Raw genomic sequence first — 44,995 nt, 5'->3', positions numbered from 1 at the left:
CTTCCATGAGAAGGCTATTCAAGATAAAAGGTTTCTGAGTTCACGAAGGTGGTTTTTAAAGAGGAGTGATTGGAGTGCTGGACGATCCCTTGTTTGTCTGGCTTCCATACGCACTGTTGGTGAAGTGATCCTAAACTTCTGTGCAGGTGGGTGTCCAGTCTCAAGCACTGCTTACTTGTTATCGCATTGAGTTTTTTGAGTTGATGTTCATGCTGACAGTCGATCGCAGTTGCTTGGACAAGACATAAAGGGTGTCAAAGTTCGTTGACTCAACAGCTGATCCGGAGCGGCCGGTAATCCTGGCCGCTCTTCCATATGGCCAGGAGGGTCACGGCGAGTTTTCGGGCGGTGGCGATGACGGCCCGTTTTTTGGAGATCGAACCTCCTCTGGCACAGATGCGCAAACCTGCCTCTCGCAGATCACAGTCAGGACCCCAGCGCCCGAGGATGTAGTGGGCGCAATTGACCAGCAGGCACCTCAGTTGTGTGTTTCCCGCTTTGGTAATGCGCAGTTGTTTGTCGCTTTCACCGGATTGGTCTTTTTTGGGAGTCAGACCAAGGAAAGGTCCGATGTCCCGTGCGCGCTTGAAGCGTTGGTGGTTTTCGATGCTGAGCACAAAGCAGAGTGCTGTCATCGGTCCCACACCGGGGATCTGACGCAGACGTTCGGTCACAGGGTATTTGCTTGCAGCCATTTGCTGAAGTTGCTGTTCAAGGATTTTGATGCGTTCGTTGAGCTCTTCGACCGCATCGATGAGCATTTCAATCAGTTCCAGGTGTTCAGGCTCCAAGTGCTCACGTGCTTTTCGCGGGAACGCCTCTGAGCTGATCTGGCTGGGTAAACGCACACCGATGCTCTTGAGCAGGGTTCGGGCCGAGTTGATGTGTTTGACCCTGGCTTGCACCAGTGATTGCCGAACCTTGAGTTTGATAAGATCCTTTTGAGCTGCTTCACTGCGATGTTGGATTGGGCTAAGCAATTCAGGATCCACCCGGGCAATCTTGGCGAGCATGCGCGCATCGTTCTGGTCGCTTTTGTGATCGCTTTTGTAAATGGCCCTAAGTTTGCGCGCATTGGCCACGAGTACCTTCATCGAGTGGGTCGATAGGGTTCGGCTGACCCAGGGCGAGTGGGTTCCGGTTTCCAATGCAATCGTTGCTCCAGGGTAGGTCCCGCTGATGGCAACGTAGGTTTTGACCTCGTTTGGCAGGCTAGTTTCTTCAACCACTTTTCCGCTCCCATCGAGCACACATACCGCTACTTTGCGGTCACTGAGATCCAATCCAATTGTATAGGTTGATGTTTTCATAAAGGCGTTCTAACGGACTCATCGCTTCATTGCGATTTGTCTTTGCGCCTTCTCATTCCTACTTGTTGGCACTCTTTCATTTTTTGGATGGTTTGGGTAAAACATCATAAATTGCGTAGGTGTAATCATCTGAATCATTGAATTGAAAAAAATCCTTTGGACATCTAACCGACACCATCACGGTGACATCACGGCCAATGTCCTCTTCCCTCACACTCCATTCCCATTCAGAATCACTACTCCATTCTTGTTTGGTAACGAAAGACATGCCTGATTTCTGTAACGAAAACTTGTATTCTATTAGTTTTTCTTCAGGTGAAGCTGCCGTAGCAGAAATCCTAATAACATCCCCTGGATATATCTTTACCTGATTGGCACTAGACCAATGTCCGCCGGATTTCTTTCCCCATGAATTAGTATTTTTATTTCCTTTGGTGTCCGAGATCGAAATGAGAGTTGCGTATCCACTTTCAATCAGTTCTTCCACGATTTGATCATCAGAATCATTGGGTTTACTCACTGACTCATAACGTGAAATTCTCGAATCTTCTTGGTTTGTGTTTGATTCTGTTGACGGTTGTTTCTTTTCTTTTTCGTATTGTTTTCCAATGAGCCACCAAGATCCACCGAAAAAGACCGCTCCTACTAATGCTGCGACCATTATTGACGTTTTGGGGTGAGCAGATCCTGCAACTTCATAAAGTGTTTTTAGTAGATCCATATTAGTTTCTTGCCAACGTGGAGGTGGTGAATGCCGCTAAATCAAAGGAGGACGAAAATGGAAATTACCGTTAAATATAACAATGGAACAGAGGTATATCTAAAGGAAAAGGAAATGGGCGTTAAGACTCCGAATGAGGTGGTCGAGAACCACGGTAAACTAATCCCTATTTATCATTCTGTTCTTCGTTTTTTGAATCAAAATCTTTCAGAATTCGAGAAGCCAAACTCTTTTCTTCGTGAACAAGGTTAGGTAATACGCTTCTTAAGTATTCTATTTCGTTTGGTGTTATGTTTTTGGACTCATCGACGTATGCAGCAGAAGTGAACTGTGATTTACTTTCTTCGATAATGAACGATATTTTAATCATGATTTTTAATATGATATATTTAGAACGTCTGAATTGTAGTGTGGAGGGCGCGAAGTGCCCGGAATTACTACAAATGTTTTGTTGTGCTTAGTTTTGTTTGAATTCGAGTAAATCTAGTAAACATGAAAGTTTTATGAAGTTGGTTGTGTAATTACCCTCGAAATGGAGTTCGAAATTGTCTGACAAAAACTGCCTTAGAGAATCGACCGGAATATCCTCTTCATTCATGAACGGGATAAATGCAGCTACTTTTTCTACAGGGTATTGTATTTTGAGATCTTCGATGCTCATATCCTTGCAGTTGGTGTTGTACTGCCTGGTAAATATTTGTGAGCGGTAGTCCTCAATTTTTGTTTGAAGAACATTGTTAAAATCATATCCAGAACCTTCATATCCTTCCAGGGTTCTGATTCCTATTTCATTCAGGTATTTATATACGGGTAGATATATTCTTTTGCGCCCATTTGCCAATTTAGGAAGTGTAGACTTTAGAACGCTATCTGCTGACAACTGGTTCACGCCATTGATCAAATTGTCGAATAGCTCTCGAGGACCAACGCTAGTATATCCGACGTTACTTAAGTGTTCATTAATGACTCCTACACCAACAACAAATTCAACTTCTTCATGGTTTTCGATGTCCTCATAGTCCACTACATACAATCTTTTTTCAGGGTCTTCCTCTTTTACCAAATCATAAATTTGTTCTCGGAAAAATCGTAGAACTCTTGCAGGGATTTTCCTTCTTACTGAAGATATTGAAGCGTAAGTTTGTGCAAAATCAGAGGTCACAATTCTGGTAACAGGTAAATGAAGGCTTCCTACTACAATTGTGCTTGATTCAAATGCCTCAGGACGGTCAGGTTTTGATCTTTGAATGAAGATAAGGTTATTTTGAATCTTTTTAACCTGATCTTCTCCTAGTCCTACAATAATATCACTAAGAAGTGATATTATATTGGGATCAGAAAGTGAGTATCCTATGAAAATTATTGGATGCTCTACAAAAATAGTAATCAATTTTGCTGCCAAATAGGCCTGCTTTTTTCGAAATTGATTATAATCTTCATCTGTGAGAACCAGCGAATTTGGTTGGGAACAACACCCGTGTATTTTGTATATTTCTCCGATATTGTGAGGGTGGCTGGCTAATAAAGGATTTTGTCCAACGAAAACCTTATATTTGGGAAACAATGTCTCGCAAAGCAGATCCCAGTTTGTAGTGATTACACCATCTACGTTTAGCTTCGACAATTGAGCGACTTCATCTTTCAATTCACTATTTTCATAGATTCTATTGGAAATACCTTTGAGGTATTTGGATATTTCAATCTTTATTGGTGAGCTTTCATTGATACACAAGAGTGAGTATTTTTTTCTTTCAGATTCTTGGTCATTATTACTCCACCAGTAATCATGAAAATCAGATGCTACTAACGAGGCAATCGCCGGAAGTTGACCATTGCCCTTTCCCTTGTAGAACTCATAAGGCTTCAGGTTTCCAGAAAACTTTTTCAACAATCCTTCCCAGTCTTCTAGACCTAAATATCTCCTACTGAAACCAGAGCCCAAAAACAAGAATGGTGAGGAGTTATGATTTTCGAGATGTTGTTTTAGTTGGATGCTCATATTCTTTTAAATTATTGCACAACAGTTATATTAGTTGCCATTCAAAGGCAGATAACAGGGGTAATGAGGTGAGGAAATTTGCACGAAGTTTGTCTAAAAGGATTCGGGTGGGAAGGCAATGCGAAAGCTTGCAAGGAACGCAAAATCAGAAAGATAGGAGAATTGACCAGCGGTTGGCCGTTGATCGAGATCGGAGTTGAATTGCTGTGTGTGTTTCCCGGCTAAATTGCCATTCACAAACGCATTGATTTCCCAATATGGGACACGGTTCTGGAAGCCTCGAATCTGGGCGAGAAACGCACATCATGTGCGATCACGATCACAATCGGATTTCGACTCAATGGAATCTGTGTTATCCAGTAATCTGTGGTTTAGAAAGAAAGAGTTTGAACCACTGTGCAGCGGAGCTGCGATGGAGAAGGATGCGCTGAGCGCAACAGATTTTTTGTGGGTGGTTCTTGAACCTGTTGGTGGAAAGGTGGAACCGTTGAGGTATTCGAGTGTCCAGGGGTCGAAATTTTTCCAAATTCCGCTACGGGGGTCCGATGGATTGGGGAGGGGCATGGCGGGTTGGAACGGCGGCTCCCGGCAAGCGGGAGCCCTACGCAAGATAGGGAAAACACCATGAGAGGATCTGTTGCGAGAACGGTGTTGGGTTGGGTGGGCGCTGGATCTCGACTAATACCTATCTGTGCCTATCTCATAGATCTGTGGTTATAAAATATAGAATTTGAACCACCGATTACTTAGATTTCTCAGATGATGAGGGGTGTAGTGGAGCTGCGGTGGCGAAGCGGAAATGCTTGATGGCGAAGCTTTTAAGCTTTGCTTGGATCAGGCTGGAACAGGCTGACGCGCTGCTGGAGCTGGAACATCGTTCAGCTGTGCTTCACTGGATGGACTGGCGAGGCCAGTCCAACAGGATGCGCTTCGCGCAACAGGTTTTTTGGGGGTGGTTCTTGAAGCTGTTGCTGGGAAAGGTGGAAGCGATGAGGTTTTCGAATGTCCAAGGGTCGAAATTTTTCCAAATTCCGCTACGGAACAAAAGAAAGTGTTTTGAACCTGTTACACGGAGGAAACGACGTGTATCCTGCTCCGGCGAAGCCGGATCGAGAGAGTCCGTAGGACGAACGGTGTTAGCTTGGGTGGTTATAGGCGATAGGTGATGGGACAGGTCTCTCGTCCTGATCAAAAGTTGACACCTTGTGGTTAGTAAATGTCTGGGTATGGTTCTTTCAATATCGGTCTTGCCTGGCAAGGCTGACGCACTGCTGGGACTGAAACATCGTTCAGCTGTGCTTCACTGGATGGACTGGCGAGGCCAGTCCAAGAGGATGCGCTGCGCGCAACAGGTTTTTGTGAGTGGTTCTTGAACCTGTTGGTGGGAAAGGTGGAACCGTTGAGGTTTTCGAGTGTCCAGGAGTCGAAATTTTTCCAAATTCCGTTATGGGGAACCGATGGTTTGTGGAGGGCATGGCGGGTGGAGCGGCGGCTCCCGTCGAGCGGGAGCCCTACGCAAGATAGGGAAATTGCCATGAGAGAAGATGGACGAGAACGGGGTTGGGGAATGGGTAATCGGTTTTGGGTGATAAGTTATGGTTGATGGCGAAGATGCTTTGGGTGGATCAGGAGAGGTTGCTCGGACGCGTGCTGTTGAGATTGAAACTCATTGATTGTTGAGAGTGATTATCATTAGCAAGTGATTGATTGTGAAGTGCTTAGCTTTACAAATGTGGAAAGCTGAGTAGGTTCACTCCAGAATTCAACCTGGAAGTAACTATGGAAATGACCAAGACTGTATCAAAATCCTGTGCGGCGTGTGCGCACTGGAATCGTGTGGAAGGATCGGAAGGCGAGTGCCGTGTGCGTGCTCCGCAGACTGTTGTCTTTAAAGTCGATGACGAAACACAGTTTGAGACGATTTTTCCCGTCACCAGCGAGAGCGATTGGTGTGGCGAATATGTGGAAGCGTAAGGCATCCACCGGCGAGTCCATCGCCTCAGAACGTCCCGGTGCAGCGGCATCGGGATTTTTTTGTCGATTTTTATTGAGATTGAATCGCATATGCAGTTGAGTGCTGCCTGTGAATTCGAATCCAACCCATCCAACGCTACCGTCAGCCGTGCTGGCGCCGCTGTGCCAGCCCTTTGCCAAGCAGGCGGACTGGATATTGGAGCTGTATTCGATGACCCACGAGCCACCGCAGCAGCCGGGCAAGTGCCTGCGCTGTTTTTACGCGCTGCTCGAATCGGCGAGTCCGGAGAAGGCACCGTCGCTTGAACCGCTCAAGCAGTGGATTGAACGCCACACAGTGATTGGAGTGCGCAAGGGCAACGAACTCTGTGCGACGCTGCCCGTGCAGCTGGAAGAGGGCAGTCTGGATGCGTTTTGCAACCGTGCGATTCAGCATGTGCGGCGTTCAACGGATCTGCGGGTTCATCCCGAAGTGGTGATGGAGCTGTTGTTTCGCGACGCTGACAAAGCGGCATGAGTGAGATCGAACAGCCGGAAGTCCTGGCGGATTCCCTTGAGGCGGAATTCATCGAATACCTGAACCGGACTGGCAATCGCATTACGACTCCGCGCCGCGTGGTGCTGCGTGCGGTGCTTGAGTGTGAACGCAACTTTGACGCGGAAGCACTGTATCAGAAAGCAAAAGAAATCGATCCGGTCATTTCCCTCACCTCGGTGTACCGCACCCTGCCCATCCTGATCGAGGCGGGCATCATTGCGGAGGCGGATTTGGTGGAGAAGAAGCAGCGGTATCGCCTGAGCAGTTTTGGCAGCATGCAGTTGTTTGTGGAGTGCCAGCAGTGTGGACGCGTGGAGGAACTGGATCCTGGATGCACGCGCCTGCAACTGCACGCCAAACTGGCGATGGTTGGATATGTGCCCTCGAGCATCCAAGTGAAAGTGAAAGGCATTTGCCCGGCCTGTTCTGCTACTGAAGCGTGCCCGAAGTAGGGCATCCGCAGGTGATCGGCAGGGGCTGGGGTTAACCGCGATGCCAAACAGCTGTGGCGACGTGGTTTGGGGTGAAGCGGTAGATCGCATTTCGCTCGGACGGAAGGGCGTGCCCTTGCAGTCGGGGTGCGTGCAGCAGCAACGCTTCATCGCTGAAGTCCAGCAACTCGACATCGCGAAAATCAAGCCAGAGCCGGGTGTGCGCAAACTGGTACTTGAAATAGGCTTCTTTGGCGCTGAACAGGAGTGTGAACGCGTCGGAAGCAGAGATACCGAATCGATCGCAGAACGAGTGAATGCGATCCTGCTCGGCGGCTGAAGCGATGCGCGTGCGCGCACGCTCGGAAAGGCGACCGAGGGATTCGATATCGATCCCGACACTGGCATTCACGGCGGCCTGTTTCCAGAGCGCGACAGTGCAGATGCGCTGGGTATGGGAAATACTGCCGGTGAACCCCTGAGGCCAGCGAACGCATCCATCGGAGTCGGGCAAGATGGAAACGGGTTCGGCCGTAGAGAGCGGTTGCAGCACCTTGAGCAGCTCACGCGCCATGATGCGCGAGGTGGAAAACTCATCGAGGCGCGGACCTCTCATGGACGTTGCGAACGCCCTTTCTGCGGTGGTGCATGCTGCCGTGAAATCCCGTGCCAGCCGCGTATCGTGCAGGACGTCAGCGGGCAGGATCAATCCGAGTGCACCAGCGAGTGCCTCCACCTCAGCGTTTGCGGATTCCATGGTTCTGTTTTTGCAGCCACTTCAGCGTGTCATGGAGCGTTTCCTCGGCACTGCGAAACTGCACTCCAAGCTGGGTTTGGGTGGACTCGGTGTCATAGAACCAGTAGTGGGCGGCGTAGCGGTATTGGGTAGCGAGGGTCTGGGCACGCACAAAGGGTGTGCAGCGAAAGACGAACGCGAGCAGCAGCACGAGACTGCGCGGAATGCAGAACTCGCGCAGCTGGGTGCCGCAGTAGGCTTGAGTGATGGCGGCGAGCTGGGAAAGGGTACTGTTCTCTCCACCCAGGATGTATTTCTGACCCGATCTCCCGCGCTCGCATGCGGCAATGATTCCGGCGGCAACATCCTCCACATGGGCAACGCTCATGCCACCGTGGGTGGTCAGGCAGATCGGACCCGATACAAAATCACGCAGTGTGGAGGCCGTGACCATCTGGGTATCGCCCGGACCATAGGTCTCGGCGGGATGGACGCAGACAATGTTGGCCCCGCGGGATTGAACGGCTTGGAGGCAGAGACGGTCTGCTTCGGCCTTGAGCGCGGCGTAGCGGTAACGTTTGGGGTTGAGATTAAACTCACTGTTGGCCGTGCGCAGCTGATGCGGATCGCGACTGGCTCCGAGCGCGGCGGCGCTGCTTACATAGACCAGGCGGGCGCCCTGTGCGATGCTGGCATCGATGAGGTTTTGCGTGCCATCGAGGATGATCGAGCGCAGCTCGGGCGAGCTGAGGTCCTTCCAATTGGAAAGGGAAGCGCAGTGGATGACGGCGTCGCAACCATTGACCGCTTCGAGCATGGGCAGGCGCTCCCGCACATCGGCAACGATTTTCTCGTAGGCCAGACCGCGAAGGCGGCGGGTGTGGCTTTTGCGGCGCACGGTGCAGCGTACCGTGTGACCCTGAGCAACGAGTTGTTTGACGACATGGGAACCGATGAAACCGGTGCCACCTGTGACAAGGATTTGCATGGACTTGCGGGATGAAAGCGGACGGTGCTCTTATTGATAATCGCGGACGCGCACGAGTTCAATATGGCGCGCGAAGCCGTCGTGTTTGAGTTCGACCAGACAGCCGCACAGTTGAACGTTGTCTTTCGCCACAGGGAAACGCCGGGGCAGACCATCGCGCATGCGGTCGAGGATGGGCTGAATCTCCCGCCCGAGCACGGAGTGGTAGGGACCCGTCATGCCTGCATCGGTCTGGTAGGCGGTGCCGAGTGGCAGCAGGGCCGCATCGGCGGTGGGAATATGGGTGTGCGTGCCCACAACGGCTGAGACCTTGCCATCAAGGTAAAACCCCATGGCAACCTTCTCCGAGGTGGCTTCGGCGTGCACCTCAACAAAGATCGCGTCGGCCTGCTCGCGCAGCTCGGGCAGCAGGGCATCAATGGTGTCCATGGGGGAGGATGCCTGAATCTTCATGAAGACTTGCCCCATCAGCGTGATCACGGCGAGCCGAAATCCCTCCTTCTCAAGAATGAGGTAGGGACGTCCGGAGCTGCGCGGCGACAGATTGGCAGGACGGCAGAGGAAGGGGATGTCCTCAATCTCATCGGCGAACCCGATTTGATCCCAAACATGGTCACCGAGCGTGATCCCATCCACGCCGCACTGGTGGATTTCGTGGGCAAGTTTTTTGCTGATACCGGCTCCAGAAGCTGCGTTTTCGCCGTTGGCAATGACAAAATCGATGCTGTGCCGCCGGATCAGATTGGGCAATTGGGACTTCAGGATCTGGCGGCCCGGCTTGCCGACGATGTCCCCGATGAATAGAATTTTCTTTGCCATTCTTAGATGAATGAACCTTTATCATCCAAGAAACAACTTGATTTTTGGGCCGATCAACGCTCAATTCAGGGCTTTTTGACTGCAACCGAACCTTCTGAAACCATGATTCCCGATTCGTCATCTCAACCCGCACTCAAAGGTCAATACGGCAGCGCCATGAAAGGGGCCGATGTCGTAGTGGAAGCACTGATCCGCGAGGGCGTGGACGTCATTTTTGCGTATCCGGGAGGTGCGTCGCTGGAACTGCACCAGTCGCTGGTGAAGCGGGAGGATAAAATCCGCACCATCCTGCCGCGCTTTGAGCAGGGTGGTGGATTCATGGCACACGGCTATGCACGGGCAACGGGCAAGGCGGGGGTCTGCATGGCCACCAGCGGACCGGGAGCCACGAATCTGGTGACCTGCATTGCGGACGCGTACATGGACAGCATTCCGCTCGTGGTGCTCCCGGGCCAGGTGTATCAGGAGTTTATCGGGAAAGCGGCCTTTCAGGAGACCGACTTTCTCGACATGACGATGCCCATCGTCAAACACAGCTACCTCGTGCTCGATCACAACGAACTCGCCAAGGCGATCAAGGAAGCGTTTTTCATTGCGCAGACTGGCCGCCCGGGACCCGTGGTGATCGATATCCCCAAGGATATCCAGCAGAAGGTCTTTGAACCCTTCTTTCCGGATGAGATTTACCTGCCCGGCTATCCGGCAGACCCTCGCGCAGGCGATGCGGAGCTATCGCAGGTGTTGGACCTGATCCAGCAGGCAGAGCGTCCGGTGATCTACACGGGAGGCGGCATCATTTCGAGCAATGCAAGTGAGCACTTGCGGGAGTTTGTGAAATTGACCGGAGTGCCACAGGCCTCGACCCTGATGGGGCTGGGTGCGATGCCGGCGGATGACCCGAAATCCCTCAACTGGTTTGGCATGCATGGATCAGTTGCGGGCAACTGGGCGGTCTATGAGAGCGATCTGCTGATCTGCGCGGGAGCACGCTTTGATGATCGCATCACCGGGGATGTCAGCAAGTTTGCGCCCGATTCAAAGGTCATTCATTTTGATCTCGACCGTTCCGAGCACAACAAGAACAAGAAGGTGGACCTTGCGATCCACTCTGAGATCGGGTTTGCGCTCAAGCGCATGAACGAGTTGTGGAAGGAACAGGGACGCAAGGCTCCGGATGTCAGCGCCTGGATGGAGAAACTTGACGGATGGAAGGCTCAGTATCCCTTCTCCTACGAGGTCAGTGAGCACATCCTGCCGCAGGAAGCGGTGGAGGTGCTGTATCAGGAATCGAAAGGCGAGGCCATCATCTCGACCGGAGTGGGCCAGCACCAGATGTGGGCGGCCCAGTACTATCCCTTCAACGAACCGCGCCGCTACATCAGCTCGCTTGGACTGGGCACGATGGGCTTTGGTTATCCTGCTGCGCTGGGGGCCAAGGTGGCGTTTCCGGAGAAGGAAGTGATCGACATCGACGGCGATGGTTCCTTCCTCATGAACGTGCAGGAACTCGCCACTGCGAAGATTGAAAAGATCAACGCAAAAGTCATGATTTTGAACAACCAGCACCTCGGCATGGTGGTGCAGTGGGAAGACCGCTTTTATGATGGAGTCCGCGGGCAGACCATTCTCTGTGATCACACCAACATCGGTGGACCGGACAATCCAGACGCGATCTATCCCGATTACCTGACGATTGCTGCCGGATTTGGCGTCAAGGCGCGCCGTGTGATCAAGCGTGAGGACCTGCGTGAGGCTATCCGCGAGATGCTCGATCACGACGGTCCTTACCTGCTCGACGTCATTGTGCCCTATACCGAGCATGTGTTGCCGATGATTCCGCAGAAAAAGTCTGCGAAAGAGATCATCATCAAGTAGGTCGACTCATCCGGTTTCGGAATTCGAACCGGATGCCCCTGTCTTGGGGGGATTCGCGGTGCGATTTTTCTTCTGCGCAGCTGCAGCGTTGACGCTTCTGAAGCAGCGCAGTGGAGAAATGTGTGCCAAGAGGATCTATAGTAAAAGGTATAGATTTTACTATATCGAATGCCTTCGCGCTATCGGTCCGTGATCTGGGCTTGATCATTGCAAGCCTTATGCGAACTCTGTTAGGTATCTGTGTGTCGGGTGGTTCGCGCTCATAGAGCGGGTTCTGTCCGGTGAACCCAATACCCTGTTGGCTTTTTGAGATGATGCGATACCCCAAATTCACTCAGTGCATCTGCACGGTCGCTGCGCTTTGCGTGGCGGGCAGCTTGCACGCAGACCTGTCAAACCCTGCGCACATGGCGCAGCCGAATGGAGCCGAAGTTGAGACCTCACCGTTGGATCGACTTTGGTATGCGGAACCGGCTGCGGAATGGGTGGAAGCCCTGCCCATCGGCAACGGACGGCTGGGAGCGATGATTTTTGGAACGACCGGGACGGAACGCCTGCAGCTGAACGAAGACACGGTTTGGGCGGGTGAACCGGGCAACAACCTTCCGGATGGCTTTCGGGAAGTGCTGCCCGATGCGCGGGAGCTGCTGGCGAACGGGAAATACAAGGAAGCCGAGCAACTCCTGATGCAGGTGATTCCATTTCAGGCACCAGCCGACTCCAACAACGGCATGGCCTATCAGACCGTGGGTGACCTGTGGGTGGATTTTCCGGGACATGAAGCCGTGACCGACTACGAGCGCGAGCTGGATATCGCAAACGCGCTGTCACGCACCCGCTATGTGGTGGATGGCGTGACCTACGAGCGCGAATATTTTGCAACCGCAGTGGACCAGGTCATCGTGATGCGGGTGTCGGCGGATCAGCCGGGTGCGATTGACTGCACACTGCGTTTTTCGACCCCGCAACTGCAGCACACCGTGAGCACGAATGGAGAACAGCTGGTGCTGGCGGGCCGTTCGGGGGACCAGGAGAACAAAAAAGGCCGTGTGCAGTTTCAGGCCCGGGTGTTGCCACGACTTCAGGGCGGCAAGCTGAGTGTGGAGTCGGATCACCTGCAGATCGAAGCGGCGGATACCCTGGAGCTGTTCATTTCCATCGGAACCAACTTTGTGAACTTTGCAGACCTCAGCGCCGATCCTGAAAGGCGTGCACTCGAGCCGCTGGAGCGAGTGAAGGGACGCCAGTATGAAGCCCTGCGCACGGATCATGTCGCCGACTATCGACAGTTTTATGATCGCGTATCGCTGGATCTTGGAGTGACTGAGGCGGCGAAACTGCCTACGGACCAGCGTGTGCAGGCCTTTTTTGACGGTAACGATCCGCAGCTGGTGAGCCTGTATTTCCAGTTTGGGCGCTACCTGCTCATTGCATCCTCGCGACCCGGCACTCAGCCCGCAAACCTGCAGGGCATCTGGAATCCACACCTCAACCCACCCTGGGACAGCAAATACACGGTCAACATCAACGCCGAAATGAATTATTGGCCGGCGGAGCTGACGAATTTGTCAGAAATGCACGAACCGCTCTTTGGCATGCTGGAGGACCTGGCGCAGACTGGAGCCGATGCGGCTGCGTCGATGTATGGTGCGCGCGGATGGGTGCTGCACCACAATACGGATATCTGGCGCATCACGGGACCGGTGGATGGTGCCTTTTATGGCATGTGGCCGATGGGTGGGGCGTGGCTCAGCCAGCACCTCTGGCAGCGCTACCTGTTCACCGGAGACGAGCACTTTCTGGCATCGGTATATGAGGTATTGAAAGCATGTGCGCTATTCTGTCTGGACATGCTGGTACACGATCCCGAAACCGGCTGGTTGCTGGTCAGTCCCAGTGTTTCACCGGAAAATGCGCACCTTCATGGTACCACACTTGCTCCGGGCAATGCCATGGATTCGCAGCTCGTGTTTGATGCATTTTCGAATGTCATCGCGGCTTCTGACGTGCTTGGAGTGGATGCTGAGCTGGCGGAAGAGCTTCGGGCGGCGCGGGATCGCCTGCCGCCCATGCACATCGGACGCTATGGGCAGCTGCAGGAGTGGTTGCAGGACTGGGATCGACCGGACGACGACCACCGTCATGTCTCCCACCTGTATGGACTGCATCCCGGTAATCAGATTTCTCCCTTCCGCACACCGGAGCTGTTTGCTGCGGCGCGCTCTGTGCTGGAGCATCGTGGCGACGCATCGACAGGATGGTCCATGGGGTGGAAGGTGAACCTATGGGCGCGCCTGCTGGATGGGAACCGTGCCTTCAAGCTCATCCGCGAGCAGCTGACGCCTTGCCCTGTGATTCATGGCTATGAAGGCAAAGGAGGCACCTATCCGAATCTGTTTGATGCGCATCCTCCCTTCCAGATTGACGGTAACTTCGGCTGCACTGCCGGTATTGCAGAAATGCTGCTGCAGTCCCACGATGGTTCCCTCTTCCTGCTGCCGGCCCTGCCAGACGCGTGGGGACAGGGGCGTGTGAGTGGGCTGCGTGCGCGTGGCGGATTCACGGTGGAGCTGGAGTGGATGAATGGGCAGTTGGAGTCCGCAGTGATCCATGCCACCAAGGATGGCAACGCACGCATCCGGTCCTGGGTGCCCTTGTCCGGACCGGAGGGACTGCGCCGGATCAGTGTGATGGATGCGAATTCCTCTGGCCTGCTCGCGGTGCCGGAAATTCAGAGTCCAGTTGTGGTTGCACAGGCACCTGCGCAGGTGAATCCGGTCCCGCAGACCTATTTGTATGAATGGCCTGCCGAGGCGGGAAAGCGATATCGACTGGTTTCCCAGTTGCGTGAACCATGAGAAACGCACACAAGGAGGTGATGGGGTGAACACCCGTGGCAGATGGATTTTGGGAGGGCGCAATTCCGGGATATGCATCCTGATCGCCGCCGTATTGCTGTCGCTGGCGCATTCCCTGATTGCTGAGACCGTCGGGCTGCCGCCAAAGCGCTTTTATTCGCTCGATGACATTGGTGACATCACGCCTGGATTTCGCATCGGATTTGATCCACTGGGTCGCCTGATGGTGGTGCGCTACAACAAACTGATGGTGCTCAATGACAACGAATGGATCAACCTGATCGACGAGAAGGACCCGATCGAGCACACCCTGACTCAGGTGGCCTATTCGCCGGAAGGTGTGGGATATTTTGCATCGCACGGGCACTGGGGTACTTTGGAGCGTCAGGAGAGCGGACTCTATACCCCGGTGAGCCTGAGTCCGGAGGCGCGACCGGAGTGGACGCTAGGCGGAGATTTTGATCACATTCTGATCACGGAAGACGGCGCATTCTTTTACAACTGGAATGGGTTACTGCATTACAACGAAAGCACCGGCAAGCATCGCTACCTGCAACTGCCCGGGCTGGAGCAGGTCTTTGAATATCAGGGCAAGTTTTATGTGTCCGTATTGTCGATCGGATTGATGCGCTTCGACATGGAGCAGTTTGCAGTGTCTCCCGTGCCGGTGAAACCGGTTTTTCCGAGGGATTTGAAAAATGCGACCCATGTGGCCTCGGATTCGATCCTCTTCACACATGCACTGCGCGGGTTCATGGTCATGAAAGATGGGATGTTCTCCGAGTGGGTGACGGATCTGGATCTGTCGGACGCACGCGGAGCCATTGACTTGTGTTACCTGAGTGAAGGCAACGTGGCGGTTGCCGTTGAGCGAATAGGAATCCTGGTCCTGGAATCGGATGGGAACGTGGTTCTTGAACTGACAGGCCCCGAGTATGAACGAGTGCACCAGATCGTATCCAATGAACCCGGCGTGCTCTGGTATGCGACAGATGAAGGGGTCGGGAAGATTTACTACGGGAGCGGAGTCAGGACACTGGACCATCGCAGTGGGCTTCAAACGGAATGGCCGGAAGTCTGCAGATGGGACAAGGGCATCCTCATCTCGAGCAATGGGATCATCTTTGAGTCGTATCAGGATACGGATACTGGAACCTTGCGCTTTCGTCCGGTTCCCAATCAGCCGGATTCCTTCAATCTGACGGTTGCCGGATGCGGATCGCAAATGCTGATTGGAAATGGGATCGGCGTGTATTCCATCGATGTGGATGGCAAGATGGAGTCAGTGCTTTCGGATATGGATGTGGCGCGCGTAGTGCCGCTCAATCCGGACCTCTGCATTGTCATTGGGTCGTATGAAATCACGGCAATACGGCGCGAAGGAGACCAGTGGAATGAGTTTGTGCGGCGTATTCCGGGATTGGGATTTCCGTCAATTGTTCACAAGATTGGGAACTCTGTCTGGATTGAGCTGGGACTGAATCGAGTGGCGAGGCTTACCCTTGAACGACAACAGCTGCTGACCCAGGTGTTTGAGCAGTTTCCCTGGAAGCAGGCATCGTGGGTGAACATCGGTTCGATCGGAGACAATGTGGTGCTCACTGGTCCCGACGATCAGCGGGTGTATGTGGATAAACTCAGCGGTATCTACACGCAGGCTCCGGAGATCGACAAACTGCTGAAGCAATCCCCATTTCCGGTCTGGCGCACCGTGCAGGATTCCGTCGGCAACATTTGGTTGTCCCACAATCGAGGCGTATCGATACTGCGCAAGGAAAAGGATGGTTACCGCTTTGACCTGGGACCCGCGCGACTGATTCGAGAACCCTCACCGATTTTGCGCCTGTTTGGGGATGACGAATTGTGGGTCAGCGCCAGGCGTTCCCTTTATTTGGTGTATCCGGGTGATGCGGATCAAGTGCCTCGGAACCCGAAGCCAAGCCTCGTATCCGTTTCCGATGCGAAGACGCAGGAACTGCTTTTTCCTCCCGCAAAAGGTGACAGCTTTCCCTCGCTGTCCTATGACCAGAATACGCTCAGCTTTCGCTTCTTTTCGGGCAGTTATGCCTACGACAACCTCTCGTATCGCGTTGACCTCAAAAGTGCATTTTCAGAGTGGAGTCTGACGCGATCCGGCTCGGGGCTGACCATCCCGAATCTGAAGGAGGCATCGTATCGCATGCAAGTGACGCTCATGGATGCAAATCTGCCCCTGGGTGAGCCGTTGCAGCTGAATTTCACGATTCACCCGCCATGGTACCGCAGTGCGCTCGCATATGGAATTTATGGATTTGGGTTTGTTCTGCTGGTGGCACTGTTGTCGGCGATTCCAGTTGCCGTGGCGCGCAACCGCAACCGTGTACTGGCGCGGCTGGTGGATGAGCGCACGCACGAGCTTGAACTCACGATGGGAAGGCTGAGAGAGGAAGAGCGCAGCCGGGCAGTTCACGAAGAGCGCAACCGCATTGCACATGAGATTCATGACAGCGTGCAACAGGGACTGAGCGGGTTGAAACTCATTCTGGATTCGACGCTCAAGAGCAGTGGGTTAACGGAAGAATTGCAGCGTCGACTGGGTCGTGCGAAGACCATTTTAACCTATACCCACCAGGAAGTGAAGCATGCGGTCTGGGATATGGAAACACCCCTGTTGAAGGACGAAAACCTTGCCCTCGCCCTGGAACGCGTCGCATCGCTGGTCAACAGCCGGGCGATTCAGATCGAAGTGATTTCATCGGGATTGGCCTTTCCGCTGCCCAGATCCACACAGCACCACCTGTTGCGCATTGCGCAGGAGTCGATCACCAATGCAATCCAACATGGGCAGGCCCAACATATCGTGATCCGCTTGAACTTTGAAACGGAGCATGCGCTGGTGGAAATTGAAGACGACGGCAAGGGATTTAACGTTCAGGATGTCACGCACAGTTCTCACCAATTGGGCCTTCGCGGGGTCTTGGATCGCGCCGAACGGTTTCGTGGAACGGTTGACATCGTCAGTGAGATTGGCAAGGGGACCCGTGTTTCGATTCGGGTACCAATACCCAGAGGAGATGCGATATGAATAAATGGTCAAACAACCCGGATCGCAAGATCCGCATCCTGCTCGTGGATGATCACATTGCCATGCGCATGGGCATTGCATCGGCGATTGAGCATGAACCTGATATGGTTGTGATTGCGGAAGCCGGAAATGGCATGGAGGCGGTAAGCACAGCCCTGGAGAAACGGCCCGATGTAGTGATTCTCGATCTGCGCATGCCGGAGCAAGGGGGAATCGAAACGATCCGCATCCTCAAAAAGGAATGGGAGCGCTGCAATGTGCTGGTCTACAGCAGCTACGCCAATGGCGAAGAGATTTTCAACGCCTTTCAGGCCGGGGCAGACGGATTTGTAGTCAAGGACATGGAGCTGGATCTGTTGCTCGAGGCGATCCGCACGGTTGCTGGAGGGGATCGCTACATTCCGCCGGAAATTTCATCCCGTATGATTTTCCGTTTCACCTCAAAACTCACCCCACGTGAGATTACCATCCTGGAGTGTGTTGCCCATGGTTTGAGCAACAAGGAAGTCGCGGACAAACTGAATCTGGTCGAAGGCACGGTGAAGGTTCACCTGGCAAATATCTACAAGAAACTCAAGGTGAATGACCGCACCCAGGCGGTGATGTTTGCGATCAAGAATCACATCATCCAGGTGGATTGAGCATTGCAGGTCCGGACATAGCAAGAGCGGTGATCGACGCTTGCGCGGAAGCGGGTTGGAGCATCGGTGAACGTCGGGTGTTGCCGCAAAAACGGAACAGCAGTTAGGAATTGCAGAACCGCCTATGACAAAGGATAGAGCATGCATCTATCTTATGCTGCCTTGCGAGGGCTTGAGTTTTGCGCTAGACCATTTGTCTCGTTCTTCCCGCTGGCGTGGCGGGAATCCTGGTGCCAACTACGGATGCACCAGGACCCATTGCGGATCGCCCCATCCATAGGGGTGGTGCGGTATCGGATCACAACCCAATCGATCATTCATGAGACAATCAGGTTCTTACTCTCGTTTTGCATTGCCCAGGCGATGCGCAATCCAGTTGGCAGCCATTCTTTTGCTACTGGGCGTGAACTTCAATGCCCAGGCGGGGGAAGCCCCGGCCCCTGTTGCGTTTGAGTGGTTTGAATATTCGGGAATCGATCCCGACGTCAAGGCTCCGCTGGAACCGGGAACCCTGCGCAACCCGATCCTGACGGGTTTCTATCCTGACCCCAGCATTCATCAGATCGGGAATGATTATTACCTCATTCACTCCACCTTTGCCTATTTCCCGGGACTTCCGATCTTCCACAGCAACGACTTGGTGAACTGGACTCAGCTCGGGCACATCTTTGACCGTCCAGAGCAGTTTGATTTTGATGGATTGCCTGTTTCAAATGGCATGTTTGCTCCGGCGATTACCCATCACGACGGACTGTTTTATGCCGTCTGCACGGTGGTAGGCGGACGGGGAAACTTCGTGGTAACGGCGGAAGATCCTGCAGGCCCCTGGTCTGACCCGGTCTATACGCCCTTCGAAGGCATCGATCCCTCCCTGTTTTTTGACGATGATGGACGCGCCTGGATGGTGAACAACGGTGCTCCGGAAGGAACGCCGCTCTACGACGGACACCGGGCGATCTGGATTCAGGAATTTGACTACAAGGAGAAAAAAATGATCGGACCGCGCAAAGTGCTGGTCAATGGGGGCGTTGATATCTCGACCAAACCTATCTGGATCGAGGGACCGCATCTCTACAAGCGCGGCGGCTGGTATTACCTGTCCTGTGCGGAAGGCGGCACTGGCCCTGATCATTCCCAGGTGATCTTTCGCAGCAAGCAACCTGACGGACCCTACGAACCCTGGGAGGAAAACCCCATCCTGACGCAGCGTTTTCTCGATCCTTCGGTTGCCGGAGCGGTGACTTGCACGGGGCATGCGGATTATGTAACAGGTCCGGATGGAGAATGGTATGCTGTCTTCCTTGGCGTGCGTCCCTACGACCGCGGATTTTCACCCATGGGACGGGAGACCTTCATCTTGCCGATGGAATGGCCTGAAGGTGGCTGGCCCATGATTCTGCCTTCAACTGAGCGTGTGCCACTGGTGATCGACGCTCCTGCTGGCAAGTCGTTTGTGCAAAACCCGGATGCACCGATGAGCGGAAATTTCAGCTGGCGCGATGATTTTAACGGTTCGGAACTCTCCAAGCTCTGGATCATGCTGCGCACGCCGACCGAGCAGTGGTGGCAGCTTGACGCAGCGCAAGGCTCGCTGGAGCTGCATCCCCGCAAGGAGAAACTCTACGAACGCAACAACCCGAGCTTTCTGGCACGTCGGGTACAGCATCGCATCTTTGATGCTGCGCTGCGTGTGCAGGTGCCCGAGTCGGCAGGTATTTCTGCTGGCATGGCGGTCTTCCAGAACGACACGCACCACTATTATGCGGCGGTTCGGCGAAACGATGACGGAAAGATGGAGCTCTACCTTGAGCGTGCGCTGAAAGACGCGGTGGAAACTCTGGCAAGCGTTGAATTACCCGCAGGCGAATCCGTGGATTTTCGGGTGGTCACCCGAGTTGATACCTGTGCCTTTGAGTATGCCGTCAAACCCGGCGAGTGGATGTCACTTGCTGAGCGCCTGGACGCCAAGATGCTGACCACTGCGGTTGCGGGCGGATTTGTGGGTGCAACGGTGGGTCCGCACACGCGGATTGACTGAGGTTGCAAATGACTTTTGACCGAGGCGTGCGGATGGCAATCCGCACGCCTTTTTGTCGGTGGACTCACTCGCTCACAAACACCTGAAGCGGACCGCGCGTGCGGGCAACGGCAATGGCCCTGGAGCCATTGGCCAGAGGAATGGAAGCGACAGAGCGGGATTCTCCTGGCACCACCCAACCGGAGTGCCCGGGAAGCAGGGGTTCAAATTCACCGTTCGGTTGACCTTTCAGCACAATACCGACACTTCCATCAAAGCGACCGGTGCTGGGTTCGGGACCAAAGTGATTTCCGACACCAATGAGATCGGCGATGCCATCACCGGTGAGGTCCTCCACGAGCCAGTCGAAAATGGGGGCGAGCTGAGCCATGCGTGGAAGTGGTTTGAACTCGAAATACATGCGTCCCGAAGCATCCAGTCGATTGAAGAAGATGCCACTCGCCAGTTCCGTTGCTTCCAGGCGGCGCACGCTTGCGAGTGCTTCGGGATCGAAAATTTCTTCAATACTGGCATTTGCGTAATCGAGAAACGTTCGAAAACGTGATGGCATCCAGGGAAAACTGTAACTCAGCTTGCTTCGACCTCGAACCGGAAGCAGGCGACCGTCGATGGTTTTTGCCTCCACGAGCTGGTGGGTTCCCGAGCTGTCAAAGACCCCGGCCAGCAGGACCGTAGGAGCGTCTTTGCTGGCACTGTACTTGGTATTGAGACCATTGTTTCCCGCAATGATGTCGGGGCGGCCATCGCCATCAACGTCGTGAATGGCCAGGGCGCTCCACCATCCGGTTCGTACGGAGAGTCCTGAAGCTGCGGTGATGCACTCGAATCCGGTTCCGGTATTTCGCCAAACGGAAACCGGCCCCCATTCCCGCGTGAGAACCAGATCTGGCAGCCCGTCGAGATCCACATCCGCAAAAGTGGAGCGGGTGACCATGCCGATGTTCCGAAGTTCCGGGGCCAGGGTGTCGGTCACGTCCAGCAGAACACCGTTGTCATTGCGGAGCAGGTAACTGGATGGGGCGTTAGGATAGTTTCCCGGAGTGACCCTGGCACCGACAAAGAGGTCCACTTGTCCGTCTGCGTCGAAATCCCCTGTTGCAATCGTTCCCGTGCTGATTGCAGGGACAGGGTAGTGTGCGGGGTCGGCAAGTTCGAACTCGCCCTTGCCGCGATTGAGGTAGAGGCGGTCCTTCAGACGCGGATCTCCTTCGGTATAGGCGACACCGCCAGCTCCCATGAGCAGATCGGGCAGACCGTCGGCATTGAGGTCGACCCAGACGGCAACGACATCGTCACTCTCGGCCTGATTCCGCCAGGGTTGGGAGGGTGCGGGTTCGAAGCAGCCGTCTTCCTGCTGCAAAAAGAGTGTGCCCTCTTGCTGGGCAGTGCCCGAAACAAACAGATCGCTGCGACCATTCTGGTTGACATCCGCCACTGCGAGCGCGGGGCCTGCGCCATTGAGCCGACGCGGGAGCAGTCGCTCGCGACTCAGCTCGTTAACCGGCATGAGCTGATTCGCATGAACCAGACCGAGCTCTTGCGATGCCTCGCGCAGCAGGGGTGACTTGGGCTGGGCTTCAGGTGTGCTGTGCTTTTCGGTGGGTGCAGGCGGTTTTTGAATGGTGTAGGCATGATTGACTGGCAAGTCGTGAAGGTGTTGGACCTGCCCGTTTGGCCACGTGACGGAGAGGTGCTCAATGATGTCATCCTTGCCCAGACCAAAGTGGGCGATGGGAGCTTCACTGGAGACAATGCCCCGTTCGGTAAAGAGTTGGCGCAGTTGAGTGCGTGACTTCGTGACAACCCGAATCTCAGCACCGATACCGTCCCGGTTGGGTGGACGATCCTCGAGTTTCACCGTGATTCGATTTCCACTCGTGTGCAGGTTTCGGATCACAGTCGGCGGGGCGTCATAGTTTGCCACTACCAGATCGAGTGCACCGTTGTTGTCGAGATCCACTGCAACGCATCCGAAAGAGACCTCCGATGCGGAAAGCCCCCACTGCTCGCTAACCTCCTCAAAATGGAGACCGGCATCGGCACCTCCCATCGAACGATACAGCAATGAGGTTTCGTCTCGCGGTGGAGCATTGCGCCAGACCTGAGCGCGGGCGGCTAGGGAAGGAGCGCGGTTTTGTCGATCCACAAGATCCGCGTCCATGAAGTTGCGGATCATGCCTGTGGCAAAAAACACATCGAGGTAACCGTCATTGTCAAAATCTGCGAGTCGTGTCCCAAAGGTCCAGCCCGTTGCATCCATGCCTGTGATATGGGCCGCTTCGAGGTAGTGATCGCTGCCCGAGTGAAGATAGAGCGCATTCCATGGGTATTGGGGGATCAGCTCGGCGGTTCGCTCCATCTCCCAGAGACCACGCCCCATCTCTTCCATGCCCGTCATGAAGCTTTCGTGTGTGCGGTCGCGCATGTCGGTGACGAGGAAATCCATGTAACCGTCATTGTTCAGATCGCCGGAGTCGGCGCTCATCGAAAAATAGGTGACATGGGGAAGGCGGATGTCCACGACATCCACAAACGTACCATCTCCCTGGTTGAGGTAGAAGCGGTCGGGAGTTTCAAAGTCGTTGGCGACATAGAGGTCGGGCCAACCATCGCGGTTGGCGTCAAACCAAATCGCGGCGTGTCCCTGAGAAACACCCCAGATGCCAGCCTCCTTGGATACGTCTACAAATTGGCCGTCGCCGTTGTTGCGCAACAGGTAATCGCGACTGCCCTGGGGGTTTTTTGAAAAATCAAGAATGTTGGTGACGATGTAACAATCGAGGTAACCATCCCGGTCATAGTCGGCAAAAACCGCATGCACCGATGCATCGCTGATGTCGAGTCCGTAGGATGCGGCCCTTTCGGTGAACGTGCCGTCACCGTTGTTGATAAAGAGCAGGTTGGGTGCTTCGAGGCGGCATAGGTAGAGGTCCATCCATCCGTCCTGATTGATGTCAACAACGGTTGGTCCCGTCTTGTTTTCGGGACCCTCTGCCGTCACCCCGGCTTCCTCAGCAATATCCTCAAACTGAAATGGCGCCACCTGACGGTAGAGGGAACAGGCGCCGTTGCGCGAGACGACAAAGACATCGATCCATCCGTCGCGATCAAAATCTGCAGCGGCAACTCCGGTTTCGACTGCGCCGAGCGTGAATTCGCGGAATCGATCACTCCACATGCGTGGATCTTCGTAGCGATTGATTCCGGTCATTCCGGATTGCTCCGCTTCGATCTGCTGCATCGGAGTCATGGGTGCAGCTTCGGTTTCAGCAGAACGGAGCGGAACCGAATGGAAATAGGGTTCACCTGCAACTGTACAAAAAGTTGCGAGGCTCGAGATCAGGGAGATCAGGAGTTTGGTGGGACTGTTCATGATGATGGGATGATTAGGGTTAAATCAGGGGTCGATGGGAAGCAGGGCGTTTTCAAAAATCCAGTCGGCTACCGCAATGCCAGCTTTTTGTCCTTCGATATTGTCGGACATGACATGGATGCCGCCCCAGATGCGACTCATGCCCACCTCTCTCCGTGCATCCGACAGGCGCTCGTAGCTGCGAACAGCACCGGGAAGACCATCGGATGTTGTGGTGAATGCGATCGCGTCGCTGTCAAAGAAGCGCTCGATCATGCGGGTCATTGCGGCGGTGTATGTGCTGTGTCCGGAAGTGTAGGACGGAAACGCCGGTGACGCCATGCTTGGGATAAAATCCGGGTTTGTTTGCAGGTGGGGATTGGTTGTGGGAAGGCTTTCCCGGATGGCGGTCTCAGGCCGCCATGTGCGGTAGTAGTATTTGGTTTCCCAACAGGTGATGCCCGCGTCTGCAGCTGCGATGTTGAGCAAGGCAAAGAGACGGGCCGTTTCGGGAACGGAAAGCTTTTGACGACGCGTGATGTCCTGGGCGATGAGATTCCAGTGACCTGCAGGGGTTGCGGAGCCAATGTCATCGGCCCAGAAAGGAGCACTGAGCGTTTGGTATTCATCGCGTTCTGCGGCATCCCGGGGTCCGATGCGTTTCACCATCTCCAATTCCTCTGCGTATTCCTCAGAGTCGAGGGGTGGGGGTGGAGGAGCCCGGAATTGGGATGATGAACGCAGAGCATAAGGTTTCACCTCACCCAGACGAGGAGCAATGGCTGGGCGAAAACCAGGGGGAGTTTCCCGCCAGACCCCTTGGTCCTGAGCCGCATAGCTGTGTTCGGGGGGTGGTACGGGGTGTTTTGCGCGTTCGTCGAGGACTGCCCGAGCTACAGTGCGTCCCCAGTCCAGTCCGAGATTTCGGGCAGAATCGTTGGGCACGGCTGCCAACGCGCGCTGGTATGCGGATTCAAAGTTGTAGGGATTGGCTCGCTGCTTCCAGAGTTCGTCGAGACAGAGGTAGGCTGCTGCGGCGACGGCAGCTGTGAGACTGGCACCTTCGGGGGCACGCTCGCTAACCAGCCATGGCTGATACTTGGGATCGAAGGAGTTGATGGTTTCAAAGATTGCGAGATGATAGGTGGCGAAATGCAGGGCTGCAATTGGTGGAGGATTTCGGGAGAGGCGCGTTGCATTGATGAGTTCATTGTTCCAGAACAGCACCGGATTGTCCTGCGGTTGAGGAGCAGCAGTGACGGCTGGGAGCAGGGCCAGCACAGCAATCATGCAGGATAGAGTGGATCGTAGCGTTGTCATGTGTGTCTGAAATATTGGGTAGGGATCATTTTTTTGAGCAAATATCAGGAGCTGGAGTTGCTACTTGCGATAGTCGGAACCAAGGGAGCGCAGCAAGTTGTTTAGATCGTCTGAGGGAAAGCGGAGGTTGTGGTGCTGCATGAGTGCATGCATGTGATGAGCCTGAAGGGGGGTGAGTTGCAGCAGATCGGATGTCTGGGCGGTAGCGATGCAGTCTTCAAGTTCGGCCTTGGCCAGCATCAGGCGGCTGCCGTGGGCCAGCACAATCGCACGTTGAACGCTTCGATCCCATGCGGTGGCAGGCATTGCATTGGCGATGTCTCCAACCAGAGTTGCCAGTTCATTGAGGAAATCGACGCGCTGCCCCAGGTGCTTATAGACCAGGGCGCGTGCGATGACGGCATCCCGGTTATCGGGGAAGGTGGAGGCCAGTGCTTCAGCAACCAGACGAGCGGGTTCGTCGCGGCGCATTTCCACAAAATATTCTGCAAGCCGACTGAGTCCGAGTGCCTCAGTCTGCGGGTCCACTGCTTTGAATACAGCAAGTTTTTGATCGAGGAAACTGGGAATATCGGGGAGATGGTATGGAATTGCCCGGAGGACTGGCGGCAACACCCAGCGCTGGAGGCGGTCATAGAGGGTATCCCGGTCGGCTTCGGCAGGTTCCCGAACGAGCAGGGGCAGCACCGTATCCCAGGACGGCAGAATGACATGGGTGAGCGTGGTGGCTTCGATCAGTGACTCGACTTCGGTGGACTCGGGTGCGCTGAGCAGGCGGGATGCGGCAACCTGCCCGGGATAGGATTCCCATGCGGTAGACATAAGGGTTTGGCTGTTCCCGTGAAACGAAAGGAAGTCGGAGGCTTCGGGCGGAGCGAGCACCCGCCTTGGAACGGTTGGATTCTGGGCGTACAGCCAGTGGGCAACGCTGCGATAGACCAGTGCATGGACATCCTGAGTTCCCGGAGCCTGATCTCCGTGCGGGCGGGTCCATATACCGGGATTCTTGTATTGCCAGCCCAGGGTTCCGCTTCCATAGACGAGAAGCACGGTCAAAATTACCCACGGTGAACGCTTCCAGAGTGAATCAAAGCGCAGGGACAGGTAAAGGATCGAAAGCGCCGACAGAACGACGATCCAGCGCACCCAAAACGTGGACAACAGCAACAACGCGAACAGCAGGATGGCTACTGGAAGTGGGTTCGTGTCAGTCGATTTGGAGTCGTGTTTCCAGCAGGCGAAGCCGATCATGAGAGCTGCGCTGAGCATGGGAAGCAGGATAAACAGTAACTCCGCTCCCTGAGAGTGGCGCAGCCACGCCAGCAAATTTGGGAATACGATGGTTTCATCGAGCGAAGTCAGGCGCTGCATGAATGTTGAGGGATAGGCCCACCCAGCAAACCCGTGATGAATCTGTACCGCAAACAAGGGAAGCAATCCGGCAATGGCAAGCAATGCTCCCATCACCCAAAACCGTTTCCCCCCATTTGCCGGACTCCAGAAAAGCGGTGTCAGGCGCAATCCACCCAGCCCCAGCCAGGCAACGGCATACAGGGGATGCACATACCGGAATTCAGTTGCACTGGCTTGCCAGGGGATGCGATCCAATCCACATGCCAGTGCGAGCATGGATGCCCCCACCAACGGGCCGAGCAGGCTATGAAACCAGTGGTTCACGGTGGCTCGGCGGGTCCATGCGGTAAGGGTTGTGAGCAGTAGGAGGGGAAATCCGATTCCCGGATCGAGCCAGAGACAAAAGGCCGTCAGCAGGGCTTGCAGGATGTGAAACCCAGTTCGCTGTGGAGTGTTGGAAGGGGTGAGCAGTTCTCGTCCCAATACCACGCCAGCGAGCAGCAGTGCGACCGTGCGTGGGCCGAGCACACCGGGTAAAAATTGTCCAGAGAAGATGGGCAAACCACTGATCGCCAGGGCAACGACGCTCATGGGCAGCCACTTCAAGCGGTGGCGCAGTGCAATCAGGGCAATTGAAGTCGCACTGGCATGCAGGATCACGGGTTCCCAAAGCGCGAGTTGCTCTGCTGCAATGCCAAAGGAGGCGGCGCCCCAGCCATAGATCAGACTCGCGACTAGTCCGAGCCACCACAGGTAGAGATGGGGAGCGTATTCACCCCGCCCCTCTGGCAGACTGTCCTGAGTGTAGTGGGGTTCGGTGCGAAGTCCGTGCTCGGGCAGGTTCTGCACCCGTTGAATCCAGCGAAATGTTTTCCCCCGCTCGTGATGACCGAGAAAATGACGCAGCTGATGTTCGTAGCCTGTGGGGGAATCGGCGTTCAACGCTGGGGCGGGTGTGCCCTGTGCAGAGAGCGATTGAACCCACCTCAGGTAGGGAAGTTGCACGACCGCGATCAGCACGAAACTCACACAGATCAGGACGGCGGTTTTGATCCAAGGCCGGGATACAAGTTGCGAAATGCGATCAGAAGGACTCATGGGAACCTGGGAATAGCTGAATCATGGAAGCGATGGGTGGGCCACGACTGCTGTGCCGTTGGCTGGATCGATCCGTTGTTGACTGACGGCACCATCAGGCCAGAGCACTTCGAGATCCATCCATTGCAGCTTGGGGTCAATACCGATGGCCACCGGAAGGGTGGACTGGGTGAACCAGCCGCCACCGCTGCCAATCTCGTGGTAGTAACGGCTGTCATCCGATCCCGTTCCCACCAAGCGTGCACCTGTCGCGGTCGGATTGGACGCGGGTCCGACGCACTGGATGCGCAGCCAACGTGCACTGTCGGATTGGTTTGCGAAATGCTCAGAAATTCCGCCATGGCGAGTCACAAACAGATCGGGTGCGCCGTTGGCCGGGTTTGGCAGGTCAAGGATAGCGCGTCCGTTACCGTGAAGCACGATGCCGGAGCGGGTGGGGTGCATGGGTTCGAAAGTACCGTTACCCCGGCCCAGGAGAACGAGTCCAAATCCGCCGTCAAAGTGGGGAATGGCGACATCAGTGTTTTGCGTAGCGATAAGGTCGGTGTGCCCATCCCCATCCACATCGCAAACCGCCCAACCCAGGATCGGTCCGATCTGCGCATTGGACGGGAGTGGTGAAAACTGGTAGGTGCCGTCTTCTTGACTGAGAAAAACGCCGGATTGGAATTGATCGACCTCGTAACGCTTTGCTGCTGCGAGACGCTCTTTCCCAAAGATATCCTCCAGCGAGGCGCGCGCATAGTCGTCGTTTCGCGGGTATTTGCGAAGCACTTCCGGCAAGTGCAGACCGATGTCGACCCTGGCTCGGGCGGGATAGAGAGTCCCACCGTCTGGAACCCCTTCGAGGATGTGGCGGGTGCCACTGGTTGAGAAGTGTCCGTAAAACAAAGTGTAGGGTTGCTCCGCTGTGCTTCGATAGGGCGTATTGGTTCCGAGATTGCCAACCGCAAAATCGAGGCGACCGTCGCCATTAAAATCGGCTGCGGCAATACCGTTCCACCATCCACGGCCCCCACTGTCGAAACCAAAGGCTTCGGTCTGATCCTTGAAGGTGCCATCCCCCTGATTGTGGAAAAACCGAACGACATCCCACTCGAGCGCAACCACCAGATCCGGATGACCATCCTGATCCACATCGCGGAAGACTGCCCCCTTCACGAGTCCGATTTTCCCATCATTGGGCAGTGCGGTACTGGCATCGCGAAATTGGGACCCCTCCCGCAGCAGCAGAAAACTTTGGGGCGACTGCGGGTAATACCCGGGAATGGAGCGACCCCCGAGGAAAAGGTCGAGCAATCCGTCGCCGTCCACATCCGCCAGACAGGCTGCACCTGTGTTGACGGCGACATCGGGGAAGGCATCTGTTGCGTGGGTAAATTGCCCCTTTCCGTTGTTGAGATGAAGCTCGGGCCGAAAACCCTCGGGCCACTTGGCCTGATTGGCACTGGCTTTGGTGACGATGAGATCGAAGTGACCCGTTCCATGAAAGTCGATGAGCAGTGGCGGCCCGTCTTCAACGGGGTTGTCCTGCACACTGGAAATGGCTTGTGTCTCAAAGCGTTCTCCCTTCGACCACAGCACCTGTCGGGGAGAACCCGTGGTTGCGCCGAGCACCAGATCCGGCTGGCCATCACCATTGAGGTCCCCCGCAGCGATTCCGGGACCTGCGCGGTCCGTGCGAAAGGGAATAAACTCCTGCTCACGATCGGGAATCGCGAGTTCGGAGGCGTCGGCTATGGCACTGCCGCGTTCCTTCGCAACCGACTGGAACAGTGGGTTCAAGACAGGTGTTTGCTCGTGCGTATGATCGGCAGACTCGTGAATGAGGTAAGCGCGGTCGACTTCGATGTTTTCGACCACCTGACGGATTCCTGAAGGCCATTGCACGACCAGGCGATGCACCTGTGTCTCCTGGCCAAGACCAAAATGAGCGACCATTTCGCTGCCTGAGGCGTAACCGCGGGAAATGACCATGGGTTTCATCTGAAGGCCCGCATCGGTTTCGAGCAGAACCGTGGCGCCTACACCGAAGGTATTGGATGTTGATCCCTGCAAACGCACCTGAATGCGGTGTTGCCCGGAAACATCATTGCGGAAAATGCTCAGACCTCCGTCGTAGTTGAGGTAAACCAGATCGAGATCCCCGTCGTTGTCAAAATCGGCAGTGGCGGCTCCGAAACTCACATCGATATCCTCAAGTCCCCATGCTTCGGTAACGGGTTCAAACCCATGACCAGAGCGGTTGCGGTAGGCGAGATTCGATTCGTCAAGCCGGGGGGACTGCTTCATTACATTGATGCGTTGCTGGTCGGTCATGGCGCGCATCATTCGTGCGAAGATGTCACTGTTGTTGGCTTCGCGGACCATGCCGTTGGTGACGTGCAGATCGGTCCATCCGTCATTGTCAAAATCCTCAAAGCGAATGGACCAGGTCCAGTCGGTGGCCTCTACACCAGCCCAGCAGGCTGCTTCCCCAAAAGTACCGGTTCCGGTGTTCAGCAGCAGTGCGCTACGCATGTACTGAGGTGGCGCGTCCTCCAGTGCGCTCGCCCGGAGAATATCACTGCGTGAGGCCGCCAAGCCCCGGCGGTCTTTTTCCCGGGTAGTGGTTGCCATATCAGCAACAAGCAGGTCGGGGAAACCGTCGTTGTTGATGTCTCCCAGGTCGGCACCCATGGAGGAGTAGGGAATGTTCGACACGATTTGATGGATGACGTTGGAAAACGTTCCATCCCTGTTGTTGAGGTAAAAATGGTCGGGACCTAGAAAGTCATTGGCGATGTAAAGATCGGGATACAGGTCACCATCGGCATCGATCCAGGTGGCGGAATGCCCAAACGTTTCGCCTGCGATACCGGCTGATTCAGTGACGTTCACAAAATAGCCATCACCGGTATTGCGATAGAGGAAATCCCTGCGACCGGACGGTTCGGTGCCGTCCATCTGGTTGGTGAGGATGAAGACATCGAGCCAGCCATCGCGGTCGTAGTCGGCAAACGCTCCGATGACGCTGCCATCAGAGAGATCGAGACCGCGCTTGGCACCTTCTTCCTTGAATGTTCCGTCACCCTGATTGATGTAGAGCAAATTGGGGGCATCATTGCGGCAGATGTAGAGGTCAAGCCAACCGTCGTTGTTGACATCGGCAAAAACCGCACCTTGTCCCCAAATGGCATTTTTGGAGCCGCCCAGGGTTTGTTGCAGCCATCCCACGACAGAACCTGCACCGCTGAGACCTGCCTTATCGGTGACATCTTTAAATTTCCAGTTTCCGAGATTGCGAAAGAGTCTGCCCGGACGGGTTTTGGTACTGACATAGAGATCGACCAAACCGTCTCCGTCGAAGTCACCGGCCGCAACTCCTGAACCCATGGCCCCTCCCATGAACTCCCGGTAGCGTTTGGACCACATTGTGGGATCGTCATAGGCGTTATTGACGATGAGTCCTGTTTCCTCCGGAGTGAGGCGCTGAAACAACGTATTTCCGCTTCCGCCAGAAGCAGAAGCAAAGGGTTGGCTTTCGATGGAACCTGCCCATCCCAAAATGGATACAGCGGGCACGGTCAGCAGGGATTTCAGGATATGGGAGTACCGCATGAGCATGGGGTGTTCGTGGGTCGATGCAGGTGCAGACGGGTCGAGAGATGAATCCGCTGTTACCGTCAGGGTTCGGTTTCAGCGGTTTCAGATCTGAAATTGTTGCTAATGTTGAGCGGGATCGAAGGCAAGAGGGTATGGGGTAGGTAGTTCAAAAGATATAGAAATAGCTATGGCATTGGATGTGCGGTATCGGTTTAGCGTGGTTTCCAGTCGGAAATTCTGAGACATCTTGAGATGGATAGGGTTGGGGGATCGAACCAGCCGAAGCACTTTTTACGTTTATGGGCAAATAGCTGACCTCCAGCAGGTCTGGTATACCATTACCATACAGGGTGCGCATGGTATTGAAAACCTGGACTGTATCCGCGAGAGATGACTTCAATCCCCACTGCCATGATGCAAAACCCCTGTAACGTTCCAACTGCATTCATGCTTCAGACATTCTGGAGCCTGATGCTGTGTCTGCTCGGTGTGACTGCAAGTATGGAGGCATCCCCCAATGCCCCTCGGGCAAATCACCTGGCTGGATCGCATTCTCTCTATTTGCTGCAACACCAATTCAATCCGGTGGAGTGGTATCCCTGGGGGGAAGCAGCATTTCAAAAAGCTCGGGATGAGGGAAAGCCCATCCTGGTCAGCATCGGCTATTCGACTTGCCACTGGTGCCATGTGATGGAGCGGGAATCCTTTTCGAATCCCGCGATTGCGGCACTTCTGAACGAGAGTTTTGTATCCATTAAGGTTGATCGGGAGGAGAGGCCGGACATTGACCGGATCTATATGATGTTCATGCAATCCTTCTCAGGATCGACTGGTTGGCCGCTCAACGTTTTTCTGACGCCCGAGCTGAAGCCATTCTTCGGTGTAACTTACCTTCCACCTGAGGGTGAGTCGGGGCAAGTGGGCTTTGCAGACCTGTTGAAGCGACTGGCAAACCTGTGGGAACGGGATCAGTCGCGACTGGAGCAAAACGCCGACGAGATGGCTGCACGATTGCGTGAGTTTACTGAGCGCGAACGTGGATTTGCGGATGGTGACCCCATGCAGTCGATTGTGAAAGCGGTGCATGCATTTCAAGTGCAGTATGATGAGGAATTTGGTGGTTTTGGCCCAGCTCCCAAGTTCCCCATGCCATCCATCTTGTCATTTCTCCTGCAGTATGCGGTCGTCGAAGGAGATGAATCCTGGATGGAGCGCCTGGAGTTGACTGCGGATCAAATGGCAGGTGGAGGTCTATTTGATCAAGTGGGCGGAGGGTTTTCCCGGTATGCGGTGGATGCGGCGTGGTCCATTCCCCACTTTGAGAAAATGCTCTACGACAATGCTCAATTATTGGAGTGGTATGTGGATCTTTACACCGTCACAGGTGAAACACGGTATTTGGGAGTGGCCCGGCGCATTGCCGAATATGCGATGAAACACCTGTTGAGCGAAACGGGGGCCTTTTACAGTGCGGAGGATGCAGAGAGCGAAGGAGAAGAGGGGCGATTCTATCTCTGGACGGAAGCGGAATTGCAGCAAACGCTGTCAGTTGAAGCAATGGAGATTCTGAAGCAGTACTTTGAAATTTCACCTGAGGGAAATTTTGTGAATCCGCATACGGGGGTGTCGACGGGCGAGCTGATACTGCGTCGGCATCAGGACTCCCTGTCTCATGGGGATTTTGAGAGCTTGCGAGACATTCTTGACCAGCTTTACCGTGTGAGAGAACAGCGCACACGACCCCGACTGGATGACAAAGTCCTGACGGCGTGGAACGGATTGATGATTGGCGCGGTTGCCAAGTATGCGAGTGTTTCGGAGGATGACACCTTCGCAGCGGTCGCGCGGGATGCCATCGCATTTCTCCGCAAGGAACTCTGGGAACCCGAAGAGAGGCGATTGAACCTGCGCTGGCGAAAAGGGCACGTTGATTCTTTTCAGTGGCTCAATTCGTATGCCTACTTACTCGATGGTGTGCTCGATGCTTATGAGACGATGCTCGACCCGGAATACCTGCAGTTTGCAGAGGAACTGGGACAGGCAATGATCGCGCGGTTTTATGATCAGAAGTCGGGAGGATTTTGGCAGACGCAATCTGATGGATCACAAATTCTCGAACTCAAGGATGAACACGATGGTCCCGAACCTGCGGGAAACTCGGTGGCAGTTCTCGCACTGTTGAAGCTCGCTGCCATAACGGAAAACGAGGACTATCAAGCGGTGGTGTCGCAAAGCCTGAACCACTATCAGGTTGCATTGCAGGAGCGTCCAGATGATCTCCCCTATTTGCTCAAAGCCCGGTTGTGGCAGCAGTCTCCGATGACGCGTGTTGTCATTTCGGGAGAGCCTGGAGGAGTGAAACACCGTGAGTTGTTACGGGCTGTGCATCGTGTGTACCTACCTGGCAAGGTGGTATTTGGCACCGATGGAGGGGTGGAACCCTTTGCGCAAACACTGGCATCGGAGCATGCGCAGGTATTCGTCTGTCATGGCAGACAGTGCAGTTTGCCGGTTGAGAATCCAGAGGAAGTGCATGCTGTTATGCGCAAGGGGGTAGTTGTGGAATTTGCGACGCAAGGCAAGCCTGCAAGTACTCTCTGAGTTTCGGGAGAACTTTGGATGGATATAGGCATTCTCTGTCATTGGTGATACCTTGAGGGTTGCGGGTTGACAGGCGGGATCGAGGCTGGGGAAATGAGAGGGTTCGCATTCCTGAACGCAGCTTTCGACTCCACGCGATGAAATCACTGATAGTTACCCTTTTGGGATTGCTCAGCTGTGCACCCAGTTGTCTGGCGGTCAATCCGATCATTCAGACCCTCTTCACGGCCGACCCTGCTCCCATGGTCTACAACGACAAGGTGTATTTGTACACCACTCACGATGAAGACGGTTCCACCTGGTTTACGATGAAGGACTGGCGGGTCTACTCATCGGACGATATGGTCAATTGGACGGATCATGGCTCACCCCTGTCGCTCGATGATTTCAGCTGGGCCAGTAAAGATGCCTGGGCAGCCCAGTGCATTGAACGCAATGGAAAATTCTATTTCTACATCTGCGCGCATCACACGGAACTCAATCGCATGGCAATCGGGGTTGCGGTTTCCGACAGCCCGACGGGGCCATTTGTTCCGCCGTTTGATGAACCCCTGGTTGCGGCGCATTGGGGAGATATCGACCCCACCGTGTTTATCGATGATGATGGTCAGGCGTATCTCTACTGGGGCAATCCTCACCTGTGGTATGTGAAGCTGAACGAGGACATGATTTCCTATGACAGGGAACTGGGAGTGGTGCAGGTTCCATTGACGCAGGAGGGCTTTCACACTCGGGAGGAAGTCACAGAGGAGCGACCCTCGGCCTACGAAGAGGGGCCATGGCTGTACAAACGCGAAGAGCTATACTACATGCTCTATCCGGCAGGTGGCGTACCCGAGCACCTGGCCTACTCGTATGGGCCGAGTGCGACGGGTCCCTGGCAGTATGGCGGAGTCATCATGGAAGTGATTGAAGAAGGGGGAGCGTTTACGAATCACCCCGGTCTCATCGAATACAAGGGAAATGCCTACCTGTTCTACCACAACGGGGCACTGCCGGGGGGTGGGGGATTCAACCGATCCGTTTGTGTGGAACCCTTTGAATTCAATGCGGACGGGAGTATTCCGTTGATCGAACCGACCCGGGAAGGCGTTGTGGAAGCTGTCGCATGGCTCAATCCCTATCGACGAGTGGAGGCTGAAACCATTGCGTGGACCGGGGGAGTTGAAACCGAACGGGATGCGCAGGTTGGCATGGTCGTCACCGACATTGACGATGGAGATTTCATACGGGTTCGCAGTGTGGATTTGGGTGAAGGTCCTGCCCAGTTTACCGCGAGCATAGCTGCGGCGGAGTCAGGCGGAAGCATTGAAATTCGCCTGGATTCAAGGGACGGGACCCTGATTGGAACCTGCAGTTTGGAGGCAGGAAATAGTCCGGATGACTGGGTGATGCAGTCCTGCGATGTTGCCCCGATCACTGGCGTGCACGACCTGTATTTTGTGTTTGAGAAGGTTTCGCAGAAGCAGGTTCGTTTTGATTTCTGGAAATTTTCGAAACAGGGCTGATTTGCTCCAACATGGGGTATGTCGCCGCAATGCACAGTCTTGGCACATTTCGACGAATTGAAGCATGAGTCGTGAAGCTGGCCATTGCCGTCCTTTTTTCAATCTGCGCATGGGACTGATCGCAGTGGGAATGGGGATGCATGTCTGGTGCTCCGGAGCGGTGCGTTCCTTCGATGCATCCGAGGTCAAGTTGTTGCCGGGGAGTCCGATTCAGGATCGCCAGGAATTGCATCGTGGGCATTACCTGGCTGCATTGGATATCAACCGGCTGCTCTTTCACTACCGTGATCTCGCAGGCCTTGCGCAGCCGGAAGGAGTCGAGCAAGGGTATCCGGGCTGGGATCAGAGCTTTCTCCGAGGTCACATGGCCGGACACTATCTCTCTGCAGCATCGCGCATGGCTGTTGCCACTGGTGACGATTCATACCGCGACAAGGTGAATGCGATGGTGCATATTCTCGGGCAGTGTCAGCAGGCACTGAATGAAGATGGTTACCTTGCTGCCTTCCCTTCGGGTGCTTTCGATCTGCTCGAGGGCAAATCGGGTGATGGGGGCGGTGTGGTCGTTCCCTACTACATCGTTCACAAGATCATGGCAGGCCTGCTGGATGCGCATGAATACCTTGGAAATGAAGAAGCCATCGGTATCGTGAACCGGATGGCCATGCATTTTGTCCGCAGGCTGGAGGATCTGGATGACGAACAGCTGGAGTCCATGCTGCGCACGGATCATAGTCGCAATCCCCAGAACGAGTTTGGAGCCATCAGCGATATTCTCGCCAGGCTCTATGCTGCTACAGGGGAAGAACGGTATCTTGCGACAGCCAGTCTGTTCAATCGTGCGTGGTTGGTGGAACCCCTTGCCAATGGGGAAAATCCACTGCCGGGTTTGCACGGGAATACGCATATCGCGCAAGTGCTCGGCTTTGCATCTGTTGCCAAATGGACAAAGGATGTAGACCTTTTTTCAGCCGCAGAGCATTTTTGGACCATAGTCACACAAGATCACTCGTTTGCCATTGGAGGAAATTCGTTCAATGAATGGTTTGGTCAGCCGGGTGTGGAGTCCGGCCCCAGCATTGACAGTGGAAAGGCGTTGCCCGCTACGACGGCCGAAAGCTGCACTACCCACAATATGCTGAAACTGACCCGATCCCTGTTCGAGCAGCATCCATCGGCGAAATATGCGGACTATTACGAGCGCGCACTCTACAATCACTTGCTTGCGACGGTTTCCCCGGATTCGGGTGCCATGAGTTATTTCACACCCCTACGAGGACATTTTCGCACCTATCTCGATGGTACTCACTGTTGTGTGGGGTCCGGGATTGAAAATCCTCCGCGCTACAATGAAGGAATCTACTTCACCGAAGCGAATCGCCTTTGGGTGAATCTCTACATTCCCTCTGAACTGAATTGGACGGACCGAGGAACCGTGTTGCGCATGCAAGGGGATGTGCTTCGTGGAGAAGCCATGAAGCTGACGGTGCTGGAGCCTGGCAGGGATGCCTTTGAACTCCTGCTGCGCATTCCCCATTGGATTACAGAACCTGCCGTCGTGGAATTGAACGGAACGGAAGTGCTTCGCGAATCCGCAGCATCCAGTTATGTCAGCCTTCATCGTGTCTGGAAATCCGGGGATGTGATCACGCTTCGCTTGCGGGGTGCGCTTCGATTGGAACCCTCAATGGACGATGAACGCATGGTTTCCATTTTTCATGGACCCGTACTGTTGGCGGGAGCCTTGGGGGATGACGCGATGCCGCATGATGTTGCGGACAAGGATGCCTATCTCGAAGCACCAGCAACGCAGGTTCCTGTCATTTTGAGTGATTCGCGCGAACCTGCGGATTGGCTTCGTCCGGTTGACGATAACCCCTTGGTCTTTGTGGCGCGCAATGTAGGTCCTGCCGACGGCATTGTCTTTCGCCCACTTTACGACCTCCACCACCAACGATACGCTGTTTATTGGCAAGTTGAGAATCCCTGATGACAGGGTATTGGGTTTTCAGCCTATTGGAATACGGAATATCCCTCCGCTCAGGAAATACAATTGCGTGAAGAGAGAAGCATCGATGTGAAGCTTTGAGTGAAGGTGGCGAGCTTTGCCCTGGTCCTGGGTGGTGTGCAGGATTGAAGTGAAATATCGATTTTTGTTTATCTGTTTATAAGTGTTGTGAATAGTCTACATAAGAGAAGGTTATAGAAATTCGGGATAGGTCAATATTCTCTGAATTACATAGGTATCGGTATTTCTTTTGAGATATATTTTTGGATGGTGCTTGCCATGCATAGGGTGGATTTCTAGTCACGGTTTTTGTTTCTACCACCCCAAACATGGATTGCATAAAAAACCCCGACCGACCCCGGGAATATCGACGAAAGTTGTTGTTCATAAGTGGCATTATTGCAGTGCTGGCAATCGTCACTGTGTGGGCTTTTGCTGTGATTAGAAGTCCTGAGATCACACCTGCAATGCGAGGGAGAACGGTAGCGCATGAGCAGGGCTGTTTTGCCTGCCATGGACCCGAAGGTGCGGGCGGAGTTGCGGATCCCGGTGCTCGTGGAGGAATGGTTCCGGGTTGGGATGGTCCGACCGTAGCTACCCTCGCCGTGAATGATGCGGAGATTGTCGAATGGATCCTTGATGGAAGACCTGAGCGGCTGAAGGCGGTGGATCTTCACGTCGGACGCGAACCCCTGTTGCCGATGCCTGCTTATCGGGACAAAATCTCGAAATCGGAACTCGAGGACCTGATGGTCTACTTTCGTGCCGTATCCAATTTTGACACCAACATTCCGACGATGGCCTATGAAGGGTGGGTGGAAGCCGAAAAGCTGGGTTGTTTTGCTTGCCATGCAGCAGGTGGCATTGGGGGGACTCCCAATCCCGGTAGTTTCAAAGGACACATCCCGGCGTGGGATGGGAAGGAGTTTGCTTCACTCGTAAAGGATGAGGCTGAGCTGCGCGAGTGGATCATGGATGGATATCCGAAGCGACTGCTGGAAAACCCTGCGGCACGCTATTTTATCGATTCACAGATCGTGCAAATGCCTGCCTACCGGGCGAATATCACCGAAAATCAGCTGCTGAAAATCATGGGATACATTCACTGGCGTCGCGAGCAGCGTAAGCAGTCAGAAATGCATGATCCCCTGCCGCCTGAATTTCCACCGGAAACCGGGCGACCTGCCTTACCACTCTATCGTTCCCCACAACATATTGTGCGTTCCCCTGATCAGGAAAAAGTATGGGTGGTCAACTACACGGCGGCGTTGATGACTGAAATTGATGTGCGAAGCCGCAACATTCTTCGCGAGATTTCCGTCAGTGAACGACCGACGCAGGCCAGGTTTTCGCCGGATGGGAAGTTCTTGTACGTGAGCTGTACCTGGGCGGGCGAAATCAACGTGATCGACGTTGAACAAGGCTGTGTCGTGCGGTCGTTGAAGGCGGGGATGGAGCCGTGCGGGCTGGCAGTTTCGGATGACGGTAAGCGCCTTTATGTCACCAATGTGGTTTCTGGTTCGGTATCGATACTGGATATTGAAAGTGGAGATACTCTTGTGGAGACGGAAGTGGGCAATCAACCCCGGTTCATCACCCAAACTCCAGACGGCAAACGGCTGCTTGTTTCGAACGGACTGGATCCCTGGGTCAGTGTGCTGGATGCCGATGATGGGAGCGAGATTGGAGAGTATCACATGGGTCGTGCCTCCATGCTGCGGGAGATCGTCTGCAGCTCGGACGGAAGATGGGCTTTCCTCACGAACCTGGTGTCTCACAATGAAGTGCCCACGGTGCAGATGGAGCGCGGTTGGATCAATTCCAACGGTTTCACTATCCTGGATCTGAAGCAACCCAATCGCAGGGTGACGCTGTTGCTGGACCAGTTGCTCAGTGGTGCAACGAACCCTACGGGGCTTGCATTGTCTTCTGATGGACAGCGCTTGTATGTGAGTCTAGCTGGAATTCATCAGGTCGCCATCGTCGATGTTCCTGCCGCGCTGGAACTTGCCGAAAAAACCAAGACCTTGCGAGAGATTCAGCTTTTGGAAGAGAACGTCGAAATCCTGCATGAGCAAGGTATCGCCCGCCGCTTACCCGCAGGTGGCTTGGGGCCGCGTTCCCTGGCGTTGATCGAATCGACTGGCGAGCTGTTTGTGGCCAATTATTTCTCTGACAACATCACGGTGCTGGATGCCGAATCGGGTGAAGTCCGTGATACGATTCCGCTGGGTCCGGTGCAGGAAATGACCGAGTGGAGAGAAGGTGAACTCATGGCCAATGATGGACGGATCACTTACCAGAATTGGATCAGTTGTACGAGTTGCCACCAGGAAGACACATCCAGTGATGGACTGAATTGGGACTTGGCGAACGATGGCCTGGGTAATGCCAAAAACAACAAGTCGCTCCAGGACACTCATTTTTCTCCTCCGGCGATGTGGAGTGGCGTTCGCATGGACCTATTTGATGGTGTTGGTGCGGGTGAACGGTTTCAGGGATTTGTTCCCATGGCCCACATACAAGGGCCGCTGACTGAGTATCTTTCGCACCCTGACCGTGCCCCGAGTCCTTATCGGGATGAAGATCCTGAAATACTCAAACATGGGGAGATGCTCTTTGTTGCCGCCGGATGTGATGTATGCCATCCCCCTCCTTTTTACACCGATATGAAATTCCATGATCTTCATTTTGGAACCCCAAACGACTTCCGAAACCGTTTTGATACACCTTCTTTAAAGAGCACTTATCGAACAAAACCCTATCTCCATGACGGACGTGCCCCAGATCTTCACTCACTGTTTACAGAGCACAATCCGAATGATGTGCATGGGAGAACGCGAGGTTTTACACAGGAAGAACTCAACGCACTTGTTGCTTATTTAAGGAGTCTTTGATGAAAGCCAAAAAATCACTATTACGCTGGTTTTCCGGACTGAGCCTTGTGACCATAGCGATTTCTTCGATTTTGAATGCTTGGAGTAAGGAAGATCCGAAGTTGATCTATCAACCTGGGGGAATGCATCCACCCTATGGAGTCCTTTCTCCCGAACTGCAAAGAGAAGTGCAATTGGCAGACAGCGGTCAACCGCCCTCAAGGTTTGGCAAGCTCATGAGCAAACAATGGGCATACGGTGCCAAGTGGACTCGGGAGAACCTTCAGCCAGTCCCAAACCCTCATCCGTTTCCTGAGCCCCAGCCGACTCGGGAGAACCCGTTTGATGTGGAGATCTCACAAGATGGGACGAAGGTTTACATCAGCATGATCGGCTCGGAACTGGAACCTGGAAACAGTGTTGCGGTATACGATGTGGAGGCCGGTGAAGTGGTTCGGCGAATCCTTTTGAAACCGGGAGATCAATCGGGGCCGCCTGCCTCGTCTCCCATGCGGCTGAGTTTGCACCCTGAAGGACGCTATCTTTTTGTATCCAATCGGTTCTCCAACTTTATCAGTGTGATCGATACCCGGAAGGATATCGTCGTACAGGAAATTCCGATCGATTTTTACGCTCAGGATATCACCTTTTCGGCAGATGGTCGTGTTGCCTATGTCGCGAATCGTTACCTCGACCAAGTATTCCTGATCGATATTGAAACGGGGAAGGACTCCATTTCGGCCCAAATGCGAATCATCGGAGGGATGGATGATCAAGTGTTTTTTGCGGAAAACGGAATTGGGTCGATTCTGCGGCGCAGTTGCGGAACCGTGGGTTGCCACGATGAAAAGCGCGGCGGATTTGTGGCGGGTGAAGACCTGCATGCAAGTTTTATCTCGGCACTGGACCACTTGGTTCCCGGACATTCCGAACAGAGTCGGTTGTTGCGTGCCGTGATTCGCAAGCATGACGGCGGCTATGCGGACATCATGCCACTCTATGCAAGCCATGCCAATCAAACGGTTGTATTTTCTGATCCTGAAAATGACCCGGATTTCAAGGCGATTAAACAATGGATCGATAGTACTCAGATTGGCCCCGGGGTGGATGTCGGGAATCCCCACAGCAAACCGAGTGTGGTCGCACTCAGTCCAGATGGGCGCCATCTCTTTGTTGGGAATTCTGGGACAACGGATATCTCGATCATCGACACGCAACTCAATCAAGAGGTTGGCGGTATCTACATCCAGAACGTAACCAATGACCTGAAAATCATCACGGATGAAAAAACCGGTGAACACTGGCTGCTCGTGACGACGATGGGAGTTGGGTTTGGAACGGCAAAAGAACGGGACCCATGGGGAGGTGAAACGTGGGACCGGGACAATGCGGCCTCTCAGTATACAGTCTGGCGTGACTACATCTCAGGATTTGTTTTCCCGAAAGAAGAACAGGAGATACTGGGGCCGTTTGAAGCGACGGATGGCACTGCCAATGTGAAATTTCGGGATATTCAAAACGATGTGGTTTTGATCAACCTCACCCATCTGTCTATCCCCGAAGCCCCTTCTGAAGAGGGATTATCCTATCTCCTTCTCCCAAACCGCTATGAAGCGCACCAAAACTGGGTTCGGTACACCTCAGATACTGCAGAGGCGATGGTGGGGGATGTGAAGGGAGACATTCCGCCGGACCTGATGCGGGTGGTGGGCGCGCTTCCTGAAAAGATGGCGGTCGTGGGCGACCGGATTTTTGTGACCATGCAAGGTTCGGGAGAAGTCCAGGAATTTCGTTTCGAACCGGGTGCGCATGAACCCAGTGACACTCTCGTTCCTGTTCGGAATTACTCAACCGGTTCTCAACCTTTTGGCATTGTCGCCGGAGTTCCCGATTCTCCTTCTGCGGGAAAACTCTTTGTCGCCAATTTTCTTGGCAGCTCCATTTCGGTGATCGATTGCGAATCCGGGGAGTCCGTGGAAGTGCTGATTGATCCCAGCATTGAGCAGTTGCCGTATGGCATCACCAATGCGGAGCGAGGCGAGTTCGCGGTGCATACCTCCTTTTTCACAACGGACAATGACCAATCTTGTGTCAGTTGCCACCATGACGAACTGAACGACGCACGCGGCTGGGGGGTGAGCCAGATCATGGGGCAGGAGTATTTGGCAGGTCAAAGCAAAGTGGGGCAGCTTGTCGAGGGAACCACGATGCTGCCACCCCAGCAGAAAAGCCTTTGGCAGATACAGCCCTTTTTTATGGAAGGATCGCTTTCGGTGTACGATCCCCGCTCGATGCAAATGGAGCATTGCCCTGCAGATGACTTCAAAGATGTGCTGCTCGGGGAAGACTACCTCTGGTTGGAAGCACATGGGCCGGTTCTGGCGGTAGCCGACGTGCAGTCCAAGACCACTTCCTCGGTTGACAATGAAGCCAGTCTTGAGGAACGGCGGGCCGAGTTTTTCCGTCGTCAGTCCCTGAAATACTTTGGAAAAGCTTTTGTGCTGCGAGATTATCAGCGATTCATTGGCGAGTGGCAGGCCCATGAACCGCGCTTGATGCCCAATCCCTATGATCAAGAGTCTGCCTCCATCCTTCGGGGAAAAGCCCTGTTCGAGCATCCCCAACAAGGTTGTGTATCCTGCCATCCTGCACCAAGCTTCGCCAAAAAGGACATGCCTGATAACCCGCGGCAGGTGCTGCCTCCGCAGGTTCCGCTCAGCGTGAGGGATTCCGGTTTCACGCTGATCAGCATGCGGAGCCTGGACTACATTGCCGGGATTCGTCATGACCTTGAGCCTCTGGATGCCGGGCGCTTTGAAACCCCGGATCAGAATCAGCACCTCACCCCTTTGCAACTACGGGGTGCCTGGGATCGGCCCGCACTGTTTTTGCACAATGCCATGGCCCGCACCCTGAGAGAAGTGGTTGCGGCTCCGGGTGTGGAAGGATTGGGCTGGTTCAAATACGAACCCCTGTTTGGAGGTTCTCCCGAAAGACCGGGAAGACGGGAAATCGGTTTCAATGAAACCTACATGATTCCGCAGGCGACGAAAGCGGCCAAAGTACACCTGCAAACCGGTGGAAGAATCGCCAGTGACGCACATGGCGGCACAACGCACCTCACCCAACAACAGATCGATGATCTGGTCAATTTTCTGTTATCGATCGAATGAAACCCAGACACTCAGTTACGATTTTCCTGTTGCCAGTGGTTGCGGCGCTTGCCGTGGGTCCGGGCTGCGGTCAGAAAGGTGCAGGCTCCGACGCAATGCCTGAGATTCGTGAAATTCACCACGCGAAAGATGATTCGGTGATGGTGATGATCCCGAAAACATCGTTTTTGATGGGGACCGCCGACTCGCATCCGGATTTGCCCTCGAGGAGACCCACGGTCGGCTGGGTGAAGCCAGTTGATGTGAAAATCATCCGTGCATGGGAACAATGGGCGCTGGAGGATGAGCGGCCCCTGCGAACGGTTTATCTGGATGCATTTGCCATGGATCGTTACGAAGTGACCAACCGGCAGTACCGACTTTTTTTGGAGGATGTTGAGAAGTTTGGCGACGCACAATGGGCACATCCTGATCAACCCAAAGGCAAGGATCATACTCCCCGGTACTGGAAATCGTTTAATCCACTGCTGGCAAATCCAGAATACGCCCGGGTTGCTCAATTTGATGCAGATACCTTTACGGATGATTCCAAACCCGTCGTAGGTGTGGATTGGTGGGATGCCTACGCCTATGCAAAATGGGCAGGAAAACGACTTCCGACCGAAGCAGAGTGGGAATTGGCTGCTCGCGGCACGGATGGTCGTCGTTGGCCCTGGGGCGACGACTGGCAGTGGGGGTTGTGCAACATCGTTGGCGAAAAGTCCGGTGAAGATGTGCGCACGAAAGGATTTGAAAAGGACGGCTGGATCTATCCGGCCCCTGTTGGAAGCTTCCCGGGTGGGCGCAGTCCGTGGGGTTGTGAGGATATGGCAGGCAATGCGTCCGAGTGGGTAGCCGATTGGTATGCTGCGGATGCATATGGCACACAAGGCAACAAAAACCCATGGGGGCCGGAAACTGGCTCCGAACGTGTCATCCGAGGGGGTAGCTCCCAGAATTTCCCAAGCAACACACGTTGCGCCAAGCGTGACCAGCGTGAACCCGAATTTAAAACCTTCATCCTTGGATTTCGTTGTGCAAAAGACCTTTAATTTCTCTCTGCTGACCCTGTTCGTATTGTCGCTTAGTCCCTGTCTTCAGGCCAGTGACGATGTGACGATACCGGAAGGCATGGTATATGTTCCTGCCGGAGACTTTCTGATGGGAGACAACCGGGGGAACTTTGATGAAAAACCTGCACACCGTGTCTGGCTGTCTCCGTATTTCATCGACCGAAACGAGGTAACGGTGGAAGAATTCAATGAATTTGTCAGGGCTACCGATGGATATGACAAGGTTGAAGGTCCTTGGTTTCGGATTTCGACTGCCGCATGTGTGGAGCTGCTGAAGCATTTTGAAGCGCGTTATGGGGCCACCTACGCTGCATACAAACCCGAGATGCTGCGAGAGACGGATGCCGCTGAACGACAGACCCGTGACTTGCTTTGCTGGAAAGCGGTTGTTGCTGCATTGCGAGTCTTGCTTGGCCCTGAGTCTTCAGCACTCGCAGATGAAAATGCGGCATATATCGCTGGCTCGGAGATCATTCGTCAACGTGTGGAGAGCGAGAGACGCATGCCAGTACGGTTTGTAACCTGGAGGGACGCGGCCTCTTATGCGCGCTGGGCGGGCAAACGTCTGCCCACGGAAGCGGAGTGGGAAAAGGCTGCTCGTGGAACAGATGGACGCGCATTTCCCTGGGGAAATACCTGGGATTCGAGCAAAGCCCGGAGCGGGCTTGACGCCGATGCCGGCCCTGTGGAAGTCGGGAGTTACCCCGAAGGCGCGAGTCCGTATGGATGCCTCGATATGGCTGGGAATGTTTGGGAATGGTGTGAAGACTGGTTTGGGGAGTTTTATTATCAGGAATGTCCGGATGGAACCGTTGACCCGAAAGGACCGAAAGGTTTGCCCAATGGTGAAATACCCGCTCCTGACCCCACCGTCAATCAACTGGGAAACCCCTACGTTCAGGGTCGCGAAACCGATACGCGCAAAATTGTGCGGGGCGGCTGCTGGGCTGGTGGATTGGTGGGCATGACTCCATTTAACAACCGTTGCGCAAGGCGCCTGTGGTCCAACCCTGACTATTGGTCTCAGGATACAGGATTCCGCTGTGCAAAAGATGCTCCTTAACCCTTCAAGGTCTC

Annotated in this window: 25 protein-coding genes; 15 read left to right on the top strand and 10 right to left on the bottom strand. The window is 54.3% G+C overall.

All coding sequences use genetic code 11. The features are described 5' to 3' along the window. Positions 1 to 269: 269 nt before the first annotated feature. The 3 genes from ABQ298_13340 to ABQ298_13330 all read right to left on the bottom strand — a co-directional run bounded on the left by ABQ298_13340 (position 270) and on the right by ABQ298_13330 (position 4,030). Positions 270 to 1,310: an IS110 family transposase gene (locus ABQ298_13340; protein ID MEQ9825363.1), complete on the bottom strand. Its 1,041-nt coding sequence runs from the start codon at positions 1,308 to 1,310 to the stop codon at positions 270 to 272. A 76-nt stretch (positions 1,311 to 1,386) separates the two neighbouring features. Next, positions 1,387 to 2,031, bottom strand: a complete 645-nt coding sequence (locus ABQ298_13335) for a hypothetical protein (GenBank protein MEQ9825362.1) — start codon at positions 2,029 to 2,031, stop codon at positions 1,387 to 1,389. A gap of 457 nt (positions 2,032 to 2,488) precedes the next feature. Next, positions 2,489 to 4,030 carry an SIR2 family protein gene (locus ABQ298_13330; GenBank protein ID MEQ9825361.1) on the bottom strand — a complete coding sequence of 514 codons (1,542 nt, stop codon included), beginning with the start codon at positions 4,028 to 4,030 and terminating at the stop codon, positions 2,489 to 2,491. 1,785 nt (positions 4,031 to 5,815) lie between these two features. On the opposite strand from ABQ298_13330, the gene ABQ298_13325 reads away from it, so the two are divergent. From ABQ298_13325 to ABQ298_13315, 3 genes are all read left to right on the top strand, one after another. After that, on the top strand, positions 5,816 to 6,004 hold the full coding sequence (locus ABQ298_13325) for a hypothetical protein (GenBank protein MEQ9825360.1): 189 nt from the start codon (positions 5,816 to 5,818) through the stop codon (positions 6,002 to 6,004). A 109-nt stretch (positions 6,005 to 6,113) separates the two neighbouring features. Then, a complete protein-coding gene (locus tag ABQ298_13320) occupies positions 6,114 to 6,521 on the top strand; it encodes a hypothetical protein (protein MEQ9825359.1) in 408 nt (135 codons plus the stop codon). After that, the gene (locus tag ABQ298_13315; GenBank protein MEQ9825358.1) at positions 6,518 to 6,994 is read left to right on the top strand and encodes a Fur family transcriptional regulator; all 477 of its coding nucleotides are present in this window, start codon (positions 6,518 to 6,520) and stop codon (positions 6,992 to 6,994) included. The genes ABQ298_13320 and ABQ298_13315 overlap by 4 nt, the downstream gene beginning before the upstream one ends. A gap of 31 nt (positions 6,995 to 7,025) precedes the next feature. Here ABQ298_13315 and ABQ298_13310 read toward each other — a convergent pair whose 3' ends face one another. From ABQ298_13310 to ABQ298_13300, 3 genes are read right to left on the bottom strand one after another with little or no spacing between them, the layout of a single operon-like run. Then, a complete protein-coding gene (locus tag ABQ298_13310; GenBank protein ID MEQ9825357.1) occupies positions 7,026 to 7,730 on the bottom strand; it encodes a 4'-phosphopantetheinyl transferase superfamily protein in 705 nt (234 codons plus the stop codon). Further along, a complete protein-coding gene (locus tag ABQ298_13305) occupies positions 7,711 to 8,697 on the bottom strand; it encodes an NAD-dependent epimerase/dehydratase family protein (protein MEQ9825356.1) in 987 nt (328 codons plus the stop codon). The genes ABQ298_13310 and ABQ298_13305 overlap by 20 nt, the downstream gene beginning before the upstream one ends. A gap of 30 nt (positions 8,698 to 8,727) precedes the next feature. Beyond that, on the bottom strand, positions 8,728 to 9,516 hold the full coding sequence (locus ABQ298_13300; GenBank protein ID MEQ9825355.1) for a TIGR00282 family metallophosphoesterase: 789 nt from the start codon (positions 9,514 to 9,516) through the stop codon (positions 8,728 to 8,730). A 102-nt stretch (positions 9,517 to 9,618) separates the two neighbouring features. Between ABQ298_13300 and ilvB the strand changes: the two genes are divergently transcribed. From ilvB to ABQ298_13275, 5 genes are all read left to right on the top strand, one after another. Further along, on the top strand, positions 9,619 to 11,391 hold the full coding sequence (ilvB, locus tag ABQ298_13295) for a biosynthetic-type acetolactate synthase large subunit (protein MEQ9825354.1): 1,773 nt from the start codon (positions 9,619 to 9,621) through the stop codon (positions 11,389 to 11,391). A 311-nt stretch (positions 11,392 to 11,702) separates the two neighbouring features. Beyond that, positions 11,703 to 14,249, top strand: coding sequence for a glycoside hydrolase family 95 protein (locus ABQ298_13290; GenBank protein MEQ9825353.1), 2,547 nt, complete (start codon positions 11,703 to 11,705; stop codon positions 14,247 to 14,249). Then, positions 14,239 to 17,313, top strand: a complete 3,075-nt coding sequence (locus tag ABQ298_13285) for a sensor histidine kinase (GenBank protein ID MEQ9825352.1) — start codon at positions 14,239 to 14,241, stop codon at positions 17,311 to 17,313. The genes ABQ298_13290 and ABQ298_13285 overlap by 11 nt, the downstream gene beginning before the upstream one ends. Continuing rightward, positions 17,310 to 17,954 carry a response regulator transcription factor gene (locus ABQ298_13280; GenBank protein ID MEQ9825351.1) on the top strand — a complete coding sequence of 215 codons (645 nt, stop codon included), beginning with the start codon at positions 17,310 to 17,312 and terminating at the stop codon, positions 17,952 to 17,954. Before ABQ298_13285 ends, ABQ298_13280 begins: the two co-directional genes overlap by 4 nt. Positions 17,955 to 18,273: 319 nt before the next feature. Further along, entirely contained in the window at positions 18,274 to 19,992 is a 1,719-nt protein-coding gene (locus ABQ298_13275; GenBank protein MEQ9825350.1) for a glycoside hydrolase family 43 protein, read from the top strand. Positions 19,993 to 20,056: 64 nt separating this feature from the next. Here ABQ298_13275 and ABQ298_13270 read toward each other — a convergent pair whose 3' ends face one another. From ABQ298_13270 to ABQ298_13255, 4 genes are all read right to left on the bottom strand, one after another. Continuing rightward, the gene (locus ABQ298_13270) at positions 20,057 to 23,365 is read right to left on the bottom strand and encodes a VCBS repeat-containing protein (GenBank protein ID MEQ9825349.1); all 3,309 of its coding nucleotides are present in this window, start codon (positions 23,363 to 23,365) and stop codon (positions 20,057 to 20,059) included. 24 nt (positions 23,366 to 23,389) lie between these two features. Then, complete coding sequence (locus tag ABQ298_13265; protein MEQ9825348.1) at positions 23,390 to 24,634, bottom strand: vanadium-dependent haloperoxidase; 1,245 nt, start codon at positions 24,632 to 24,634, stop codon at positions 23,390 to 23,392. A 90-nt stretch (positions 24,635 to 24,724) separates the two neighbouring features. Continuing rightward, positions 24,725 to 27,115 carry a hypothetical protein gene (locus ABQ298_13260; protein ID MEQ9825347.1) on the bottom strand — a complete coding sequence of 797 codons (2,391 nt, stop codon included), beginning with the start codon at positions 27,113 to 27,115 and terminating at the stop codon, positions 24,725 to 24,727. A 21-nt stretch (positions 27,116 to 27,136) separates the two neighbouring features. Beyond that, entirely contained in the window at positions 27,137 to 30,715 is a 3,579-nt protein-coding gene (locus ABQ298_13255; protein MEQ9825346.1) for an FG-GAP-like repeat-containing protein, read from the bottom strand. A 432-nt stretch (positions 30,716 to 31,147) separates the two neighbouring features. Here ABQ298_13255 and ABQ298_13250 point away from each other — a divergent pair, with 432 nt between their 5' ends. From ABQ298_13250 to ABQ298_13220, 7 genes are all read left to right on the top strand, one after another. After that, positions 31,148 to 33,301 (top strand): thioredoxin domain-containing protein, encoded by a 2,154-nt coding sequence (locus tag ABQ298_13250; protein ID MEQ9825345.1) that lies wholly within the window; start codon positions 31,148 to 31,150, stop codon positions 33,299 to 33,301. 137 nt (positions 33,302 to 33,438) lie between these two features. Further along, complete coding sequence (locus ABQ298_13245; GenBank protein MEQ9825344.1) at positions 33,439 to 34,809, top strand: glycoside hydrolase family 43 protein; 1,371 nt, start codon at positions 33,439 to 33,441, stop codon at positions 34,807 to 34,809. A 64-nt stretch (positions 34,810 to 34,873) separates the two neighbouring features. Then, positions 34,874 to 36,799: a beta-L-arabinofuranosidase domain-containing protein gene (locus tag ABQ298_13240; protein MEQ9825343.1), complete on the top strand. Its 1,926-nt coding sequence runs from the start codon at positions 34,874 to 34,876 to the stop codon at positions 36,797 to 36,799. Between the two features lie 485 nt (positions 36,800 to 37,284). Further along, the gene (locus ABQ298_13235) at positions 37,285 to 39,714 is read left to right on the top strand and encodes a c-type cytochrome (GenBank protein MEQ9825342.1); all 2,430 of its coding nucleotides are present in this window, start codon (positions 37,285 to 37,287) and stop codon (positions 39,712 to 39,714) included. Between the two features lie 215 nt (positions 39,715 to 39,929). Next, a complete protein-coding gene (locus tag ABQ298_13230) occupies positions 39,930 to 42,866 on the top strand; it encodes a hypothetical protein (GenBank protein ID MEQ9825341.1) in 2,937 nt (978 codons plus the stop codon). After that, positions 42,863 to 43,897, top strand: a complete 1,035-nt coding sequence (locus ABQ298_13225; protein ID MEQ9825340.1) for an SUMF1/EgtB/PvdO family nonheme iron enzyme — start codon at positions 42,863 to 42,865, stop codon at positions 43,895 to 43,897. The genes ABQ298_13230 and ABQ298_13225 overlap by 4 nt, the downstream gene beginning before the upstream one ends. Then, positions 43,881 to 44,981 (top strand): SUMF1/EgtB/PvdO family nonheme iron enzyme, encoded by a 1,101-nt coding sequence (locus ABQ298_13220; protein MEQ9825339.1) that lies wholly within the window; start codon positions 43,881 to 43,883, stop codon positions 44,979 to 44,981. The genes ABQ298_13225 and ABQ298_13220 overlap by 17 nt, the downstream gene beginning before the upstream one ends. Positions 44,982 to 44,995: the final 14 nt, after the last annotated feature.

The sequence above is a fragment of the Puniceicoccaceae bacterium genome (assembly GCA_040224245.1).
GTDB lineage: Bacteria > Verrucomicrobiota > Verrucomicrobiia > Opitutales > JAFGAQ01 > JAKSBQ01.
Note: the sequence above shows the minus strand (reverse complement) of the source record. Positions and strands in the feature narration are given on the sequence as shown.

Coding starts and splice junctions, on each gene's coding strand:
- ABQ298_13340 (MEQ9825363.1), bottom strand. CDS start 1,310: ATGAAAACATCAACCTATACAATTGGATTGGATCTCAGTGACCGCAAA.
- ABQ298_13335 (MEQ9825362.1), bottom strand. CDS start 2,031: ATGGATCTACTAAAAACACTTTATGAAGTTGCAGGATCTGCTCACCCC.
- ABQ298_13330 (MEQ9825361.1), bottom strand. CDS start 4,030: ATGAGCATCCAACTAAAACAACATCTCGAAAATCATAACTCCTCACCA.
- ABQ298_13325 (MEQ9825360.1), top strand. CDS start 5,816: ATGACCAAGACTGTATCAAAATCCTGTGCGGCGTGTGCGCACTGGAAT.
- ABQ298_13315 (MEQ9825358.1), top strand. CDS start 6,518: ATGAGTGAGATCGAACAGCCGGAAGTCCTGGCGGATTCCCTTGAGGCG.
- ABQ298_13310 (MEQ9825357.1), bottom strand. CDS start 7,730: ATGGAATCCGCAAACGCTGAGGTGGAGGCACTCGCTGGTGCACTCGGA.
- ABQ298_13305 (MEQ9825356.1), bottom strand. CDS start 8,697: ATGCAAATCCTTGTCACAGGTGGCACCGGTTTCATCGGTTCCCATGTC.
- ABQ298_13300 (MEQ9825355.1), bottom strand. CDS start 9,516: ATGGCAAAGAAAATTCTATTCATCGGGGACATCGTCGGCAAGCCGGGC.
- ilvB (MEQ9825354.1), top strand. CDS start 9,619: ATGATTCCCGATTCGTCATCTCAACCCGCACTCAAAGGTCAATACGGC.
- ABQ298_13290 (MEQ9825353.1), top strand. CDS start 11,703: ATGATGCGATACCCCAAATTCACTCAGTGCATCTGCACGGTCGCTGCG.
- ABQ298_13280 (MEQ9825351.1), top strand. CDS start 17,310: ATGAATAAATGGTCAAACAACCCGGATCGCAAGATCCGCATCCTGCTC.
- ABQ298_13275 (MEQ9825350.1), top strand. CDS start 18,274: ATGAGACAATCAGGTTCTTACTCTCGTTTTGCATTGCCCAGGCGATGC.
- ABQ298_13270 (MEQ9825349.1), bottom strand. CDS start 23,365: ATGAACAGTCCCACCAAACTCCTGATCTCCCTGATCTCGAGCCTCGCA.
- ABQ298_13265 (MEQ9825348.1), bottom strand. CDS start 24,634: ATGATTGCTGTGCTGGCCCTGCTCCCAGCCGTCACTGCTGCTCCTCAA.
- ABQ298_13260 (MEQ9825347.1), bottom strand. CDS start 27,115: ATGAGTCCTTCTGATCGCATTTCGCAACTTGTATCCCGGCCTTGGATC.
- ABQ298_13255 (MEQ9825346.1), bottom strand. CDS start 30,715: ATGCGGTACTCCCATATCCTGAAATCCCTGCTGACCGTGCCCGCTGTA.
- ABQ298_13250 (MEQ9825345.1), top strand. CDS start 31,148: ATGCTTCAGACATTCTGGAGCCTGATGCTGTGTCTGCTCGGTGTGACT.
- ABQ298_13245 (MEQ9825344.1), top strand. CDS start 33,439: ATGAAATCACTGATAGTTACCCTTTTGGGATTGCTCAGCTGTGCACCC.
- ABQ298_13240 (MEQ9825343.1), top strand. CDS start 34,874: ATGAGTCGTGAAGCTGGCCATTGCCGTCCTTTTTTCAATCTGCGCATG.
- ABQ298_13235 (MEQ9825342.1), top strand. CDS start 37,285: ATGCGAGGGAGAACGGTAGCGCATGAGCAGGGCTGTTTTGCCTGCCAT.
- ABQ298_13230 (MEQ9825341.1), top strand. CDS start 39,930: ATGAGCAAACAATGGGCATACGGTGCCAAGTGGACTCGGGAGAACCTT.
- ABQ298_13225 (MEQ9825340.1), top strand. CDS start 42,863: ATGAAACCCAGACACTCAGTTACGATTTTCCTGTTGCCAGTGGTTGCG.